Genomic DNA, 57,671 nt, shown 5'->3' on the forward strand with positions numbered 1-57,671 from the left:
CTTGGCCGAGGTGCCCAGCTCCAGGATCGGGAACAGGTCGGTCAGGTAGTCACGCAGGATGTTGCCGGTCACCGAGATGGTGTCCAGGCCACGGGCTGCGCGCTCCAGGGTGAAGCGCATCGCGCGCACTTGCGACAGGATGTGGATGTCCAGGCCGTTCGTGTCGTGGTCCTTCAAGTAGGTTTGCACCTTCTTGATCAGCTCGGCTTCATGCGGGCGGTATGGATCCAGCCAGAACACGGCAGGCATGCCGGAGTTGCGGGCGCGTGTGACGGCCAGCTTGACCCAGTCACGGATAGGCGCATCCTTGACCTGGCACATGCGCCAGATGTCGCCTTGCTCCACGTTCTGGCTCATCAGCACTTCGCCGGTGGCGATGTCCACAATGTTGGCCACGCCGTCTTCGCTGATCTCGAAGGTCTTGTCGTGCGAGCCGTATTCCTCAGCCTTTTGCGCCATCAAGCCCACATTGGGCACGGTGCCCATGGTCTTGGGGTCGAAGTTGCCATGCCACTTGCAGAAGTTGATCACTTCTTGGTAAATGCGGGCAAAGGTCGACTCGGGCATCACGGCCTTGCAGTCGTAGGGCTTGCCATCGGCGCCCCACATCTTGCCGCCGGTGCGGATCATCGCGGGCATCGATGCGTCCACGATCACGTCGTTGGGCGAATGGAAGTTGGTGATGCCCTTGGCAGAGTCCACCATGGCCAGCGCGGGGCGGCCTTCCTGGCACTTGTGCAGATCGCGGATGATTTCTTCGCGTTGCGATGCGGGCAGGGTTTCAATCTTTTCGTACAGATTGGCCATGCCGTTGTTCACGTTCACGCCCAGCTGCTCGAACAGCTTGCCGTGCTTCTCGAACGCTTCCTTGTAGAAAATGCGCACGCAGTGGCCGAACACGATGGGGTGCGACACCTTCATCATCGTGGCCTTGACGTGCAGCGAGAACAGGATGCCCGACTGCTTGCAGTCTTCGATTTCCTTTTCGTAGAAAGCCAGCAGGGCTTTCTTGCTCATGAACATCGAGTCCACGACTTCGCTGTCTTGCAGCTTGACCTTGTCCTTGAGCACCACGGTCTTGCCAGACTTCGTCTCCAGCACCATCTTGACTTCGCGGGCCTTGTCAAGGGTCATGGACTTTTCGCCGTGGTAGAAGTCGCCCTCTTCCATGTGCGACACATGGGTTTGCGACCATTGCTTCCACTCGCCCATCGAATGGGGGTGCTTCTTGGCGTAGTTCTTCACGGCCAGCGGCGCGCGGCGGTCCGAGTTGCCTTCGCGCAGCACGGGGTTCACGGCCGAGCCGATGCACTTGCTGTAGCGGGCCTTGATGTCTTTTTCTGCGTCGTTGGCAGGGCTGTCTGGGTAGTCAGGCAGCTTGTAGCCGTGGTCTTGCAGTTCCTTGATCGCTTCTTGCAGCTGGCCCACCGATGCCGAGATATTAGGCAGCTTGATGATGTTGGCATCCGGCGTCAGGGTCAGCTTGCCCAGTTCGGCCAGGTTATTGGGCACGCGCTGGTCTTCGCTCAGAAACTCGGGGAACTCGCCCAGAATGCGGGCAGCCAGCGAGATATCACTATCGGCCACATTGATGCCGGCGGCGCCCGCAAAGCTGCGAACAACCGGCAAGAACGCCGCGGTCGCCAGGCGTGGCGCTTCGTCGGTCAGGGTATAGATGATGGTGGGTTGCTGGGTAGTCATCTGGTCTTTCTAGTGGCAAAAGTTCTGATGTGCGTCGCGCCTTGCCAGCCTTGTCTGCTTGGCCTGCAGCGCGCCCGCGTAAACTCCCTCATGTACCGCCTGCCAGCAATTCTGGGGATGCACCCCTCAAATGCTGCAATGCAATATCACAATACGGAATTCAACACCGAGGATTGTCGCCGCTTTTTAAGTCTTATACAAGAGTTGAGCTGGCGAATTGTCAGGCCAGCCCCGCCCGTCCGGGGAAAATAGCCCTCCATTCCACCCTTATGCCAGCGCTGCACGACAAGTCTGTGAAACCCGTAGCTTCCCCCTCCCTGCCATGACCACGCCCACCGCCTCCGCCCTCACCATGCACGAAGCCGATGTGCAATGGACGGCCATCCGCGCCCAGGGGCCCGGCGGCCAGAACGTCAACAAGGTCAGCTGCGCCATCCATCTGCGCTTTGACATTCGCGCATCGCGCCTGCCCGAAGAGGTGCAGACCCGTTTGCTGGCCCTGGCCGATTCGCGCATCACCCAAGACGGCGTGGTGGTCATCAAGGCGCAGAGCTACCGCACGCAGGAGCAAAACCTGTGGGATGCGCTGGAGCGCCTGAACGCCATGGTCGCCGCTGCGGCCACTGTGCCGCGCAAGCGCCGCGCCACCAAGCCCACCTGGGGCTCGCAACAGCGCCGACTGCAGAGCAAAACCCTGCGCGCTGGCGTCAAGGCGCAGCGCGGCAAGGTGCGGGATTGACCATGCATCCGCTCCACCAGGCGGCAGCCGGTGATAATAAGAAGTAATCTCATTTGCCAACGCCAGAATTTCCATGAACGTGCGACGCAGCATCCTGATCGTCGATGACCACCAGAGCATCCGCGACCCTCTTGCCACCTTCATGCGCCGCTACGACTTCGATGTCGACACCGCTTGCGACGGGGTCGCCATGCGGCAGCTGCTCAAGGAGCGCAGCTATGACCTGGTCATTCTGGACGTCATGCTGCCCGGCGAAGATGGCTTATCGCTGTGCGGTTTTGTTACCGAGCATATTGGCACCCCCGTTATCTTGCTGACCGCGATGACCGACCAGGCCGACCGTGTCGCCGGCCTGGAGATCGGTGCCGATGACTATGTACTCAAGCCCTTTGACCCGCGCGAGCTGGTGGCCCGGGTGCGCAGCGTGCTGCGCCGGGGCGCCCGGCGGCGGGCAGATGATGCAGCGCTGGCGGCGCAGGCCGCACCAGCAGCCGATGCCACTGCAGAAAAGCGCTACCGCTTTGAAGGCTGGTCCTTTGACCTGACCACCCGCGAGCTGCAAGACCCCCAGCTCAGCCCCGTCCCCCTCACCACCGCAGAGTTCCACCTGCTGCGCGCGCTGCTGGAGAACCCCAACCGCGTGCTCAGCCGCCAACAGCTGATGGACCTGACCCAGCGCGAGGGCGACGCTTTCTTTGACCGCAGCATCGACACCCAAATCAGCCGCTTGCGCAAAAAGCTCGAATCTGACCCGCGCCAGCCGCGCATGCTCAAAACCGTGCGCGGCGACGGCTACCTGCTGGCTGCCAGAAACATCACGCTTGCGCCATGAAGCTGCTGCCGCGCACCTTAGCCGGCCAGTTGCTGGCCCTGTTGCTGCTGGCCCTCATCGTGGCCCATCTGGTCGCCGTGCTGCTGCTGAGCTGGCTGCGCCACGGCAGTGACGAAGTCCACCCGCTGTCCGCCCACACCATCGAGACCCGTGTTGCCACCGCCTACCGCGCGCTGGAGGGCAGCCCCGAATCTGCCCAGCGCCTGGTGCAAAGCATCAGCCTGCCCGATTCGCAGTTCCGCATTCGCCCCCAGCCTTTTGACGACGGCCAACCGGTCACCGAGCAAGAAGCCAAGCTCACCGCGAGGCTGCAAGAGCGCCTGGGGCTGGACGCCGGCGCCAACGCCGCAGACCCGCCGGTGCGCATCCATCTGCGCATGCGCTCGCCCCTGGCAGCCAGCCAGGCCGGCGATGTGGACCAGGACATCCTCGCGCTGCTCAGCCCCGCCTTTGAAGAAGATGGCAGCTGGATGCTGCATGTCGATGTGCGCCTGCCCGATGGCCAGTGGCTCAGCAGCTGGCACCTGCCAACAATGCTGCTCAGCCACTGGAGCCGGGTGCTGAGCTTCTCCATCCCCGTGGGCATGTTGCCCATCATTGTCATTGCGGTGCTGTTTGGCCGGCGCATCATGCAGCCACTGCGCATGCTTACCGATGCCGCCCAGCGCATCAGCCGGGGCGAGCGCTCCGCGCACCTGCCCCTGTCAGGCCCCGACGGCGTGCGCGAAATCATCGAGGCCTTCAACGAGATGCAGGACCGCCTGCTCGGCGTCGTCAACGACCGCACCCGCATGGTCGCAGCCATCGGCCACGACCTGCGCACCCCCCTCACGTCTCTGCGCATCCGCGCCGAGCTGGTAGACGATGACGATCTGCGCCAGGCCATGATCGCCACCATCAACGAGATGCACAGCATGGTCGAAGAAATCCTGCACTTTGCCCAGGACGACGCGATGCGCGAGACCACCCAACTGGTCGATCTGGATGCGCTGGTGGGCGAAGTGGTCGAGCAGCAACGTACCCTTGGCCGCCAGGTCGACTGGAGCCCACCAAATAGCATCAGCTACCGCTGCCGCCCGGCCCACCTCAAACGCGCCCTCGCCAACCTGATCGACAATGCCGCGCGCTACGGCCGTGTGCAGGTCCGGCTGACCGTGCCTGATGCCGCAGACCCCAATGCTGCGCGCACGGTGTGTATGGAGATAGAAGACGAAGGCCCCGGCATTGCGCCGCAGGACATGGAGCAGGCCTTTCGGCCTTTTAGCCGGCTGGAGGTTGCCCGCAACGGGGAGACTGGCGGGTTTGGGTTGGGACTGGCGATTGCGCGGTCATGTGTGCGGGCGCATGGGGGGGAGTTGAGGCTGCATAACCGCAGCGAGGGTGGACTGAAGGCGGTGATTGAGTTGCCGACTTAAGGAAATAAGGTGACGATTGCTAGAGAGTTTCAGCCATTTCCCCGTGCTTCGGAACGAACTCCCAACTTGACCTTCCGCACAAATACAACATAGTTCTGATCAATCAACAATTAATTGCATATGCATTCCATAAAATGCCCCAATGCGATTTCATCTCGGCCCACCTCCAAACTCATTGAGCGATGAAGAACTTCACTCTGGTGAATGGCATCGCGTTGCCTACTTGCCTTTATGGGCTCTGCATTTGCTGTCCCTTCTTTTAGGCTTGCTACTGGCATTTGTCACTTTTGTAGTGTGGATTGCCTTGGCACCTGGCTTTGAAATATTACCAGCACCAGGGTACCAAGTGGGAGCTGCATTGATCTCCGTCCCGCTCGCTGGTGTTTTGCTACCAGTTCTTCTGCATCCCCGTATGGGAATGAGCAACAGTACGATTTTTGGTATCTGGCCATCAAAACTTACACCCTATACTGCCTGCACTGTCAAGCTAACAAAGCGCCGAGCAATTGCAACATTGCTCTTACCGATTGCACTGTTGGTCATCCTTCCCCTGCTGTTCGCCTCGGCAATGAATATTAGTTCTGGGTGGCTTGTTTTTATCTCTTGCTATGCGTCTTTGCTATTCGGATATTACCCAATGCTTGCGTTAGTTTGGGCGTACAAAATACCACCGGGAGCCGTGATAGCAGGTCGTGGTTTTGAGACTTACTGGCATTCTCCCCGTTGAAAATAAACACATCTGATGTGCAAAAGACTTCAGGCTGTTTTATCTTTCCACCCACCCACTACCTTTCAATAAATATGGACGCCATCTATTTTTGGCCATCTTTCTGTTCGCAATACGAGGTGGATCTTCTGACGTCAGCGCTCTGCTAGCTACACATCCCGAGATTTGATCCTTAGTACCCTGACGCAAGGCAAGCTCCGCAGAGCCCAAAAAACGATCTCCAAATAGTCACAAACTGACACAAACAGGCAAACACCAGCCACATGCGTCGCAAATGATTCCGATTGCGAATTAGTTTGCACCCCAGCCAACGTGACCGGCCCCTGCGCCGCGCCCACGCCAGCCAGCTCCGCTCTGCACCCCTAGGCCCCCCGGCATTGCCCGGGGCTGCGCCGCTTGCAGGCCGTCTCACCGCCATTGTTTGTTGTCATGTCCCATCCCGCTGCTTCATTCCCCCTTCTTCCCATTGCGCTGGCCGCAGGCCTGTGCCTGGCGTCTGCCGCTTCTGCGCAAAGCAATGCCGAAACCGGCACGACGCTGGACACAATCACCGTCACAGCGGCGGCGACCGCGACTGCGGTGAAAGATGCGCCGGCCAGCTTGACGGTGCTGACCGCCGAGGACATCCAACGCGTGCCCGCCACCGATTTGAACGAGGTGCTACGCCGCGTGCCCGGCCTGACGCAGGCGACGACGCCCGATGGCGGTACCAGCATCCAGATTCGCGGGCTGCCGCAGCAGTACACCCTGATCCTCGTCGATGGCGTGCGCGTGGGCAGCTCCAGCGAGACTTTTGACCGCTACACCCGCAATGAACTGAACTGGATTGCGCCGGAAGCGATTGAGCGCATCGAAGTGGTGCGCGGCCCCATGTCCTCACTCTACGGCTCGGACGCGATGGGTGGCGTGATCAACATCATTACCAAAAAAGGCGGTGATAAATGGGGCGGCCAGGTGTCGGCCGGTGCCGAGGTCAACCCCGAATCCATCCGTGGCAATGACTACACGGGCGGCTTCAACATCAGCGGCCCGCTGGGCAATGGCTTCAAGCTGCGGCTGAACGGCCAGCAAACCTACCGCCAGGCGGACAGTGGTCTGGACGATGGCACCACCGCCTTCCGCTGGGGCGGCGGGCGTGAAGGCGCCAAGCGCCAGTCGCTGGGTGCGCGCCTGGATTGGGACATCAACGACAGCCATAAGCTGAGCCTGGATGTGCAGCGCGCCGAGTGGAAGACGCTGGGCGGCCCCTCGCCCTCTACCAGCAACCCGGGCGGCTTTGCGGCGGCTGCTACCACCCGTGGCCCCTCCAACATGGAGCGAGAGAGCACCAGCCTGACCCACCAGGGCAAGTACAGCTTTGGCACGTCCAAGCTGTCGCTCAGCCACAGCAAGTACAGCAATGAGACGACCGCGCCTCGGATTGAAAACGGCCAGTTTGTGCCCGTGCCCGGTGGCACCGCAACCCAGACCTACAGCACGCATTCGGTGTCGGAGGACCTGATCCTCGACGGCTCGGTGACCATGCCCCTCCAATGGGGCTTTGACCAGATGCTGACCGTGGGCGCGCAGTGGCAGCGCCAGGAGCTGGACAACCCGAACTCGGTGGGCTCGGTCGCCAATGAGGCGGGCGTGGTCGGCCTCAGCTACAAGCAGGCCAAGTCGCAGGCCTTGTTTGTTGAAGACCAGATCTTTCTGCGCGACAACCTGACCCTGACCCTGGGCCTGCGCGGTGACCGCCATGACGACTACGGCTCGCACATCAGCCCGCGCGCCTACCTGGTCTACCACCCGACCCCTGCCTGGACCCTGCGTGGCGGCTATTCGGAAGGTTTCCGCGCGCCCAACCTGCGCCAGTCGAACGAGAACTTTGTGAGCCAATCGCAAGGCGCGGGCTGCGGATTTGCCGGCTACACCGGTGGCGGTTGCAGCATTCGGGGCAACTCCGACCTCAAGCCCGAGACATCGCAGAACTGGGAGTTGGGCGCTGCCTGGGAGCATGAAGGCTGGCAAGCAGGCCTGACCTTCTTCAACACCGACTTCAAGGACAAGATCGACTCGCAAGGCATTGGCTACCTGCCCGGCGGCAGCAACTACTGGGCCCAGTATGTGAACATCGACTCGGCCATCACACGCGGCCTGGAAGCCAATTTGCGCGTGCCGCTGAGCCGCACCATCACCTGGAACAACAGCCTCACCCATATGCTGAAGGCGGAGAACAAGACCACCGGCCTGGCGCTGACCACCGTCTCCAAGTGGAGTGGTTCCTCGGTGCTGGATTGGCAAGTGATGCCCGCGCTGGGCCTGAGCCTGGGCGCCGAGCTGGTGGGCAAGCAAATGGGCCTGGCCCAGCGCCTCGCCGACAACTCCAACTTTGGCGAGCAGCGCATCCAGAACAGCTATGTGCTGTACGACCTGGCTGCCAACTACCGCATCAACAAGGCGCTGCGCATCAACGCCGGGGTGAAGAACCTGTTTGACCGCAATGCCAGCGGCAACCGCGATGTGGGCAACAATTTCTACCTGCCCGGCCGCCGCTTCTTTGCAACTTTGACGGCGAGCTTCTAAGCTGATTTAAGGCCCTAAAAGCAAAGGCGCTGAGAGTCTTATCTCAGCGCCTTTTTCTACGTCTGCTCTGTCAGGGCTGGGCCGCTGCAAAGCCATGGCGCTTGGCCAGCAGCACCACCGCCAGGCTCAGCAGCATCAGCAACAGCACCGCTGGCGAGAAAGCCGCCACCCCCCACTGCGCCAGCAACAGGCCACCAGCGATGCCACCGCCGGCAATGGCCAGGTTCCAAGACGTCACCAGCATCGACTGCGCCACATCGGCTGCCGGCCCTGCACTCTTGGCCAAGGCGGTTTGCAGCAGCGGCGGCAGCCCACCAAAGCCCAAGCCCCAGACGGCCACAGCCAGGTAGACGGCAGTGGGCAGATGCATCGCCAGCGCCAGCAGCACGGCGCCCAACAGGAACAGTCCCGTGCTCGCCAGGCTCAGCGCACGCAGATGGCGGTCAATCAGCAGGCCGGTGATCCAGATGCTGAGCACCGACATCAGCCCAAATACCAGCAGCACCCTGTCAATCTGCCCACCCAGATCGGCAGGCGCCAGCAGGGGCGCGATATAGGTGTAGAGCAGGTTGTGCGCCAGCACATAGGCCAGCACCACCAACAGCACCGGCCGCACCCCAGGCAGGCGAAAGACCTGGCCCAACCCAAAAGCCTGGCCAGCGGGCTGGCCGGAAAAATCGGGCAGACGCAGCTGCACCCAGGCCATCAGCAGCAGCGCCAAAACACTCATGCTGCCAAAGCACAGGCGCCAACCCAGGTGCTGCCCCATCCAGGTGCCCAGCGGCAGGCCCAGCGAAAGCGCTAGCGGCGCGCCCAGCATCGCCATCGCAATGGCGCGCCCGCTTTGGTGGGGCGGAACCATGCGGGTGGCATAGCCGGCCAGCAAGGCCCAAAGCAGGCCTGCCGCCACCCCCGCCACCAAGCGCGCCAGCAAGGTAAGCGCATAGCTGCCGGAGAACGTCGTCATCGTGTTGGCCAGCACAAAGCCCGCCAATGCCGCCAGCAGCAAGGGCTTGCGGCGCATGCGCTGGGTGGCCGCCGTCAGCGGTATCGCCGCCACCAAGGAGCCGATCGCATACAGGCTGACCAGTTGGCCGGCCATGGCCTGCGAGACCCCCAGCCCGGCGCTGATCTGCGGCAGCAGCCCTGCCGGCAAGGCCTCCGTCAAGATGGTGACAAAGCCTGCCAGCGCGAGCGCCAGCAGCGATGCCAACGGCAGGCCGCCGCTCTGGGGGGTGCAGCTAGGGCCAAGATGGGGGGATGGGTGAGAAGAAAGCGAAGAATAATCTGCCATAGCGCTACGCGAAGGTCCTGTGCAAACCCGCGCGGATCGGTTGACTGCGGCGGGTGAAAAATACCAGCCGCCATGGTGCAGCGATTGCCGCTACAAGACAATCAGGCCGAGATTCAGAACATATCGGACATAAATGTCCGCAATCCATCAACGGCAAGAAGCAGCTACCGTCACGCAGCCCGATGGTGCGCTCAGCAATTTGGCAGCCGCGCCTGCGTCAGGCGCCAGGTGCCTGCGACCAACTCGCTGGCTATACTGCCCGCTGCTTGAACCAACCCGCAGCTTGAAAGGCAAACCATGGGCCCCCGCGAACAGCTCCAGCACGACGGCTATCTGCTGCTGCGCCAGGCCATTCCTGCTGCCTGGCTGCCGGGTTTGCGCGAGGCCTTTGATGCGGGCATCACCAGCGATTGGCCGGTGCCCCGGGGCTGGGATTGGCGCCATGCGTTGGTAGAGGGCAACGCCCAGATGCTGGCGGTGTGCCAACTGCCGCAGCTGCTGGCGGCTGCAGGCGTGCTGATTGGCGAGCGCTTTTTTCTATCGCAGGTGGAAGGGCGCGAGCCCGTTGGCGGGGGCGGTTACCAGCTGCTGCACCGTGACCTGTCCAACCAGCGCCCGGGCGATACCGTGGGCGCTTTGGCGTTTTTGGATGATTTTGGGCCGGATAACGGTGCCACCCGCTTGATCCCTACCAGCCACCGGCCCAACGCCGAAGAAGCAGCGCGCAGCGAGCATGACGAATCGCTGGCGATTCAGATCTCTGGCCAGGCTGGCGATATCTTGGTGTTTGATGTGGACTTGCTGCATGCCGCCAGCCTGAACCCTAGCGGCGCGCACCGCCGCAGCCTGCTGATCAACTACGCCGCCGAGTGCCTGTATGACGCGCACCAGCAAACGGCAGCGCTGCGCCAGGTGCGCATGGATACCAGTGCGCGCTTTGAGCCCAGCGATTTTGTTTTGGCCTCTGTCTGAACCAAGCCAGCGCCAGCAGCGTTAAAGCGGCTGGTCGCCAGCGCCGCCCGGCTCAGCTTCTGCGCCTTTTGGCTCTTGCGGCGCGTGCCACCCCATCTTTTGTGAGATGGCCACGCTAGCGCCTTTGAGCAGCGAGCGGTAGTAGTGCGGCGTATCCGCGCCGCAGCGCATGATCGGAAAGGACACCGACAGCGCAGCAATCACATGGCCAAAGCGGTCAAACACTGGCACTGCAATACAGCGCAGACCGGGTTCGGCCTCTTCGTCATCCTCGGCCACCTCTTGCGCACGCACTCGGGGGAGGATGTCCATGACGGCATCGACGGAGCTCAAGGTACGGGGGGTGAACAGTTTGAGCGGTTGTGACGACAGCAGCGCCCGCGCCTGCTCTGCCGGCATAAAGGCCAGCAACACCTTGCCAATGGCGGTGCTGTGCAAGGGCTTGCGCCGGCCAATGCGCGACTGCATGCGCAGCCCAAAATCCGATTCGATCTTGTGGATATAGATGATCGCGTCTTCATCGAGCGCACCCAGGTGGATGGTCTCGCGGGTCAGCGCGCCCAGGCGGCGCATGTCCTCATCGGCCTCGCGCACCAGGTCGGTGTTCTCCAGCGCCTTGCCACCCAGCTCAAACAGCCGCAAGGTGGCGCGGTACAGCTCGGATTCGCCATCCTGCGCCACATAACCCAGGGCTTTGAGGGTTTGCAGCAGGCGGTGTACGGACGATTTGGACAGCGACAGCTGCTGGGCCAGCGCGGTCACGCTGACATCGCGCTGGTTGCCCAGGCATTCCAAAATGGCAAAGGCTTTCTCCACCGCGGCGACGGTGTCGGTCTTGTCCATGGCTGCGGGGCTCTCGCTCATCGGTCCGTCCTTCTGTGTTGGGCTGTGGTGGATGGGCTCGATTATCGGGCCAGCCAGCCGCCATCGACAGCCAAGGTATGGCCATGCACATAGTTGGCCGCGCTGGAGGCCAAAAACACCGCCGCGCCACCCAGGTCCGCCGGCTGCCCCCAGCGCCCGGCCGGGATGCGCTGCAAGATCGCATCGGCGCGGCCTGCATCCTGGCGCAGCGCTTCGGTGTTGTTGGTCTTGATATAGCCCGGTGCAATCGCATTCACATTGATGCCCTTGGCGGCCCATTCATTGGCCATCAGGCGCGTCAAACCCAGCACACCGCTCTTGGCTGCCGTATAGGAAGGCACGCGCACCCCTCCCTGGAACGACAGCAGCGATGCGATGTGGATGATCTTGCCGCCACGCCATTGCGCGCCCTGCTGCGCGGCACAGTCCAGCATATGGCGCGCCACGGCCTGCGACAGAAAGAACAGGCTTTTGAGGTTGGTGTTCATCACCGCATCCCAGTCCTCTTCTGTGAAATCCAGCGCATCGGCTCGGCGAATGATGCCTGCGTTGTTCACCACGATATCGACATGACCCACCGCTGCCAGCGCCTGGGCCAGCACATCGCCCATCGCCTCCGTTCGCGACAGATCTGCCTGTATCGGCACAAATCTGCGCCCCAGCGCCTGCACCTGCTCTGCTGTCTGGCTGGCATCGCTGCGGTTAAGTCCGACGATATCGGCCCCCGCCTGCGCCAGCGCCACCGCAATGCCCGCGCCAATGCCGGTATTGCAACCGGTGACCAGCGCCACACGGCCCTGCAGATCGAAGGGGTGGCGAGGGCTGGATGGTGCCGTAACAGGCACATGGGCGATGGAGGGATAGGACATGGATTAGGGGATAGGTGGGATCAAAAACAGCCAGCCCGTGAAGGGGCCAGCCAAGAGATATGGCAACCATTGGAACACATTCTTAATTTTTCAGAACAATGTTCCGTAAATTTTTATGAATGCAAATAGACAAAGGGTTTACCAGCTATTTTTCCAATTTAAATTTATGGAACACTGTTCCGGTTGCTCCGATAGTCATCGGACAACACCTCTACAAGCGATAACAAATTCACCACCAAAGTGTGAGGAGCGAGACATGGAAATCAAGAAAACCATTGAGCGTGTGCCCGGCGGGCTGATGCTGATTCCGCTGCTGCTGGGTGCCTGCGTGCACACCTTTGCGGCGGATGCCGGCAAGTACTTTGGCTCGTTCACCAACGGGCTGATGACGGGGACCGTGCCCATCCTGGCGGTCTGGTTTTTTTGCATGGGGGCGACGATCAACCTCAAGGCAACAGGCGTGGTGCTGAAAAAATCAGGCACCTTGGTACTGACCAAAATTCTGGTGGCCTGGATCGTTGCCATGGTGGCGACGCGTTTTCTGCCCGCAGGCGGTATCCAAACGGGCTTATTCACCGGGCTGTCGGTACTAGCGTTGGTCACCGCGATGGACATGACCAATGGCGGCCTCTATGCCGCGCTGATGCAGCAGTACGGCACGCAAGAGGAAGCCGGCGCCTTTGTGCTCACCTCCATCGAGTCGGGCCCGCTGGTGAGCATGCTGATCCTGGGCGCGACCGGCGTGGCGGTGTTTGAGCCGCGCTTGTTTGCCGGCGCGGTGCTGCCGTTTCTGATTGGCTTTGCGCTGGGCAACCTGGATGCCAACCTGCGCGAGTTCTTTGGCCGCTGCGTGCACCCGTTGATCCCCTTCTTCGGCTTTGCGCTGGGCTGCTCGATTGACCTGGGCGTCATCGCCAAGAGCGGCTTTACTGGCGTCTTTGTCGGCGTGGCCGTGATAATCGTCACCGGCATTCCACTGATCCTGGCGGACAAATTCATTGGCGGTGGCAATGGCACGGCCGGGCTGGCCGCTTCATCCACGGCCGGTGCGGCCGTCGCCAATCCGCAAATCATCGGCAGCATGGTGCCCGAGCTCAAGTCCATGGCCGATTCGGCCACGGCCATCACCGCCACGGCCTGCCTGTTGACCGCCATCCTGGTGCCGATTCTGACGGCCATGTGGGCGCGTAAATACGGCCGCCGCCCTCTGCCTGAGGCAGCCACCTCCAGCCCCAGCACCGGCGCTGGCGTAGCCGCTAGCTCACCCAAGCTGGCCCAGGACGGGCATTTCTAAGCACCTCCCAGTTCTCCCCCAAGCTTGGCGCTGCCCCGTGGCGCGCCAGGCATTTTTCACAGGAATGACTCCATGACAACTTCTTCCGTGCGCAGCGGCCGCCTGGCAGGCAAGGTAGCGCTGGTGACCGCAGCGGCGCAAGGCATTGGCCGCGCCAGCGCCGAGCGCCTGGCAGCCGAAGGTGCCCGCGTGATTGCCACCGACTTGCACATCGGCCCACTGGCAGGCTCGGGCCTGGATGCGCGCCAGCTCGATGTGCGCGACAGCGCGCAGATCCAAACCTTGGCAGAGGTGCTGGGTCCCATTGACATCCTCTTTAACTGCGCAGGCTTTGTGCATGCCGGCAGCGTGCTCGAATGCAGCGAAGAGGACTGGGACTTTGCATTTGACCTGAATGTCAAAGCCATGTACCGCAGCATCCGCGCCTTTTTGCCGGGCATGCTGCAGCGGGGCCAGGGCAGCATCATCAATATGTCGTCGGCTGCGTCCAGCATCAAGGGCGTCCCCAACCGCTTTGCCTACAGCGCCTCCAAGGCGGCAGTCATTGGCATGACCAAGTCCATCGCCGCCGATTACTGCACCCGGGGCGTGCGCTGCAATGCCATCTGCCCGGGCACCGTCGATTCGCCCTCGCTGGGCCAGCGCATCGCCATCCAGGCGGCGCATGATGGCCTGTCGGTGGACGCCGTGCGCGCTGCCTTCGTGGCCCGCCAGCCCATGGGCCGCGTCGGCAAGCCCGAAGAGATTGCCGCACTGGTGGCCTATCTGGCCTCGGACGAAGCAGCCTTCACGACGGGCCAGGCCCATGTGATTGATGGCGGCTGGTCGAACTGAGCCTGCCACCCAACCGAGATTTTTCGCTGCGCGACAGCACCCTGACTTGCGGGCCCCTAGACTGGCGCCTGCTAGCCCTTGATCCTTTGGAGATGACATGAAATTACTGCGTTACGGCCCCGTGGGCCAGGAAAAGCCCGGCCTGCTCGACAGCAGCAACACTTTGCGCGATCTCTCAGGCGTGCTTAGCGATATAGAAGGCGCACAGCTTGGCGATGCAGCACTGGCCCGCCTGCGCGCAATCGACCCCAGCACCCTGCCCGCAGTGCCGGGCCAGCCCCGCATCGGCCCTTGCGTGGCGCGCGTGGGCAAGTTCATCTGCATCGGCCTGAACTACGCCGACCATGCCGCTGAATCGGGCGCCGCCATCCCCACCGAGCCGGTGATCTTTAACAAATGGACCAGCGCCATCTGCGGCCCCAATGATGCGGTAGAGATTCCTCGTGGATCGACCAAAACCGACTGGGAAGTCGAGCTGGGCGTGGTCATCGGCAAGGCGGCCAAGTACATCACTGAAGCGCAGGCGCTGGAGCATGTGGCCGGCTACTGCGTCATCAATGATGTGTCCGAGCGCGAATGGCAGCTGGAGCGTGGCGGCACCTGGGACAAGGGCAAAGGCTTTGACACCTTTGGCCCCATCGGCCCCTGGCTGGTGACGCGCGATGAAGTGCCGGACCCACAAAACCTGTCCATGTGGCTGGATGTGGATGGCAAGCGCTTCCAGAACGGCAACACCAAGACGATGATATTCACCGTCGCCCAGATCGTCGCCTATGTCAGCCAGTGCATGAGCCTGCAGCCGGGCGACATCATCTCGACCGGCACGCCTCCCGGCGTAGGCCTAGGCATCAAGCCCAATCCCGTCTACCTGAAGGCTGGCCAGACTATGCGTCTGGGCATTGAAGGCTTAGGCGAGCAGCAGCAAACGACGGTCAATGCCTGATGACGAACAGCACCCGGCGCCAGCGCGGCAACGGGTGCTTACAGATGGAAAAATCGTAGCAGTCATCGCCATAGATTTCAACCATCAAAACAGCCGCCAAGGCTGATGTACAAAGCAACCATTGCTCATCTTTTGATACAGGATTTTCCGCTAAGCTGCCAGCATCGTTCACCACCCCACCCCCTGCCATGAACCGTTTGTTGACCCCTTTGCTCACTGCGCTGGCCCTTGCCTGCCTGGCCGATGCCAGCTGGGCACACGGTGGCGGCCACCGCCACCACCACCGCAAGGAACACAAGGAGCAGTTCTGGGACGGCAACTGCCAGGTGGAGCGCAAGTGGAAGCGCAATGGCCAATACAAAGAAAAGCGCCGTTGCCATGACCGCCCCGCCGCCTACTACGCACCGCAACCTGTCTATGCCGCCCCAGTGCTGGTAGCGCCCCGCAGGCCCGATGCCATTGTGATCAGCCCGCAGATCGTTATTCGGCCCTGATCGGCACAGACCATCTGTCCTTCGCAGCACGCTGTCAGACACCTGTTTGACAGCCCGCTGCCTGTGCCTCCACAGCGACAACCTCACTTGGCCCACAATCGGGCCATGTCTTCTACCCCCCTCCCCATGGCTCCGGTCGGCTCCATCACCTTGGTGCAAGGCATTGAAGTGGGCCACTTCACCGACACCCGCCGCCCCACAGGCTGCACAGCGATCCTGGCCCAGGCCGGGGCTGTCGGCGGTGTGGATGTGCGTGGCGCCGCACCCGGCACCCGCGAAACCGATCTGCTCCACCCCACCAACCTGGTCGAGCGCGTGCACGCCATCATGCTGGCGGGCGGCAGCGCCTGGGGCCTGGATGCGGCCAGCGGCGCGATGCGATGGCTGGAAGAACAAGGCGTGGGCCTGGACATTGGCGTAGGCCGCATTCCGTTGGTGCCCGCCGCCGTGCTGTTTGATGTGCAGGTGGGCGATATGCGTATCCGCCCCGATGCGCAAGCCGGCTATGCCGCCTGTGTGGCCGCCAGCAGCGCTATGCCCGCGCAGGGCAATGTGGGCGCTGGCGCAGGCGCAGCAGTCGGCAAAATCTTTGGCATGCACCGGGCGATGAAGGGCGGCATCGGTACCGCGTCTGTCACCGTAGATGGCATCACCATGGGTGCCATCATCGCCTGCAATGCGCTGGGCGATGTACTGAACCCGGACACCGCCCAGGTGGTGGCTGGCGCACGCAGCCCCGATGGGCGCAGCTTGATCGACACACGCCGCGCGCTGCTGCGCGGCGACCTGCCCCAGCCAGTATTGGCAGGCAGCAACACGACCATTGGCGTGATCGCCACCGACGCCATCATCACCAAGGCCCAGGCCAACCGCTTGGCGACGGTGGGCCACGACGGGCTGGCCCGCGCCATCAACCCAGTACACACCATGTCTGACGGCGACACTCTGTTTTGCCTTGGTACCGGCGCTAGCGGGCGCAGCCTGGGCATGATGGTGCTGGCCACGATGGCGGCCGAGGCCGTGGCCCAGGCCACCCTGCGAGCGGTGCTGCATGCCAATCGTTTACAAATCGAAGCCGGAGAAAACCACAAGGCCGTGCATCTGCCCAGCGCGGCTGATTTACAGTAAGCGCCATTCCAACTGCGCTGCCCGGGCAGCCCACCACAGACCATGGGTGACCGCTCCACGTCCATGCGCCAAAAAGCCTACGGGCTGCGCCAAACCCTCATCACCCTGGTGCTCAATATCCGCGATGCCGTGGTCTCCGGCGGCCCGCTGGTGATCCTGGCTGTGGCTTTGATCATCGGGGCCTACTGGTGGCTCAAGCCCAACCCGCCCTCGCAGGTCAAGCTGGCCACCGGCCCGGCCCAAAGCGCTTATGCCAGTTTTGGCGAGCAGTACCGCAGTACGCTGGCTAAAAACCGAATCCGGGTGGACCTGGTCGGCAGCGAGGGCTCCTTCGACAACCTGCAGCTGCTGCGCGAGGGCAAGGTCGATCTGGCCTTTGTGCAAGGCGGCACCGCCGAACTGACCGAGGACGACCAAGAGAGCCTGACCTCCCTCGGCGCGCTGTTTGTCGAACCCGTCTGGCTGTTCTACCGCACAGACTCTGCCCAGCGCCTGACCAAGCGCCCGCACCTGAACAGCCTCACCCAGCTGGCCGGTTGGCGCATCAATGTGGGAACCGCCGGCAGCGGCGTGCCCAACCTCTTCAACCAACTGCTGGAGGCCAACCACCTGGGCCTGGAAAAACTGCGGGTGACACACCTGACTGAGACCCCCGCCACCGTCGAGTTTCTGGCCGGCAAGATCGATGCACTGGTGCTGGTCTCCGCACCCGAATCGCCGATGGTGCAAATGCTGCTGAAAACCCCAGGCGTGCAACTGATGGATTTTCCGCAAAACGAGGCCTATGGCCGCAAGTTCAAGTTCCTGAGCCCCGTCACCCTGCCGCGCGGCATTGTGGACCTCGCCGCCAACCTGCCGCCGCAAAACGTGCACCTGCTGGCATCCACCACCTCACTGCTCGCCCGCGATGACACCCACCCTGCCATCAAGCAGCTCTTTGCCCAGGCCTCGCAGGGCATCCACAGCCAGGCAGGCTGGTTCAACCGGGCACGCGACTTTCCCAACACCCGCAGCAGCGAACTGGCCGTCGCCCCCGAGGGCGTACGCGCCATCAACGAGCCCGCTCCGCTGCTGCAGCGCTACCTGCCCTTCTGGATGGCCAACCTGGTCGAGCGCATGTGGCTGGTGCTGGGCGTCTTGCTGGCCTTTATGCTGCCGCTATCCCGCGTGGTGCCACCCCTCTACCAGTTCCGCGTGCGCTCCCGCGTCTTCAAGTGGTACGGCCAGCTGCGCGCGATCGAGCACGACATGGAGCAGCCGAACCCCGACCGTGCCAGCATCCAGGCCGAGCTGCTGGCGCTGAGCCGCAAGGTGGAGAAAATCACCGTGCCGCTGTCGTATGCGGATGAGTTGTATGCGCTGCGTAGCCATATTCATTGGGTCTTGCAGAAACTGGAGCAACAAGAGCACGGAGTTGGCGCAGCACACCCAAACAATGCAGAAAACACCGGTCACCAGGCAAATCCACATGCATAGAACTGTCGCCGCCGTTGCCCTTACCTTTGCCCTGCTCGCCGCCCACTCTGCTGCCAATGCATTTACCCCTTTCGCCCCAACGGAAAGCCAATGCGCCGCAATTTTCAAAGCAGCCGGAGATAAATACGCAGGCATGTGGCTGGGCAAAGATGGTAAATTGGTGATGGGCTTGGCATCACCGGTAGAGCTGGATCCAGAGATTCAGCAAATGCTGCATATCACATACGTCCGATACAGCATGGCGGAGCTGCAGAGGTTTCACAAGCAAGTGGTTATTAAAAAATTTAACAACAACCAGTACATCGCCGGATCGCAGATTGACTACAAAATAAACCGCATGGTTATCACAGCCCAAAAAGAGAATTTATCTAAAGCAAAAGAGCTCTTCGAGAGCCAAGGCATCGATACAAGATTCGTTCGTTTTGAAGCTCAACATACCACTGTTACTTTTATGCCCCTTATGGATGATGGCAGCTGTAAAGGTCCAATGTAGTCCATCTTGGGGAGGACGATGATTTCTCATACCGTGCAGCTTTGCACGGCGCCAATACAGTTGAGAAATTAATTAAGCTTACAAATGATGTTTTTGAAAATACCCATCATTTATAGACAACAAGAATTTCTGAATATCTGAAATTGGCAGAACCCACTCTGATATTTGGCTGTATTCTTCGAAAGTACCTTCCATTCTATCGGGCATATACCTGTCTACCGTCATGGGCGAGATGAGAAATCGTCTATAACCATAACGAATAAATCTCTCTTGAAAATAAACAAAATCACCCTCTCTGAATAAGGCCCAATAGGTAATTCCATAGCTAACAGATTCCGGCTGAATGCATGTGATAAGAGCACATCGACTGGAACGGGATGCCACAAGAAATTCAAGCGCCTCCACCCATTGCCTTTTGTAGGCTTCAGGTGACCATCTGGTGGTCATGATAGGGACTACCTCCCGATGCGCGCCGATGTCTATTTCGTAGTGAAATCCATTTTCACACTTCGTATCTTTTGATATTTTGATGTTGAATGTCATCCGACTACTCAGTCGCCTGCAAATCCACTGAATTAAGAAACACTGAATGGATAACCGCTGGTATAGCCATATCTGGGCGGTTTTACAGATAATTCAAGCCGCACCTGCAGATTTTTGCCCTTCTGGGGCATCTGCAAACGTACGCATACCTAGACTCCCAGCAGCAGTTTTCATACCAGCTACAGAATGGCCAGCGCAAACTATCGCTTGGAGATTTTAGCCGCTCGCATTTGTAGTGGAGCTGAGCGCTACTAAAGTCAAAGCGGCATTGACCAAGGTGCCGTTTCGTAAGCGCAGATTCTTGTCGCCAGGATGGCATTGACCAGTGCGAGAATCTGCAAGCCTAGTTATTTGATTTTCAAGAGGTGCCTGAAGCGCTAGATGGTGCTCTCATCGGGCATGGTGCTGATGCTCGGATCAAGCTTGGCAAAGACGGAGATGTCATAAAGCGATTTTCCCACAGTGAGGCCAGAGAGGTTGAGCCACTGCAGCAGCAGAGTGACACGTAGCATGGACTGGGCTGCAAATGCAGACCTGCCAGTGGTATTGGGGGCCAGTGGCTTTGGGGGCCAGTGAGTTTGGCAGAGTTTCCTTAGGGACCTTCTGCAAAACTCCCTGCCGTGGTCTGAACGCGGTCTCGGGCGATCCGCTGCGTTGTCTTCCTTGTAAATAGCTAAGGCTCGACTGGAAAAGACGCCTTTGCGGCTCATCCCTATCCGCGCCCATCCCCTTTGGAGAGGGTTTTGCAGAGCATCCCTAGCGCGATAATATGCTTCGGATGAGTATTCACTATTTCATTTCTGCTTAAACCTCAGCAGAATAATTACCCCAAAAATCAGGGAAAGCATAGTAATCATCCATTTATTCAATGTGGGCACGCTTGTGATCACAGGTGTTTTATTAATTGAAGCCGCATAGGGAATGGAATTATTTTCTAATTCTGGATCTGGAGTTGCGCTGCCAGCAGTTATGGTTGCCGCAATAGAACCAGCAGCGGGAGCTACGAAGCTGACGTTGCAAGAGATCGCGCTGGATACAGTTAGTGGCGTAGCAGTGGGAACCGTTGGTGTACAGCTAGTCGTTGCACCAGCTGGAAGTCCAGAAATCCCACATGTTGCAGACTCCGCTGCACTGGGTCCCGCATTCAGGCAAGCAATGCTGCCAGTTACAGTCTGCCCCTCGACAACAGCATTAGGCAGCGAAGCGCTCGCTTGCATATCTGCAGCGGGCGCGATCGCTGCGTGATAGGAGACTGCATTGTTTGCTAGAAGCGGATCAGGAGTTGCGCTGCTTGCAGTAATGGTTGACGCAATGGAGCCAGCAGCGGGAGCTACAAAGCTGACGTTGCAAGAGATCGCGCTAGATGCAGCTAGTGGGGCAGCCGTGGGAACGGTGGGTCTACAACTGGTCATTGCACCGGTTGGAAGACCAGAAATTCCACATGTTGCGGACTCTGCTGCACCAGGCCCCGCATTCAGGCAAGCAATGGTGCCAGTAACGGTTTGCCCAGCGCTGACTTGGGTAGGCAGCGAAGAACCTGCCTGCATGTCGGCAGAAGGTGTCACTTCTAATCTATTCGTGGTATCTGGAAGTGGTGGATTGATAAATTCGTACTCGCTAATATTATCTTGGTTATTCAAATAAATGCCAGCAGCAGCTGCTATTACAGGCACTGTAATGGTGCATGATGCCATACGATTAGATAAGCTGCTTGTAACCGAAATAGAATCAGCTCCTATGGGTGCTGAAATACTTGTCGACGCTGCGGGGCAGGTAGTGGTCGGAGCACCTGAAACTGTGAGACCTGAGGAGAGTGAATCCGTGAAAGACCAAGCTTCCTTTGCTAGAAGATCGCTGGTGTTGGTTATTGTGAAGACTATGCTGGAGGAATTCCCCAACTCTACCAACGGTGGATCAAATCCTTTGTCAAGTTGAGGAGTAGCATCCAAAATTTGCGCATTATCGAATGCAAAATCATTTCCATCCCCAGATCCCTGAGTATTACGGATAATATACCCGACTGAACTTCCTGTAAATTTAAAGGCTGCTGGAGAATTTAAAATTCCTGCTATTGCAGAACCAGCTAAATTATTTCCTTGAGCGCTAAATGGCACACGAGAACCATTAGTGCAGGCATCCACAACATTACGAGAAATATCTATCTCTAAACCATTCTGATCAATAAATGAAAATCGCAATAATGGATGCCCAGCGTGACAGTTAATTACAGCCGTGTCTATTGACGTTATGATAAATCGTTTGCTGGCGACCAAGGGGATATTTCTATCCGTTCTAAAAATTATTAAATCAGGACCTGGACTCCCAACTGTAAATGCAGTCACCGCATAATTATTGCGAGAAGTATTGTTTATATCCTGGCCTCTCAAAACTCCTAGCGCTTGACTTAACTGCTGTGAGGAGTTCCAACTACTCTTAATACCTGCACAGGCAGCTATTCCTATGGCTGAATCAGGATTTTGATTGAATGCGGCCAAAATTCCATTGCACATGTTCGAAGACATGGTCCAAGGCGGATCTGCCGTGTAAGCCTGATTCGCAGGGTTCAAGCCCTGATAGACAAGCAAATCAGTGACATTTGACGTTGGCGTCGGAGTCGGTAAATTTTGGAAATCCTCATGCCATACCACCAACGGATCAGCCGGCACGCCTGGAGCCGCCAAAGCCGGAAAGCTATGAATACAGCCAACTGAAATAAAAAAAGGAGAGATAATAAATTTAATGCAATTACTTATCATATAACCCTTTCGTGCGCCTATTAAAAAATGTAAAGCTGATTGAGTGAGGCTTATACCGGACTAGTTAAAGTGTAAAGAATTTTCTTGGTTGAAGATAGCTTTTTGGGGATCACAGCTGTTTACCCTGCCCCCGTAAAATTGAAGTGCAACACCAGAATCGCAGTTGACTCGCACAGCAGGCATGAATTTCCCCAATGGCAGCGGGAGGCGATGTCTCCAGCCTCACTAATAATTCGACTTCACACCGACAAAAACTTTTTATAGCTTCATCTCAGCCATACGATCCGTAATTTAATATCATTTTTAATCACAGTCAAATCTTCAATAATCATTAGTTGTGATTATTATCAAATAAAGAGATAAAATACTGACACCAACTTACAATCGGAATTCAAAAACACCCAATTAGGTTATCAACTGAAAAAATTCGGGAGATAAATTTTACCCTGCTGCGCCACCTCTCTTTGACCTGATGCTTACCCAGTCGTAAAGGGCATATATGTTCTAGTTCACCTGTGCTTGGTGACTGCCAGGCATGATTCTTTTAGCAACCAGGGTTTACTATCCAAGCCTTTACTAACACCTCGGACCCCGCAAAAATCGCGGTGCATGCGACTCAAACATGGCTGCCACCAGGCATCAGCTAGCCCAATTTGTGACATCCCTGCTTGCTCCCCATAGGTCATAAACAGAGCGTCATCCCTCATTGACCCCATATTCGTATCAAGCGGTGACCAAATTAGTTCACTTGCGGGTGTACAGGCGGCTGAAATACGCGCTCGCGCAGCATTTAGGGATCCTCTGCAGAACCCTCGCCAAGCGGGATGGATGCGGATCGGGATGAGACGCAAGGCGTCTTTTGCAGTCGAGCCGTAGCTATTGACAAGGAAGACAACGCAGCGGATCGCCCGAGACCGCGTTCAGACCATGGCAGGGGTTCTGCAGAGGATCCACAGCCAACCTCAGGCCCGCAAGACCCTCGGGCCACCTATCAGGCTTGCGCCTCCAGTCATTGCGCACTGACTTATTTGCACCCCAGTCGCCCCCAAACAACGCCCCCCGCCCCCCTCTCACACCACCTAGGGAGAACCCGCGCTGTTCTTGACTTACAGCAAGCTCTGTTCACACTCTACGCAACACAATCGGCTCAAGCTCTTGGCAAAGCGGGCCCGACGCACCGTGCTGCAGCCAGGATCGAAGACTCTTGGCTTTGCGGAAATTTCTGCTTTGTCTATGTTTCTAAAGCCTTTGATGCTCTGAATTTCGTAGCAATTTACGCATCAACGCTGGCAGACCAGTGCAACGCCTTCGACCCGCGTAGTTCGTATCAGCTATTCGATAAATTGAATTAATGAGTATCTTGGAGATACAATACTTTCAAGAATTTCTGAAAACTAAAAACTTTTCTCATGCCATCCACCCGCGCCAACCCTTCCGCCAGCAGCCCTGCTGTGGCAACGCGCCCCTCTGCACAGGGTGCGTGGTGGCAGGTGGTGGCGGCCTTGTTATGGCTGCCGCAGGCGGCGGTGATTGCCTGGGGAATTGAAGCGATTCACCAGCAAGCGGCTTGGTCGACACTGGCCAAGGCTTGCGCCCTGTTCCTGGCGCTGGGCTTGCTGCGGGCGCTGATCGATGGCTATGGGATACGGCGCGCTTTTGCGGCGGCGCGTGCCCATACGCAGCAGCTGCGGCTGCTGGCATTGCAGGCATTGGCACAGCACTCACCTCTGCATCCACAGCGCCCATCGGCCGGGCTGGCGGCCAGTGTGCTTAACGAGCAGGCTGACCACATCACGCCCTACTTTGCCCGTTACACGACGGCGCGCACCAAGGTCATGGTGGTGCCGCTGGTCATTCTGGTTTGTGTGTTCAGCTTCTCTTGGGTCGCCGGGTTGGTGCTGCTGGTGGCAGCGCCTTTGATCCCGATCTTTATGGCGCTGGTGGGCTGGCGGGCTGAGGCGGCCAGCAAAAAGCATTTGCAGGATGTCGGCAACCTGAACCAGTTTTTGCTCGATCGCCTGCAAGGCTTGGCCAGTATTCGCGGGCTGGGTGCCGTCTCGCAAGTTGCGCAGCAGCTGGCCAGCACGGCGGACCAGTTGCGTGCTAACACCATGGCGGTACTCAAGATTGCCTTTCTGTCGTCTGCCGTGCTGGAGCTGTTTTCTGCGCTGGGCGTGGCCCTCGTTGCGGTGTATGTCGGTTTTCACCTGCTGGGGCAGATCCCATTTGGCAGCTGGGGCGGCACTTTGGGATTGGCGCAGGCGATGTTTGTACTGCTGCTGTCCCCCGCGTTTTTTGAGCCGCTGCGCGAGCTGTCTGCCGTGTGGCATGACAAGGCAGCGGGCGTGGCCGCTGAGCAGGCGCTGCTCGCGCTGCAGCAGCCGGGGCCACAACTGGTGGGCGCTGGCGATGGTCACCCAGACAGCGCTGCCAACGCCAACACAGCGGCTGCACTGGCCATTGACGGCATTAGCTTTCAGTACAGCGCCGATAGCCCCCTGGTCATCAGCGCCTTGAGCGCCACGATTGAACCCGGCGAGCGCGTTGCGCTGTGGGGCGAAAGCGGCAGCGGCAAATCGACGGTGATGGCGCTAATCGCTGGTCTGGCTGCCCCCAGCGCTGGCAGCATTCACATCGATGGCCAACCCATGGATGCAGCGCATGCCGACTGCCTGCGCAGCGGCATGGCCTGGGTGGCACAAAAGCCCCATGTACTGGCCGCCAGCCTGGTGGACAACATCCGCTTGGGCCGCGATATCGATGACGACGCGCTACAACAAGCCGTGCGGAGCGCGGCGCTGGGCCCGGTGCTGGCACTGCGTGGCAACACGGTCGTGGGCGACGGCGGCCTGGGCCTGTCGGGTGGCGAGGCCCTGCGGCTGACCCTGGCACGCGCGGCCGCCACCCCCGGTTGCCGGCTGATCCTGGCCGATGAACCCACCGCGCATTTGGATGCCGAGACGGCAGCCTTTGTGCGCCAGGGCCTGCTGGACTTGGCAGCTCGCGGTGCGACCTTGGTAGTAGCGACCCATGATCCGCTGTTGGCCGCCTGCATGGACCGGCTGCTGTCGCTCGATGGCAGCCAACCGACAGACCGGACCAGCGATGCAAACACGGTTGCCAACAGCACCATCGCAGCAGGGAGCCTTGCATGAAAGCCTGGAACGCCCTGCGCCCCATCGTCCTGCTGTTTGCGCAATCGCCTTACCGCCGGCGCATGCTGCTGGGCAGCTTGCTGGCGGCCATCACGGTGTGTGCCGGCATGTCCTTGCTGGGCTTGTCGGGCTGGTTCCTCACGGCCAGCTATGTCGCGGGGCTGTCAACGGCCACGGCGGTGGTGTTTGATGTGTTTGCACCCGGTGCCGGCGTGCGCTTTTTCTCGATGCTGCGCACCGGTGCGCGCTATAGCGAGCGGGTGGTGACGCATGACGCGACCTTGCGTGTGCTAGCGGCCTTGCGGGTGCAGCTGTTCTCGCGGCTGGCCGCTGCTGACACGGCATTGGCGCTGCGCCAGCGCCCTGCCCGCTTGCTGCACCGCCTCACCGCCGATATTGATGCGCTGGATGCCGTGTATTTGCGCTTGTTGACGCCAGCGGTGTCGCTGCTGGTCAGCGCCGCCTTGACCGCCTTGGCTTTGACGATTTTCCTGAACTGGCAAAGCGGCCTGCTCGTCGGCGCCATGGTGCTGGCTGGTGGCCTGGCCTGCGTGGCCTGGTGTGTTCGCCATGGTTTTATGACCTCGCTGCGCCGCAGTTTTGCGGGGGAGCAGTTGCGGGCTGCGGTGATCGATGCCGTGGGCGCCCAGACCGAGCTGGTGATGGCCGGCGGCCTGCAGCGCCAAATGGCACGCATTGCGGCTGCGGAGCGCCAGCAGTATGCCGCCGATATTCGGCTGAACCGGCTCGAAGCCAATGTCGCCATTGCTATGGCGATGGTCGGCCACCTCGCTACCGCTGCGGCCCTGCTTTGCGCGGCTTGGCTGGCACAGCGCGGCGAGATCGGTGCGCCGATTGCTGCACTCGCCACCTTGCTGCTGCTCGCGGCACTCGAACCCCTCACCCATATCCGTCGCGGCGCCATCGAGGCCAGCCGCACCCTGCTGGCCGCACGCCGCATTGCGCCGCTGTTGGAAGACGTGCCCACCACCGCCCCCGAAAACAGTGCGCCCGCAGCGGGTCTGGCCGTGGACATGCAGGCCGTCAGCATCCAACACCCCGGCAGCCCTGCGCCCGTTTTGCAGCACTTCGATCTGCAAGTCGCCGATGGCGAATGGCTTGTGCTGGCAGGGCCCAGCGGCGCGGGCAAATCCAGCCTGATGGCGCTGATTGGCGGTGACTTGGCGCCCAGTGCCGGCCAGGTGCTGCGCCTGCCCTGCGCCAGCCTGCCCCAGCGGACAGAGCTGTTCCAGGCCATCGTGGCCGATAACTTGCGCCTGGGCCGGCCGGATGCCAGCGATGACGAACTCTGGGCCGCACTGCAAACGGCAGGATTGGCCGAGGTCATCCGCGCGCTTCCCCAGCAACTGAACACCCCCTTGGGCAGCCAGGGCGCGGGCTTGTCAGGGGGCGAATCGCGCCGCTTGGCCCTCGCCCGGCTGCTATTGCACCCAGGGCCGTTGGCCTTGCTGGATGAACCCACAGAAGGCCTGGACCGCCAGACCGCGAACCAGGTGATGACCGCTATCGCCCAGTGGCATGCAGCGCGCAGTCGCAGCGGCAGCGCCAGCCACCACGGAGCCATCGTGATGGCCAGCCATTTGCAGCGCGAGGCACGCCATGCCGACCGCATCGTATGGATCGACCCCTTGCAAGGACGCCTGGAGCAGGCGCGCCAAGGCACGGCAGCGTTTGATGCCCTGCTGCAGCGCCTGCGACCGGGCTAGACATGGACGGAGATTGCCACCCCAGCACTGATTGACGGTTTGGAACCCACGTAGTTTTTCTATCAGATCGAGCACTTACAACACGGAAGGACCAGTTCATGGATCTCGACATCGTCGGGCTATCAAGATTGCAGTTTGCACTCACAGCCCTGTACCACTTTCTCTTCGTTCCCCTGACCTTGGGGCTGTCCATCCTGATCGCCATTATGGAGACGGTCTATGTGATGACCCGGCGCGTCATCTGGCGCCAGATGACCAAGTTCTGGGGTGTGCTGTTCGGTATCAACTTCGCCATCGGCGTAGCGACCGGCTTGGTGATGGAGTTCCAGTTCGGCATGAACTGGAGCTACTACAGCCACTATGTCGGCGATATCTTTGGCGCGCCGCTGGCCATCGAGGGGCTGATGGCCTTCTTCCTCGAAGCCACCTTTGTCGGCCTGTTCTTCTTTGGCTGGGACAAGCTCTCGCCCGTCAAGCACTTGATGGTCACCTGGCTTACGGCCATCGGCACCAACCTGTCGGCGCTGTGGATTCTGATCGCCAACGGCTGGATGCAGAACCCCGTGGGAGCTGTCTTCAACCCGCAGACCATGCGCATGGAGGTCAATGACTTTGCCGCCGTGCTGAGCAACCCGGTGGCCCAGGCCAAGTTTGTACACACCGTGTCGGCCGGCTATGTCTGCGCCTCCATCTTTGTGCTGGGCGTATCGGCCTGGTACCTGCTCAAGGGCCGCCATGTGGCACTGGCCAAGCGCTCGATGACCGTGGCCGCCGCCTTTGGCCTGGCCGGTTCGCTGTCGGTCGTGGTGCTGGGGGATGAATCCGGCTACCTGTCGGGTGAACACCAGAAGATGAAGCTCGCCGCGATCGAAGCCATGTGGGAGACCGAGCCAGCACCGGCCGCGTTCACCGCCTTTGGCTTTCCCGACCAGGAAGCGCGCGAGACCCATTACGCCATCCATATCCCATGGGCCATGGGCCTCATCGGCACCCGCTCGCTCGATACCGAGCTGCAGGGCATCAACGACCTGGTCAAGCATGCGGAGGTGCTGATCCGTGACGGTATCAAGGCCTATGACGCGCTGGAGAAAATCCGCGACGCTGGCTCCACCACCACCATCTCGCCTGAGTTGAAGGAACAGTTCGAAGCCAATGGCCAGTCGCTGGGCTATGCACTGCTGCTCAAGCGCTATGTGGATGACCCACGCCAGGCCACCGACGAACAGATCGCCAGGGCGGCGTCGGACACCATTCCCCAGGTCGCGCCACTGTTCTGGACCTTCCGCATCATGGTAGCGCTGGGCATGTTCTTCATCGTGCTGACGGCCGTGTTCTTCTACCTCGCGTCGCGCGACCAGCTGGAAAACCGCCGCTGGCTGCTGTGGGTAGCGGTATGGTCCATCCCGCTGCCCTGGGTCGCCATCGAGTGCGGCTGGTTTGTGGCCGAGTTTGGCCGCCAGCCCTGGATCATTGAAGGCGTGCTGCCCACGGCCGTGGCCGCGTCCAACCTGGGCGTCACCACCCTGCTGATCACCATCCTGGGCTTTGTGGCGCTGTACACGGTGCTGCTGATCATCGAGATGAAGCTGATGCTCAAGGCCATCCAAAAAGGCCCCGAGCTGGAGCCCGAGCAGCGCGACCCGCAGCCGCTGAGCTATGCCTCGATCGCCACGGCACAACCTACCTATTCAGGAAAGTAACACCATGATCTTGCATACATTGTTGAACTACGACACCCTGCGTGTCATCTGGTGGGTGCTGCTGGGCGTGCTGCTCATCGGCTTTGCGGTGATGGACGGTTTTGACCTGGGCACCGGCATGCTGCTGCCCTTCTTGGGCAAGAACGACCTGGAGCGCCGCGTCATCATCAATTCCGTCGGCCCCACCTGGGAAGGCAACCAGGTCTGGCTGGTGCTGGGCGGTGGCGCCATCTTTGCCGCCTGGCCACAGCTGTATGCGGTGTCCTTCTCGGGCTTTTACCTGGCCATGTTCGTGATCCTGATCGGCCTGATCCTGCGCCCCGTTGCCTTCAAGTACCGCAGCAAGAACGAATCCCCCACTTGGCGCAGCCGCTGGGATTGGGCACTGTTTGCCGGCAGCTTTATCCCTGCGCTGATCTGCGGTGTGGCCATGGGCAATGTGCTGCAGGGCGTGCCCTTCCGCCTCACGCCGGAGCTGTACATCCACTACGACGGCAGCTTCTTTGGCCTGCTCAACCCGTTTGCGATTCTGGCTGGCCTGATCTCCGTCAGCATGCTGCTGATGCATGGCGCAGCCTGGCTGTGCATCAAGACCGAAGGCGCCATCGCCGCCCGTGCCCGCACCGTGGGCAGCATCTCGGCCGTCCTCACCGCCGTGTTGTTTGTGCTGGCCGGCATTGTGCTGTGGAAGTTTGTGGACGGCTACCGCATCACCTCGGTGCTGAACACCACCGGCCCGTCCAACCCGCTGTTCAAGACCGCAGCCCACGCCCCTGGCGCCTGGATGCAGAACTACCAGCAGTACCCTTGGACGATGGCAGCGCCCATCCTGGGCGTGGTGGGCAGCCTGCTCGCTGCCGTGCTGCTCCGCGCCCGCAAGGAAGGTGTGGCAATGATCAGCAGCGGTTTGGGCATTGCCGGCATCATCCTGACCGTCGGCGCCTCGATGTTCCCGATGATCCTGCCTTCGTCGGTCGATCCGCGCTTTAGCTTGACCGTCTGGGATTCGTCCTCCAGCCACATGACCTTGTTCATCATGCTGGTCTGCACCGCTGTCTTCATTCCGCTGATCGTTGCCTACACCAGCTGGGTCTACTCGGTGCTGTGGGGCAAGGTCAATGCCAAGGACATCAATGACGGCAACGGCCACGCTTACTGAGCGCAGCCGCACCTAGAAAGGATTTGCATATGTGGTATTTCTCCTGGATTCTCGGCCTGCCACTGGCCGCCGCGTTTGCTGTGCTCAACGCCATGTGGTTTGAGATGACCGAAGACCAAAAGCTGCGCCAGCAGCTGCTGGACGACCCGGACTCACAGCAATAAACAATCGCACGGGGACCTGGCGCACAGCCAGGTCTCCCCCAAAACACAAAGGCCCAAACTTCGGTTTGGGCCTTTTGCATGGGGCGGAGCGATTAGCTCTGGTTTTGCAGGTCCTCGGAGAACAAGCGCCAATCCTTGCCGACCTTGCGCCAGTACTGGCGCAGCGACAGCGGCTGCGCTTGCTCGCGGCTTTTGAGCTTGAGGTTGGCAACGCGGATCTCGCCCTTGTCGTCTTTCCAGCCGTAGGTGGAAATATCTTGCAACTCCACCTTGCGGCCTTTGAACAACCCAGCCATGCGCGTCTGCCAGGCCTGCCCTTCGGCCGAGGTAGTCCATTGCGGCGTGGCCAGCTGCAAAGCAGCCTGGGGATCGTCCTGCATCCAGGCCTGGTGCCACTGCTGCAGCACGGCCGTGAAGGCCTCGGTGTTCTGGCGGTGGGAGGCATCGCTTTGCGCCACCCACTTCAGCTGCTCGCGAATCAGCACCGGCGTCAACTTGTCCACCGTGCGCATCAGCGCAATCAAATCAGGGTTGGCCAGCACCACACAGCCATCGCTGGCCTGGGGCAGACGCGCAAACTGGTCGGGCGGCGCGCCATGCAGCCAGATGCCACTGCCCGAGCGGCCCATGGCCTTGTCCCAGTCATTGGGATAGTTCAGGGTCAGGGCACCCTTGCCATAAAACTCGGGCAGGCGCGGGCCCGCAATCTGGCGGCCCACAAAGTAGATGCCTTCCGGCGTGCGCTGGTCGCCCTCTTCGAGCTTGCCCACGCCCAGCTTGCCGACGGAGACATAAAAGCTGTCCACCAGCTGCAACTGGCCCTTGTCATGGCGCAGCAGGTAGAGGCGCGACTGGCTGGCATCAATGGCAATGACCTGGCGCACGCTGGGCGACAGTGACAAAAACTCCGACGGCACCTGGCCGGCAGCGGGCAGCGCCTGGCTGCTGTGCATGCGCCGGCGGATCTCATCTTGCAGGCCCTGGAGCTGTTCCAGCGTTTGCGCACCTTGGGCGCTGGCGGCGGCGTTGGCCAAAGCCACCGCATCCGCTGGCGCAGCAGGCGCATGTTTCACCGGCAGCAGCATGGCACGCTGGGCCACGGCTGCTGGCGTCAACGCCCCCGGCTGGCCAGAGCGAAAACGCAGCAGATCGGCATACACCAGCTGCGCCGCCTGAAAATGCGGCACATCGGCCGTCAGGCTGGCGGCTGCCTGCAAGGCCTGGTCCAGCTGTTGGTTCTGCACCAGCGCAATGATCTGCACCAGGCGCTCTTCGGCATCAGGCTGGCGGGGCTTGGCCGCAGCCGCTGCATTGGCTTGCGCAGCAGCCCGCGGCGTGGCGGGCGCGCCTGCGGCCAACGCCGCACCCGCCGTTGCCACCCAGGCTGCGCTGAGCCAAAACTGCTTGCAAAAAGGCATTGCCTGTGATTCCTTCTACTGACTTCTGTGCGGACCAGCGGCGATCATAGCCTGAGCTGCTTTTACTGGTCAGCCGCCGGTGGTCTCGCGCAGGATGCGCCAATGGCCTTTTTCCAGGCGCATCACCAAGGTTTTGCGGGTCGTCGTCTTGAGCGAGCCGGCCGCATAGTACTGGCGGAACTTGGCCGTTGCCTGCTCGCCATCGACGCTGACCTGCAGGTTGCGCACATTCACCACAATGGCCTGCTTGCCCACGATGCGTTGGCGGCGCTCTTCCTTCCAGGCGCTCAGGCTGCCGCCACCGGCCGGGCTGAAATGGTCGCTATAGGCGGCCAAGTAGCCGGGCATGTCTTTCTTCTCCCAGGCCGTGGCCCAGCTGTTGACGACGCGCTCCACATCGAGCTTGGCGGTATCCCGCGCTGGCTTGGGCTTGGTTTCTGCCACCGGTGCTGCCGGCTTGGCGCCCGGAGCGGCGGCCACAGCCTTGGCGGGCTCGGCAGGCGCTGGAGCGGCTGCTGGCGTGGGCGCAGGTGCCGGAGCAGCCTTGGGCGCCGGGGCCGGCGTCGCTGCAGGTGCCGGCGCCGGAGCGGGCACCGCTGCTGCCTTGGCGGGAGCCGGAGCAGGCGTGGGTGCCGCTTGGGCCACTACAGCTGGTGCAGGGCTAGGCACAGGTGGTTTGGGGGCTGCAATCGGGGCCGGTGGTGGGGCTGGCGCTGGCACGGGAGCGGGTGCAGGCGCAGGTGCTGGTGCTGGTGGCGGAGGTGGAGGCGGCGCCACAGGTTTAGGCGGCACATCCGCACGGGCCTGCACCAGGGCATTCTTTCCGTTGGCAAGCGAGGCCGGAACAATCTGCGTAATCAACGCCAGTTGGGGACCCGTTGGCTTGGGCGCGCCTTCCAGCTGCAGCGCCTTGGCATAGGCGTCGCTGGCCATGCGGGCATACAGATCGCCCAGGTTCTGGTGCGCCGTCGTGTAGCTGGGGCTGGTGCGCATCGATTGCTCCAGCGCCTGTGCGGCCTTGCGGTCCTGGCCATCAGCGGCATAGAGGACGGCCAGGTTGTTATAGGGCTCGGGCATGCCCGGGTAATCGCGGGTCAGTTGCTGGAAGATCTTGATCGCCTGCGCATGCTGCTTTTGCTCGGTGGCAATCACGCCGCGCAAAAAACGCATTTCCACATCGGCGGGTTGCTTGCGCAGGTAGGCATCGGCCTCTTTGGCGGCCTGTGCGGCCTTGCCTTGCTGCAGCAACTGCGCCACCTCGTTCACCGCAGGCGATGTGGGCACGGCCTGTACCTGCCATGCGCTGCCTCCCATCAGCAAGCCTACGCAGACCGCCGCCCAGCGCTGGCGAAAGAAGACGGGCACCCGGAATCGCAGGGAAGAACGCGCTGGAAAAGCACTTTGCATGGGGGGAGTTTCTCGTTGCAGTGGACCAAAGCCGCAGAAAACAGCCAGAAATCTTGCTTGCCTGTTGGCCACAAAAGCCGCGCCAGGTGAGCGGTCAAAACCGGCCGATTATACAGACCCGAGCTGCGCCAAGGGCCTGCCGCCAAAGGGCTAAACGCTCCCGGCACAACACAGGAACGTTACGTAACACCTCCGTAACAACTGGGCCAAAAACAGCCACTCCAACACAATGGCTTGCCCATGTAAAACAAAAATATATATACAAAACAATGCACTTTGAAATTTCAGAGATGTAACAAAAACAGGGTGCTGCACTGGCACGGGAGTTGCACAACTTAGCGCAAGGCCTGGGCAGTTACCCATCGGCCAGCCCTTTGCCCGGAGACCTGCACATGACTCAAAACGCTCCCTTGCTCAGCCCAGAGGTCTGCGAAACCCTGTTCGATGGAGCGCTAGAGCGCCACCAGTGCATGGAGGTGCACTGCGCACCGGGCCTCGCCCACCAGTTGAACCTGGCGGCGCGCTTTGTGGCGCAGCAGGCTGTCGATCTGCCCAAGCCCTATGCGGGCTGCCTGATGTTCTTCACCATCACCGCGCAGAACCTGCCCATCACCAGCTTCAGCATCCAGCAGCCCAGCATAGCGGCCGCCTGGGATGAAGGAGCCGCCCGCTTGCGCCAATGGGCCTGGGCTTTCAACGCCAGCAGCGTGGAGCTGCGCATTGACTGGGCCACAGCCGTGCTGCCGCTGCCCGGCGATGACCCACAGGATGCCTTGGCGGATCTGAGCAAATCCTGGAGCCTGGCCGACAATGCGCAGGAGCGCGCCGAGATGCTCGCCTTGCTCAGCCACCGCATGACGCGCTCCCTCGCTCGCCTGCAACTGCTGAGCGATCCGGTGCCCGCCAGCACCCAAGGCCGCTGGCAACTGCTGCTGGAGGGCCTGCATATCAGCCCGCTCGGCGAGATGCGCACCCTCCCGCGCTACGACCCTTCTGCTCCCCGCAACAGCCATGGCAGTGCCGCATCCGCCATCTACCAGGCCACCCAGGACTTGCTGGCCCGCAGCCAAAGCGAAGATGGCAGCTGGCCCGAAGCCAGCACCCTGATCGACCACCTGGGCATCAGCTACGCGCTGCTGCTCACCCAGCGCCAAGGCGGGCCCACGGAGGCCTCGTCCATGACCGTGCACCGCGCCATCGCCTACCAGGTCGAGCAAATGCAGCGCTGGAGTCTGCATGAATGCGGCAGCGACCTGCTCAAGGCCATGAGCCTGATCGTGCTGGTGCAGTATGTCCACCTCTACCCCGGCGCCGGCTGCGCCACGCCGCTGCGCGACCTGATCGGCCTGCTGTCGCAGCAGCTCCATGGCAAGGCGGGCCGTGGTGCGGTCGCCTCCGCCCCCTGGGCCCAACTAGCATTGCAAAGCCTGCAAAAGAGCGGACAGCAGCCTTCGGAAGGCCAGGCCCCCGACCACAGCGCGCTGGATGGAGACAGCCAATGGCTGCACGCCGCCTGGCAGCAGCTGCAGGCGCTGGCGCACGACGAGGAGCACAGCAAGCTGCACCCCGAGCCCTGGGTGTCTGCCGCGCTGATGGAGTGCTCCATGCAGCATGGCAAACCGCTGTTCGCCAGCCACGCGCAGCGCAGCCAGTTTCTGAGCGGCATGCAGTCCCTGTTCAAGACCTGCTACCAGCGCATGGTCTGGCCCAAGCTGCCCCACCTGCCCGCCAGCCGCCAACGGCATGCGCCCGTCACCGATTGCCGCGTGGCCAGCCAGCTGCTGATCACCATCAGCGCGGCGGTGAACTTCTCCAGCCTGTCGCAAGCGCGCTGATAGGTACCCGGCAGCCACGGCGGTGGCGCTGCCTTCTCGCGCTGAATGCCCTCCCGGCAAATAGCGCCTGCTCCCAAAGGGCAGGCGCTATTTGCCTTGTTCAGTGGCTGCGATCAACGCCCGACCGTCTCACTCACTATGCGCCACTGGCCCTGGTCGGGCTGCAGCACCAAGGTCTTGCGGGAGGTGCTTTTAAGCGCGCCGGCCACATAGGCTTGCACAAAGCGGGCCGTGGCACGCTCGCCGTCGACGGCCACTTGCAGGTCGCTGAGCGACACGCTGATGTCGCGCTTGCCCTCGATGCGCTGGCGGCGCGACTGCTTCCATGCCGCCAGGCTGCTGCCATCGGCTGGCTTGAAGGCAGGGCTGTAGGCGGCCAGATAGGCATTCATGTCTTGCTGGGCCCAGGCCTTGGCCCAGGCTTGCACAGCAGCCTCCACCGCTGCGGGGGAGGCATCCAGCGCCTGCGCGGCCTTGGCCGCAGGGGCTGCATCGGCCGGGCTGGCGCTGGCCGCTGACCGGGCCGCTTCCGCAGCAGCCAGCTGCAAGGGCGTGGCGGATGAGATGCGTTCAGCCACGGCGGGCTCTGGCTTGCGGGCCGGGGCTGCCGGCTGTACGGGGGTCAAGACGGGAGCCGGAGCCGCTGCCGCAGAAGGCATGGCGCTTGCCGCTGGCAACGCGGCCACCGGAGCCGCAGCGCCCGCCTTGCCGGGGGCGATCTGGGCCATCAGCGCCTGCTTGGGTGCAATGCCTTGGCGGGTGCCGTCCAGCTCCAACGCCTTGGCATAGGACTGGCTGGCCATGCGGGCATACAGATCACCCAGGTTCTCGTAGGCGGTCGCATAGCCCGGCTGGGCGCGGATCGCCTGGTCCAGCGCATCCACGGCCTTGCGCTCCTGGCCCTGGGCGGCATAGAGCACCGCCAGGTTGTTATAGGGCTCGGGCATGGCGGGGTAATCGCGCGCCAGTGCAGAAAAGATCTGGATGGCCTGCGGCAACTGTTTTTGCTCCGTGGCAATCACGCCGCGCAAAAAACGCATCTCGGCGTCGCCGGGGTTGTGCTGCAGAAATGCATCGGCCTGCAGCGCCGCCTGTTCAGGCTGCCCCTGCTCCAGCAGTTGGGCCACCGTATCCACTTCACGTGCGGCATGGGCGGGCAGTGCCAGCACCAAGGCGGTACCACCTGCGCACAGCGCAGCCACCAAGTTGGGCAAACGGGCCTGCAATAAACGAAAAGGGGGAGAGAAATGGCGAGACGCAATGCGCATAGATGGCTTTTTAAAAGTCATGACAACAGAAAAGAGGCAATGAACTGGCTCAGAGATGCTTGGTGAAAACGCCTTGCCGTGGTTTGAACGCGGGCTTGAGCGATTCGCCGCGACACCACCGACTAAGGGTTATCCAGAGTATTTACAGGGTGACTGGATGAGCGATGTGGAATGCAGACCAAGGACAGCAGAAATAGTATGCGAGCCCCGCAGCTGATTCATTATGTAAATTTTTATGGAGACACCGGAATCATGATTTAAATACTATTTATACAAAACCAGCAGGCATCCAAAGAAATGCTCCGGCATAAATCCGGAACGTTACGTAACGCCAGCGGGAACAGCATTGGACATAGCTTTAATGGCTATTTTGACCATAGCTTTTTAATTGGAATACATGCTCTTGATAATATATTTATTCATTTATTTCAATGACTTATGAAATAGCAAAAGAACACATATAAAAAGCAAATCTCTGGCACGCAAGTTGCACTGCCTCCCTCAGATAAGCCTCGCGAGGCGAGTCGGAGCCCTTGCGTTTGATATTCCAATCTCCAACAGGACAGAGAACATGACCACCTCTACCGCCCTCCCTTCCAATACCGCAGCTGCCGCACTGGCAACCCACGGCATCGCCTCCCAATCCGGCAGTGGCGCGGCGATGGCCGCATCTGCCAAAGGCACGCCCGCCACCCTGTCCCAAGCCAGTGCCGGCGTGCAGATCGTGCGCGATGGCCAGACGATGGCTGCGCAGGCAGGCACCGCCTTGCAGGTAGGCGACAAGATCATCGTCCCGGCCGATGGGAGTGCGCAGGCGCAGTTCAGCGGCGCGGGTGGCCAGAAACTGGTCGGTACTTTCGCCGGTGGCACCGAGGCTACCCTGGGTTACCAGGCAGGCTCGGACGGTGCTGGCGCCATGGCCCTGGATTTGGCTTCGGGCAAGGTCGATGTCGCCCCTGCCAACGACGACAGCAACGCGCTGGGCCTGATCGTGACCCAGGAGTCGATGGAGGCAGGTGGCTCTACCTTGGGCGATTTTCTGCTGGCCGGTCTGGTCGGCATTGGTGGCGGCGCGCTGATTGCTGCAGCCTTGGACAGCGGTGATGACGACGACGACCGTACGCCTCCCGTCAACCCCACCAACCCCACCAACCCCACCAACCCCACCAACCCCACCAATCCCACCAATCCGACCAACCCTACGGATCCGACCAATCCAACGAACCCGACCGATCCGACCACCCCCACGGATCCAACAAACCCTACGGATCCCACCAATCCAACCAACCCAACGAATCCGACCAATCCAACGGATCCGACCAACCCAACCAACCCAACCAACCCAACCAATCCAACCAATCCAACCAATCCAACGAACCCCACAAATCCGACCAATCCAACGAATCCGACCAATCCCACAAATCCAACGAACCCAACGAATCCAACGAATCCGACCAACCCGACGGATCCTACGAACCCGACCAATCCAACCAATCCTACGGATCCAACGAATCCGACCAACCCAACGAACCCCACTAATCCGACCAACCCGACGGATCCTACAAACCCGACCAATCCAACCAACCCCACGGATCCCACCAATCCGACGAACCCCACCAACCCTACGAATCCGACGGACCCCACCAATCCGACGAATCCGACCAACCCAACCAACCCTACGGATCCAACCAATCCGACGAACCCGACCAATCCTACGGATCCAACCAACCCTACGAACCCCACCAATCCGACCAACCCCACGGACCCAACCAATCCGACCAACCCAACCAATCCGACTAATCCAACGGACCCTACCAATCCGACCAATCCAACCAACCCCACGGATCCAACAAATCCGACCAACCCTACCAATCCAACGGATCCGACCAACCCCACCGATCCCACGGATGGCCATGGTCTGATCACCTCGGTCGAGGATGTCCTGGCCGCGCTGGGTGGTGGCACCTTGGTGGCACCGGTGACGGATCTGGTGAACTCGTTGATCAACCCATCGACGGGAACCCTGGCGGTGGTGACCAGCGTGCTGGAACAGTTGACCAATACCGATGGCGGCCCGCTGGGTGTGCTGACCGAGCTGGTCGATGGCCTGGTCAATATCCAGGACCAAGGGCTGGAGCCACTGGTGGCAACCCTCAACCAGCTGATTGCCGGTCTGGGCGACCCCACGTCCACCGAAGGCATCCCCGGTCTGGTGAACCAGGTACTGGGTGGTCTGCTGGGTGAGAACAGCCCGCTGGGCGACTTGCTCGCCGGTGTCGGCGGTCTGCTGGGCGGCTTGCTGGGCGGTGGTTCCGGTACGCCTCCCGGAGGTACGGATGGCCCTGGCATCGTGACCACGGTGCAAGAAGTGGTGGACGGTTTGCTGGGCGGCACGGTGGCCGAGCCCGTCGGCCAGCTGATCGACAGCCTGCTGCACCCGACCGATGGCACCTTGGCAACGGTGACAGGTTTGCTCGAAGGCCTCACCAGTGTGGAAGGTGGTCCTCTGGGAGTTCTGACCGAGTTGGTCAATGGCCTCACCCAAGTGGACGGCCAGGCACTGCAACCGCTGATTGGCACCTTGAACGAGCTGATTGCCGGCTTGGGCAGCATTGGTGAAGGCGGCATCGGTGGCGGTCTGATTGGCTCCATCGTGGACAGCGTCCTGGGCGGCTTGGTGCCCGGCGGTGGTGGCACCGACGGCGGCCTGGTGACGACGGTACAAGATGTCGTCGATGGCCTGCTCGGCGGCACCGTGGCAGAACCGGTGGGCCAGTTGCTCGACAGCCTGCTCAACCCCGGCAACGGCACGCTCGCCACCGTGACTTCGGTGCTCGAAGGCCTGACCTCGGTAGACGGCGGCCCACTGGGCGTGCTGACCGAGCTGGTCAGCGGCCTGACCCAGGTCGAAGGCCAGGCGCTGCAACCGGTCATCGGCACCTTGAACGAGCTGATTGCCGGCTTGGGCAATGTGGGTGAAGGCGGGCTGGGCGGCGGCATCATCGGCACCATCGTCGGCGGTGTGCTGGGCGGTCTGGTACCCGGCGGCGGCGCCACCGATGGCGGCCTGGTCACCACCGTGCAGGATGTCGTCGACGGCCTGCTGGGCGGCACCGTGGCAGAGCCTGTGGGCCAACTGCTTGACAGCCTGCTCAACCCCGGCAGCGGCACCCTTGCCACGGTCACCAGCGTGCTGGAAGGCCTGACCTCGGTCGAAGGCGGCCCACTGGGCGTGCTGACCGAGCTGGTCAGCGGCCTGACCCAGGTCGACGGCCAGGCGTTGCAACCGGTCATCGGCACCCTGAACGAGCTGATTGCCGGCTTGGGCAGCATCGGTGACGGTGGTGCCGGCGGCGGCCTGGGCGGTGGTCTGATCGGCAGCATCGTCGGCGGTGTGCTGGGCGGGTTGGTCCCCGGTGGCGGTGCCACCGACGGTGGCTTGATCACCACGGCGCAGGATGTCGTCGACAACCTGCTGGGCGGCACCGTTGCCGAACCCGTAGGCCAGCTGCTCGACAGCCTGCTCAATCCCGGCAATGGCACCTTGGCCACCGTGACGAATGTGCTGGAAGGCCTGACGTCGGTCGATGGCGGCCCGCTGGGCGTGCTGACCGAACTGGTCAGCGGCCTGACCCAAGTCGATGGCCAAGGGCTGCAACCGGTCATTGGCACCTTGAACGAGCTGATTGCCGGCCTGGGCAGCATCGGTGACGGCGGTGCTGGCGGCGGGCTGGGTGGTGGCCTGATTGGCACCGTAGTCGGCGGCGTGCTGGGCGGTCTGACGGGCGGCAATGGCGGCCTGCTCGGCGGCCTCACCGGAGAAAGTGGGCTGCTGGGTGGCCTGACTGGCGAAGGCGGCCTGCTCGGGGGACTGCTGGGCGCCGGCTCCGGCGGTAGCGACGGCAGCGGCGTGGTGACCACCGCGCAGAACATCGTCGGCGATCTGGTCGGCGGCACGGCCGCAGCACCGGTCAACGCGGTGGTCGGCAGCTTGCTGGATCCACAAAGTGGCGCATTGGCCCCTGTCACCAGCGTGGTCGAAAGCCTCACGAATACCGGCAGCGGCCCGCTCGGCACGGTTACCTCGGCCGTCAATGGTCTGACCCAAGTGCCCGGGCAGGCGCTGGAGCCGGTGGTTTCTGCTGTACACGATGTTGTCGCAGGTCTGAGCGGCGGCCTCAGCGCTGAAGGTGGCCTGCTTGGCGGCCTGACCGGCAACGGCGGTCTGCTGGGCGGTGTCGTCGGCGGCAATGGCGGCCTGCTGGGCGGCCTCACCGGAGAAGGCGGTCTGCTCGGTGGTCTGACCGGTGACGGTGGCCTGCTGGGCGGTGTGGTTGGTGGCGAAGGCGGCCTGCTTGGCGGCCTGACCGGTGACGGTGGTCTGCTGGGCGGTGTCGTCGGCGGCAATGGCGGCCTGCTGGGCGGCCTGACCGGCGAAGGCGGCCTGCTCGGCGGTCTGACCGGTGACGGCGGCCTGCTCGGCGGTGTCGTCGGCGGCAATGGTGGCCTGTTGGGTGGGTTGACCGGTGACGGTGGTCTGCTGGGTGGCTTGCTGGGCAATGGCTCTGGTGGTGCCGATGGCAGCGGCGTGGTCAGCACGGCGCAAAACCTGGTCGGTGATCTCGTCGGCGGCACGGTGGCTGCACCGGTCAACGCAGTGGTCGATACCCTCCTGGATCCGCAAAGCGGCGTCCTGGCGCCGGTGACCAGCATCGTTGAAGGCCTGACGAACACCGGCAACGGCCCACTAGGCGTCGTGACCTCGGCCGTTGATGGGCTCACCCAGGTGCCTGGCCCGGCACTGGAGCCGGTCGTCGCTGCGGTGCACGATATGGTCGCGGGTCTGAGCGGCGCCACCTCGGGTGGCGCGGTCGGCGGCTTGCTGGGCGGTTTGACAGGTGAAGGCGGTTTGCTCGGCGGCGTGCTGGGTGGCAACGGTGGGCTGCTGGCTGGCGTCACCGGCGAAGGCGGCTTGCTCGGCGGTGTCGTCGGCGGCAATGGCGGTCTGCTCGGTGGCCTGACCGGTGACAGCGGACTGCTAGGCGGCCTGCTGGGCTCCGGCACCGGCGGCGCCGATGGCAGCGGTGTGGTAACCACGGCGCAAAACCTGGTCGGCGATCTGGTCGGCGGCACGGTGGCAGCACCGGTGAACGCCGTGGTCGACACCTTGCTGGATCCGCAAAGCGGCGTCCTGGCACCGGTGACCAGCGTGGTCGAGAACCTGACCAGCACCAGCAGCGGCCCACTGGGTGTGGTGACCTCGGCGGTCAATGGCCTGACCCAGGAAACGGGCCAGGCGCTGGAGCCAGTGATTTCGACCGTGCACGATGTGGTCGCAGGTCTCGGTGGTGCCACCTCCGGCGGCACGGCGGGCCTGGGCGGTGTGGTCGGCGGCCTGCTGGGCGACCAGGGTGTGCTGGGCAGCGTGCTGGGCTCCAGCGGCACAACCGGTGGTCTGCTGAGTGGCCTGACCGGCAACAGTGGCCTGGTCGGCGGCTTGCTGGGTGGCAACAACGGCCTGCTCTCGGGCATCACCGGTGAGCACGGCGTCGTTGGCGGACTGCTGGGTGGTCAGGGTGTGCTTGGCGGTTTGCTCGGCGGCACGGCAGCGCCGCATCTGGCAGCCAGTAACGACAGCAGCGCCCTGCAGCCGGTAGCTACCGCCATCAGCAGCGTGGCCAGCGGTGATGCACACAGCGTGCTGCCGCAAGACCTGTTGCACCACCAGCTGGCCTGACAACCAGCGCGCTCCGCGTTGACCAGTGACCCGCTTCCATCCCATGGGTCTGCAGCGCTTGCCTGGCAACAGGCAAGCGCGGGGCCCCATCAAGGATTGCCATGTTCAAACATCTACCTCTCTCCGTCGCCGCCGTACTGGCTCTGAGCCTGACCGCCTGTGGCACCAGTTCCACCACCTCCAAACGCGAGGAACACCACTACGCGCTGTCCAAACCGGCGCCAGCCCCTGCCCAATCGGGCGTGGCACCGGTGGTGGCCACCGCTCAGCCCGGCAAGAAGGGCCCGGCCGACACGGCCCACATCGTCTATTTCGACTTTGACTCCTATACCGTGCGCCCGGCCGATCGCCCGATTCTGGAGAGCCATGCGCGCTGGATGCGCAGCCACCCTGGGCAATCGCTGACCCTGCAAGGCCATACCGATGCACGCGGCGGCATCGAATACAACCTGGCCTTGGGCCAAAAACGCGCCGAGTCGGTACGCAACAGCTTGCAGACCCTGGGGGTCGACCCCGCCCGTGTCGAGGCGGTGAGCTATGGCAAGGAACGCCTGGCCGATACCGGTACCAGCGAAGAGGCCCACCAGCGCAACCGCCGGGTCGAGTTCGAGTACCGCTGAAAGCCGCGCTGCATGGCGCCCTGCCGCGCCCTGCCCCTTCCCCTGCATCTGCCCCTGGAGGACGCGTGTTGGCGCACCAAGCAACCCACCGCTGGAGCAAACAGCCCAGCCTGGTCCAGCAACTGGGCCTGGGCCTGGACTACCTGAAAACCCGCACCAGCCCCCTGCCCGAGCCCTTCGGCGATTGCATCCTGCTGCTGAGCGTGGCCACACCGGGCGAGCCCGTAGCCACCTTCTATGTGCGCCGTGCCACCTTGGATGCCGCCTGGCGCGCAGGCACCACGCAAGTGCGGCAATGGGCCTGGAGCCGCAGCCTTGACTGCCTGGAGCTGCGCATCGACTGGCCCTTGCATATCAGTGCGCTGCAAGGCGGCGCCTCATCGGCCAGCCCGCAGCCTGCGGTATCGGCCTGGGCCCTGGCCGACGAGAGCCTGGAGCAGGTCCAGCTGGTGCCGCCTCAGCGCTGGCCAGCAACTGCGCCGGCGCCCAGCACCTGGTTGCCGGGCATGGCCGAGCCGCCAGGCAGCCTGCCCCGCGCGCACTGGCTGCTGCATCTGCAAGGCCTGTTTGTGAACAGTGAAGGCGGCCTGACCCAGCTGCCACGCTCCGTTGCGGCCCCTTTATCCAATGCGGTACCTGTAGCTGCACCTACCACGGCGATGACGACTGCAGCTGCCACTTCCCGCAGTTCCAGCCTGCCGATCGCTGAAGCCAGCCTCGCCATGCTGCAGGCGCTGGCCGTGCCAGAGCCCGCGCTGAGCCCCTGGAACCCGGAGCGACTGGAAGCCTTTTGCGCCCGGCTCTATGCACTGCTGCTGGTGCAGCAGCACTATCAGCAACAGCCGGGTGACTCCGCCACCTTGCAACGCGGTCTGTCCCAGCTGCTGGGCCGTGCTGCGATGCAGCTGTGCCAGCAGATCCAGCATCCGCAGCAAGCGCAGGCCCATGGCCTGCCCCATGCGCTATGCCTGCTGGTACTGGCCCGCTATGTGCAGGCCCACCGGGCAGAGCCACAGGCCAGCTTGCTGCCGCTGATGGCGCAGTTGGCACAGCGCATTGCGCCCAGCACAACGCTGGCGGCCCACCGCGACTTGCAACCACCGCTGCCCTCCCCCACACCCGCTGCGCTGGCACCCGCCTGGCGTTATGTCGCGCTGGCCGCCTATGCCGATTGCCTGGACTCCCAGACATCGCTGCCAGCCCAGGCGGCCCTGCCTACGAAGGCGCTGACTGCCAAGCGCTCCGGCACAGCCACCAGTGATACCGGCATGCCAGGCATGGCAAGCCCTGAGATGGCGGCGCTGGAAGCCATGACCCGCCATTGGCTGCAGTGGCATTTGCTGGCCCACGGCGGCGCCTCCACCCCACTGCCCGATTGGTCACTGATCGCAGTGGCTGAGTTGGCCCTGCAACCCGGGCTGGCCACGGCCCGCCGCCACTTGCAAGGCTGCAGCTGGCTGGCGGCGCTGCGCAAACCCCTGCAAACCCATCTGCCGCAACACATCCACCCTGAAACCGCCATGTTTGTCGCGCCCGAATCCCGGGAGCAGGCCGCCTTTATCGAACCATTTATCAGTACAAACCCTTTGCAAACCAGCAGTTGGCGCACTTACCAATGGATTCACCACATTTCTGTTCCGCAATTAATAAATTTTGATTAGCAAATAGCGATATTTTGTTGAACATTTACATAGAAAAAAGCTTCAAGTAAACCACTTCGGCAATATTTAACTAAACCCCATATTTAGTATCTGGGAGGGAGACATTTGCCATAAAAAAATACAATTTCTTACGAACAGTGTTCGGGGATATGTTTGATAAAAATCAAAGTAAATTAGCGCAAATGGCGGACAGAACCGCAGTTAGTTTTCCGAGTTAATAAGAAAAACCAATAACTAGATAAGTGCTTTTGTGCAGCGCAACAGTAGATCGCTGAGAGGAATTGGGAGAGACCAACATGATCGAGTACCTGCTACCCCGCGCCTTGGTGTCACGCACCGAAGCGACGGCGCAGGCCCAGGAGGCCGAAGCGCCAACGGCCAGCCCGTTTGCCTCTGCCATCACGACCTCGTTCGCCAACGCCAAAGGCCATTTGCACCAGGCTGCCTGGTTGTCGTTGCCCATCAGCCTGCTCGGCCTTCTGCCTTCCATCTTCTTGCTGCAGGTCTACAACCGGGTGATCTCGCGCGGCGGTACCGCCACCCTCACCGCCATGGTGGCCGGTGTGCTGTGCATGTTGGCACTGGAGCTGTACCTGCGCCGCAGGCGTGCCCGTGCGCTGCGTGAGGCGGGCGCCACGATTGACCGTGAAGTCTCCCAAAGCCTGATGCGCTCCATGCTGGGCCACCCCCTGCTCACCTTGGAGCAGCGCTCTTCCACGCAATGGTTGCAACTGTTCCGCGATGTGGGCGCGATGCGCTCCTGCATCTCGGGCGGCGTGGCCTCGTCCTTGCTGGATTTGCCCATGGCCTTGCTCGCGCTGATCGTGATCGGCATCATCGCCTGGCCCGTGCTGCCGGTGATCGTGGTGGCCATGGTCGTGCTGGGCGTGCTGGCCTGGTGGTGGGCCGATGAGGTGCGCAGCGGCCGGGTGGAAGAAGTCGAGCAGGCGCGCCAGCTGGACCGGGGCACGGCCGAGATCTGCAATGCACGTGGCACCCTCAAGGTGCTGGGCTACGATGCGGCGGCCCAGCAGGCCTGGCAGTCCGGCTACGACCGCTGGCTGGCCGAGAGCTTCGACAAGAACGGCGAAATGGAAAACGCCAAGGAAACCAGCCATGTGCTGCTGACCTTTTTCTCGATGGCCGTCATCACCGTCGGCGCACTGGCCATCAATGCGCAGTGGATGAGCATCGGCAGCCTGATGGCGGTGAACCTGTTGTCGGGCAAAGCCTTGGGCCCCATTGCCCAGCTGGCCAGCAACTGGCGCTCGCTGGCCCGGGCCAACGAGGCCACCGCCCGCCTGCAAGAAGCGCTGGAAGAGCCGCTGGAGCCCGAGAGCCAGCGCATTGCGCTGCCCCGCCCGCGCGGTGTGTTCCGCCTGCAGCAGGCCAGCTTTCAGTACCCATCGGGCCATCTGGCGCTGGACCAGGTGTCACTGCAGATCGGCCCCGGCGGCATCCATGCCATCCTGGGTCGCAATGGCGCTGGCAAATCCACGCTGGCCAAGCTGCTGGCCGGTCTCTACCAGCCCACGCAGGGCAGCATCTCGATCGACGAATACGACATGGCGCAGTTCCCGCGCAATGATCTGGGTCGTTGGGTGGGCTGCCTGGCCCAGCAGACCTACTGGTTCAGCGGCCCCATCGTCGATATTCTGCGCATGGTCAGCCCCGATGCCGATGACGGCCAGATTTTGGCGGCTTGCCAACTGGCAGGCGCGCACAGCTTTATCAGCCGCCTGCCCCAGGGCTACCAGACGGTATTGGGCGAAGGCGGCGCGGGCCTGTCGGCCGGTGAGCTGCGCAAGCTTGGCCTGGCCCAGCTGTTTTTGCGCAACCCCTCTGTGCTGATCCTGGATGAGCCCAGCAACGACCTGGATTTCGAAAGCGAAACCGCCCTGCTGCAGACGCTGCGCCAGATTGCGACCAAGCACACGGTCATCATCGTCACCCATTCGCTGCGCGTGGCATCGCTCGCCCAGCATATCTACCATGTGCGCGGCGATGGCCAGGTCGACCAGGGCCAGCCGGAACAGATGCTGCCGCTGCTCTTTGGCGTCAGCACCAAGCCAGCGGCTGCCGCCAACGAGGCCACCGCATCGCGCAGCGCTGCAGCCGCCGCCAAGCCATCGGCGACAGCCGGCCCGGCCCAGCCCCAGGAGTTGGCCTCATGACGGCCCGCTCCCTCCACGACCTGCCCCAGGTGCTGCAAAATCTGGAACGCGCACCTGCGCCCGGCACACCTGGACCCGGTCGCAATCAACGCCGTATCGTGCTGGCAGCCTTGGGCGCGCTGGTGCTGGTGGGCTTGTTCTACCCCGTGGAGAACGTGGTGGTTGCGACAGGTCAGGTGATTCCTTCGGACCGCGTGCAGACCGTGCAGCATCTGGAAGGCGGCATCGTCACCAGCGTCCATGTCAAGGAAGGCCAGGAAGTGCACAAGGGCGAGCCGCTGCTGGAGATTGACCTGGGCGGCAGCAGCCTGAACCTGGAACAGCTCACGGCCCGCAATGGCACGGCGCAAGCCAGCCGCACCCGCCTGACGGCCGAGAGCCAGGGCCTGGCGCTCAAGGCTTCTGATTTCCCTGCGGAGCTGGAGAGCAAGATTGTGCGCGCCGAGATGGGTGCCTTCACCTCGCGGGCGCTGGAATACCAGGGCAGCCTCGCATCCAGCCAGGCCATGCTGCTGCAAGCCCGGGGCGATGTGGCCCAAAGCCAGGCCCGTATCGATGGCCTGCGCAACAGCCTGGCACTGCATGAGCAAGAAGCCGGCATTGCGCAGCAGCTGGCAGCCGAGCAGCTGATTGGCCAACTGGAAGTGCTGGACAAGCAGCGCGCCCTGACCCTCGTGCGCACCGATCTGGCGGCCGCCGTGCAAAGCCTGGTCAGCAACCGCGCCAAGGTCGAGCAGGCCCAGGCCAAGATTTTGGAAACCCAGGGCGGGTTCCGCCGCCGCGCCTCCGAAGAGCTGGCCCAGACCGAGCGCGAACTGCTCAGCCTGAGCGAGGACTTGTCTCGCGCCCGCAACCAGCGCAGCCGCACCGTCGTGCTGGCCCCGACCGATGGTGTCGTCAAAGGCTTGCGCAGCTCGGGCGCCGGCTGGGTGGTCAAGCCCGGCGAGGCGATCTTGGAAGTGGTACCTGACAAAGACGAGGTCATCGTTGAAGCGCGCCTGAACCCGGCCGACCGGGGCTATGTGCGCGCGGGCCAGGAGACCAAGGCCAAGGTCAGCGCCTATGACTACCTGCGCTATGGCTTTGTGCCTGGCAAGGTGACCCTGGTATCGGCCGATGCCGACCATGATCCGAATGTGCCCGATTCGCCCTCGTATTTCCGCATCCAGGCCAGCCTGAGCCAACCCTGGGTCGGCCGCAAGGACAACCGCATCACCACCGGCATGCAGGCCGAGCTCGATCTGCTGCTGGGCCGCGAACCCTTTATCTGGTACCTGCTGCGCCCCGTGCTGCATATCCAGAGCGAAGCTTTCCGGGAGCCTTGAGCCATGCGCCTCTTTGCCCCACTGCCCCTCTACGGTCTGCCGACCGGCCAAGCTGCCAACGCGCCCGCCACCTACCTGGCCGCCCAGCCCCGGCTGGCCTGCGCTGGCCGCGCCGAGCCGCATGGCGCTGGCGTGTGGGGCATTGTTTGTGCGCTCACCATGGCCTTGTCCAGCGGTGATCTGCAGGCGCAGGGGTTCTCCGACGGCAGCGTGCCCACGCAAGGCTCCAACCAGGCCGATGCCACACCGGTGCTGGAGATGCCGGTCCGCGTGCAGATGGCCGAGCCTGCTATCGAAAGCAGCGAGAGCGCAGCAGACATTGCCAGCAGCGCCGCACCTGAGGCAACTGCAGCCCTGCCAGCGCCCCCGCAAGCCGCAGCCGTCGTAGCTGCCAGCACCGGCCCGTCTGCCCCATTGCAGATGGCACCCAAACTGTTGCCCAGCACCTTGGCCGGTAACTCGTCGCAGCAGCAGCTGCTGACCGCGCTCTACACCATGCTCAGCGAGCACCCCGATGTGCGCAAGGCGCGCGCTGCGGTGGAATCGGCGGGCTATGACACCCACACGGCAGAGGGCGCACGCTGGCCGACCTTCAAACTCGGTACCTCGGCTGGCAATGCGGCCCTGCCCCAGGGCGGGCGCCGCAGTTCGTACACGGCGGTGAATGCCGAGGTACGCATGAACCTGCTCGACGGCGGCGCCATCAGCGCCGGCATCGATTCGGCCCAGGCCATGGAAGCCGCGCAGGGCAGCGCCCTCTACACCACCCGCCAGAATGTGCTGCTCGAAGCGCTGTCGGCCTTGCTGGAGCTGCACCGCTTCCAGACCAAGGCACGCATTGCCTCCGAGTCGGCCGAGATCATCGGCCAACTGGCCCGCGTGGAAGAACGCCGCGCCGAACTGGGCGCCGTGGGCCGCAATGATCTGCGCCAGGCCGCCTCGCGCCGCGCCAGCGCGCTGGCTCAGCAGAACGCACTGGAAGCCCAGCGTATCGATGCGCAAGCCCGCTTTACCCGCTACTTCAACTACATCCCCAGCCTCTCCTGGCTGCCCGAGCCCCAAGTGCCCAGCTTCTGGGTGCCGACCAACGAGCAGGCCGCTCTGCTGGCGGCAGAAGCGCAAAGCGCCGAGCTGCGCGAGATCGGCCACCTGATCGCGCGTGCCGAGGCCGAGGTCGACCGCAGCAAGGCCCAGCGCTGGCCCACGGTCGCCGCCGTCGTTTCGCACACCCGCGACCCCAAGAGCGTCCTCTACACCGAAGGCACGCGCTATGGCGTGGAGCTGAACTGGAACTTTGGCAATGGCTTTGAGCTGCGCGACCGCATCCTCAAGGCCATCACCGAGCTGCAGGCCCAGCAGGCCCAGCAAGAGGCCGTGCGCCGCCAGGTACAGGAGGCCGCGTCCTCCGCCTGGGGCCGCTGGCAAGCGGGCCGCGCCCGCGAGAGCCAGCTGCGCGATGCCGTGCGCGAAGCCAGCGCCGCCTTTGATGGCTACCGCCGCCTGATGGAAGTGGGCCGGGGCAACCTCTCGCAGGTGCTCGATGCCCAGCTGGATGTGCAGCGCCTGATGCTGGACGCCGCCGACGCCATGTATGACCAGCGCATCAACGAACTGCGCCTGACCCGCACCACCGGCCAGTTGCTGCCCCGCGACTTGCCCGAGCACTGGCTGGACCAGCTCTTTGCCCAGCGCTCTGCGAATGCCCCCGCGCCTGCCACCGCGCAGCGCCCCTTTGCCGGCCCTGGCTCCACGCCACTGGCCAGCAGCCGCGCAGCCCCTGCCCGGCCCGGAACACCCTACACCTCTCCCCCTGTTTTGACGGCACAGCACCTGCCGCTGCGCCTGGACCACCGATGGGACACGCAGCTGCTCAGCCAGCCGCAAGGCCCTGGTGCGCCGCGCGCCCTGCGCTGGTAAGAGGTACTGGTTTCCACAGCGACTGGCGCTTGCCCACGCCTGCCACTGTTTTTCAGCTGGGCTATGTAAATGGAGAGCATCATGACCAACATCATCAAGAACTTCTGGAACGATGAAGAAGGCGCGACCGCCATTGAGTATGGGTTGATTGCGGGGCTGATTGCCGTGGCAATTATTGGAGTGCTGACCCTTATGGGCACAAATTTGACTGCACTGTTCACCACCATCAGCAATGCGCTTAGCGAAGCCGCCACTTCAGGCAGCGGCGGAGGTGGTGGCAGTAATTGAGCAATCAACCGTGGCTACCTCAATTTTCACCTGGATCCTGCTGCTATGGCTAGCTGCCATAGCAGTCATGGACCTGCGCAGCCGCAAGGTGCGCAACTGGATGGTGCTGCTGGGCCTGGCGGCCGGCCTGGCAGCACTGTTCGGAGGTGTTCAACCGTTCGATCTGCTGGCCTGGCAAGGCCTGGCGGGGATGGCGGTGGCCTTTGCCGCTTTGCTGCCGCTCTATGCCATCCGTTGGATGGGCGCCGGCGATGTCAAGTTTGCAGCGGTGGCGGGGCTTTGGTTTGGCCTGTCGGCCCATCTGCTGGTGATCTGGCTAGCTGCCAGCGTGCTGGCCGGTCTGCATGGCGTGGCGGTGCTCGCATGGCGCAATCTGGTAATCAGTCCCCAAGGGGCATTCCTTCAAGCCAAGCTGCCCTTGCGTTGGGCACCACTGCTGCAGCCTGCAACTGCAAGTGGCACCGATGCCGCTGCACCCAGTCGCTCATCGGGACCTGCACGCAGCATCCCCTATGCAGGCTATATGGCCCTGGTCGCCATCGTGCTGCTGCTGCGCAACGCAGACCCTGTCAGCGGATAAAGGCAAGCAGATATGGCCACCAAAACCCTGTCCATTTTTCATGTGCTTTGCTGTCGCCCCCCGGGCCGCATGCGCTGCCGCGACAGCAAAGCATATGCCGTCTTAACCCTCTAGGAGCCCCCGACCATGAACCTCACCAAGATACTTGCCGGCCTGCTGCTGGTACTGGCCTTGGCCCTGGGGCTGGGCGCATTGTTGCTGGGTCGCCAGTCGGCGAATCGACCCGCTGCACCGATCACGGACGCCAGCAGCGGCGCGACCAACCAAGCTGCGACGACCTACGCCGTTGTGGTGGCCGCCAAAGCCATTACCGCTGGCCAACGACTGGTGGCTGATGATCTCAAGATCGCCCAGTTGCCGGTGGCGGTGGCCTCTAGCTTCGCTACGACTGATGAACTGCTGGGACGCACCACCACGATGGCTCTTGCGCCCGATGCGCCCCTCTTTGAGCAGCAACTGATCAGTGGCCTGGCGCTGCAGGTCGAGCCCGGCCAGCGCGCGGTGTCCGTCGGCATCCGCGAGGCCATGGCCGCAGGCCACCATGTACGCCCCGGCGATTTTGTCGATGTGTTCTTCACCCTGGATGGCAAGACCGACGCGGCCGAGGTCGACAGCCAGACCCGGCTGCTGCTGGCACGCAGCCGTGTGCTGGCCTATGGGGCAGCGAGTGTTGAAAACCCACCGCTCACGCAGACCCAGCGCCAGCAGGAAGAGCAAGAGGCTGCCAAGACCGGCAGTAGCAACGCGACCCGGCGCAATACGCAAGACGCCCAGGCGGCGCGCAATGCCGCCACCGCCGTGCTGGCCGTGCCCTTGCAAGATGTGGAGCGCCTGACCCTGGCCGAGAAATATGGCCAGCTCAGCCTGGCACTGCGCCACCCCGATGACAGCCGCGTGCCCGACCCGGCCTTGTTCGCCACCTTGCCCACCGCGCTGCAGCCGGTGGCGGGCAAGCTGGCCAAGGGCGAGCAGTTGCAGGACATCGACCGCTCCTTTGCCGGCCTGCGCTTCAAGGACCTGGCAACGGGGGCCGACAGCAAACCGGCGCGCCGCCCTCCCACTATCACGCAGGCCAAGGCGCCCGCTTCAGCTGCGCCCATTGCGCCACCACGCTCGCTGGAGGTGTACCAAGGCGGCAGCGTGCAGACCGTACGTTATTGATGGCAGCTGGGGTTGTCAGCCCCGGTTGACCGCGCCAGCACAGGCGCACACGGGCCCGCAAGGCCCGGAACCAGAACGAGACAGACGAGGGAACCGACTATGAGAACTACCGCACTCGCATCCGCCGCCGGGCTGCCCCTGCTGGTCAGCGCCTTGGCCGTGCAGGCCCAGACTGTGACGCCCGCTGCCCATAGCGCGCAGCCCCTGGCGCTGGTGCAAGGCCAGCAGCAACTGTTCAAACCCGGCATCGCCATTGCACGCATTGCCATTGGCGACCCTGCGGTGCTGGATGTGCAGGTGCTGGGAGAACTGCCCCAGACCGGCAAGCCCGCCGCAGGCAAGGCAGCAAGCCAGCGCCCCGCCCGCCATGCCGAGCTGCTGCTGACCCCCAAGACGGCAGGCAGCACCACCTTGATGGTTTGGCCCAGCCAGGGCGAGCCCCAAACCTGGAATGTGGTTGTCAGCGGACCGCGCCTTTTGCTCGAGCGCCGCCTGTCCTCCATGCCCGAGCATGCCCGTGCTGCGGCAGAACTGGCCGTGATGGCTCCCAAGGGCACCCCGCTGGCGGACCGTTCCCAGATCGATGTGCGCAGCAACACTGTGCAGGTCGATGTACAGGTGGTGGAGTTCAAAAAATCAGCGATGCGGCGTGCCGGCGTGCAGCTCAACAGCGGCGGCGCCAATGACCATGGCTTCCAGTTCGGGGTCTATACCCCAGGCAGCAATGGCAGCAGCAGTGGCTCATCCAGCGGTGGCAGCAACAGCGGCAGCGGCAGCGACGGAGGCACCTCCGCCATTGCCAGCGCGATGAACCTGGTGCTCGGCTTTGGGCGGGCCTTCAGTGGTCGGGGCATCACCGCGCAGCTGGGTTTTCTGGAGGGCAATGGCCTGGCGCGTGTGCTGGCCAAGCCCACCCTGGTGGCCCAAAGCGGCCAGACTGCGAGCTTCCTGGCCGGCGGAGAAATTCCCATCCCCGTGCCCAGTGGCGGCAGCAACAATATTTCCATCCAGTACAAGGAGTTTGGCGTCAAGCTGCAGCTGACTCCCACCATCCTGTCCAACGAGCGCATCGCGCTCAAGGTGGCGCCCGAGGCCAGCGACCTGGACTACACCCAGGGCGTGACCATCAACGACATTTCGGTGCCGGCGTTGCGCACTCGCCGTGCCGACACCTTTGTCGAGCTGGCCGATGGCGAGAGCTTTGTCATTGGCGGGCTGGTTAGCCGCTCGACCCTGTCCAACGTCAACAAGGTGCCGCTGCTGGGCGACCTTCCCATTCTGGGCACCTTCTTCAAGAACCTCAACTACTCGCAGGAAGAGACCGAGCTGGTGATCATCGTCACCCCCCGCCTGGTGCAGCCGCTGCCAGCGGGCACTAACCTGGAGGCACTGCTGCCCGGCGCCCAGCAAGAGCGGCCCAACGCTGCTGGCGTCTGGGCACCGTATGCCGTGGGCGCGCCCTATGCCAACTCGCCCCTGCCCGGCTTTTCGTACTGATGCCATGAACAAGGATTCTCTCGCCCCCCACAGCGCAGGCCCAGCGGCCGAGAACCCGTCGCTGGCCGACCTGCTCACCCCCAGGCCCGGGCAGGCCAAACCTGCGCCAGCGGATGCCGCAGAGCGCCCAGCCTTGCGCGCCGTGCCCCCATCGCTGACGCCGGTACCTGCCAGCACTGAACACCCGACTGACAACCCAGCCACCGTGCCCTTGCTGCTGGTCCAAGCCCCCCAGCCGCAAGGTGCGCTGGCACTGGTCTGGATGCAGCGCCTGCTCGGCGGTGCCCAGCCCCACCTGGCGCCCAGCCTTTATACGGTGGTGGAGCAGGTGCAGCACCTGCAGCCCCAGGCGGTGCTGGTGCAGTTCGACTGCTCGAATGTCGAGGCGGCCACCGCACTGGTGGGCCAGCTGCAGCAGACATTTCCGCATATTCCGAGGGTGGCAATTGGCCATGCACAGGATGCCCAGTGCCTGCTGGCAGCGCTGCGCGCCGGCGTGCAGGATTTTCTCGACCTGGATGCACCGATGGAGCCGGCCCAGCGCGTGATCAGCCAATTGCTGGCGCGCCCTGCCGCCGTGGACCACCGCCGTGCCGATGCCGCGCCCATCACTGCGCTGCTGTCGGCGCGGGCAGGCCTGGGCTGCAGCCTGCTGGCATCCCACCTGGCCTGGCATCTGCAAGAAGGCCTGAGCCCCGCGCATTCCCCCAAGGCCGCTGCACCCGCCGCCCATGCGGCCGACGAACAATCGCTGCACACGCTGTTGCTGGACATGGGCAGCTCCGGCGGCGACTGCGCCATCTACCTCAACACACCGGGCGAGTTCAGCCTGGCCGATGCGCTGAGCCAGCAGCGCCGCCTGGACAAGCGCATGGCGGCCAGTGCGCTGTCGCGCCACCCCAGTGGCCTGAGGCTGCTGACCATGCCCCGCCATGCCGCGCCGCCCGCAGCGGGCGAGATTGATGCCTTGGTGCAGCGCCTGGGCCAGTATTTTGAGCACCTGGTACTGGACCTGGGTACCGATACACCCTTGCCGCTGATGGCCGAGGTGCTGCCCCAAGCCAGCGAAATCTGGCTGGTCTGCGACCAGAGTGTGGCCAGCGTGGTCTGGACGGCCGAGCTGCTGCAGCAATTGCAGGCCATCGGCATTGCGCCCGAGCGCATCGAGCTGATTGTGAACCGCCACGACAGCCGGCTGGAGCTGGCGGCTGCGCACATGGCCGCGCAGCTGCAGCTGCCGTTGCTGGCCAGCATCCCCGAGCGACGCCGCCCCTTGATGCAGGAGGTCAACCGGGGCCAGCTGCTGCAGGCGCAGCGCCGCAGCGAGCCCTATGTGAAGGCCGTTGGCCAGTTGGCTGAGCAGTTGCTGGCCGAGCACCACCCACAGCGCCTGGGCCACCGCAGCAGCGCGGTCGGACCCTTGCAATACCTTCTCCATCGCCTGCGCGGACAGTGAACACCCTATGACGACCACGGACCACCACACCTCCGCCTCGGCTGCCAACGAGAACTTGCAGCATGCCCAGCTGCTCGCTGATCTGAAGAACCATGCCTATGAGCATTTGCTCAGCCGCATCGAGGAGCTGGGCGCGGAGTTTGGCCGCTGGTCGCAGGCGGCGATTGCGCAGTTTGTAAAGCTGGAGCTGGACAGCTTTATCCGCCTGCATGCGGTACCCGTCAATGAGCAGGAGGCCCGGCAAGTGTCCGAGGCGCTCAGCCGCGAGCTGACCGGCCTGGGCCCGCTGCAACCGCTGCTGGAAGACCCGCGCGTCGAGGATGTGCTGATCAATGGCTACCAGGACATCTATGTCTCGCGCGGCGGCTTGCTGGAGCGCGAAGCCTCGCACTTCAAGGACGACGAGCATGTGCTGCGCATCGTGCGCCGCATTCTGGCACCGCTGGGCCGGCGGCTGGACGAGTCCAGCCCCATGGTCGATGCCCGCCTTCCCGATGGCGGCCGTATCAATGTGATCATCGGCCCACTGGCCATCGATGGTCCCACCGTCTCGATCCGCAAGTTTCGCAAGGATCCGCTGACCCCCAAGGACCTGGTGCAGCTGGGCAGCTTCAACGAAGACATCTGCCGCATTCTGGAGATGGCCGTCAAGGCCCGCTGCAATATCCTTGTGAGTGGTGGCACCAGCTCGGGCAAGACCTCGCTCCTCAACGCGCTGGCCAGCTTTATCCCCAGCAACGAGCGCATCGTGACCATTGAGGACACCGCCGAGCTGGCTCTGAACCACAACCATGTAGTGCGGTTGGAGAGCCGCCCGGGCAGCTTTGATGGCTCAGGCCATGTGAGCATCCGCGACCTGCTGGTCAACAGCCTGCGCATGCGGCCGGACCGCATCATCGTCGGTGAGGTGCGCAGTGGCGAAGTGCTGGAACTGCTGCAGGCGATGAACACCGGCCACGATGGCTCCATGGGCACCATCCATGCCAGCTCGCCGCGTGAATGCCTCTACCGCGCCGAGATGCTGGCCGGCTTTGCCGGCTTTCAGGGCAGCGAAGTGAGCCTGCGCCGCCAGATTGCCAATGCGGTGGACTTTATCGTGCAAATCGGCCGCCTCTCCAATGGCCGGCGCCGCCTGCTGTCGCTGACCGAAGTGACCGGCATGACGGACAACATGATCTCCACCCAGGAGCTCTACCGCTACGAAGCGCAGACGGGGCCGGATGGCCAGGAGCAGGACCACTGGGCTTCCATGGGCATCTCGCCCCATTCGCCCAAATTGCTGGCCTGGTGGCGGGGCCAGCAAGCCAGCAGCAACGGAGGGACGCGATGAACCTGCACCCCGCCGTCCTGGTCATTGGCGCAGTCGCCTGCGGCTTGCTGGCCTTGGCGCTGTGGTTGTTCTCGCGTGCACATCAGCAGCAGGCACAGCAATCGATTGCGGGGCATATGCAGCGCAGCCGCGATATCCAGCGCGATCTGCTGGCTGCCTCGCCGGCTATGCCCATGCCGGGCATGGCACCAGGTTCCGCAAGTGCTCCGGCTGGCCTGTCGTTGCCCCCCTCCACCCCCACGGCGCGGCAATGGCTCTATGACCGGCTGGGCTTTGGCGCCTGGGGCATGGCACCTCGCAGCCTGGTGCTGATCGCGATGCTAGGCCTGGGGATCTGCGCGCTGGTCGCGCTGCAGGCGGGAGCGATGCCGGCTGTGCTGGTGTTCGCGGTCTATACGCTACTGACCTGGTTTGGTATCTGGCACCGCGTCAGCAAACGTCGCGCCAAGATGCTTTCCCAGCTGCCCGGTTTTCTGGACAACATGGTGCGGCTGATCTCGATTGGCAATTCGCCGCATGCCGCTTTCCAGTTTGCCAGCGGCAATGTGACCGAACCACTGGGTTCGGCACTGCAGCATGTCAATGCATCGCTCAGCGTCTCGCCGGATCTGGGGCAGGCCATGAGCCAGTTGGAGCGCACCTGGAAGCTGCCCGAATTTGGCTTGCTTGCCGCTGTTTTCCGGATGAGCACGCGCTATGGCGGACGGGTTGACCAGGTGCTCGAACGCGTATCGGCCTACATTCGCGACCGCCAGTCAGCCGAGCGCGAGCTGCATGCGCTGTCGGCCGAGGTCCGCCTTTCTGCCTGGGTACTGGCCTTGCTGCCCATCGTCGTGGGCACCTTGATCATGCTGCTCAACCAGGGCTACTTCATGCGCATGTGGAACGACGGCACGGGCCAAAAGATGATTTATGCCGCAGCGGGGCTGGAGGTATTTGGCTCTTTTCTGCTGTACCGCCTGGCGCGCCTGAGGTAAGGAGCCGACAGATGACCCTACAGAACATGCTTCGCGACTGTCTGACTTCTGGGTGGACCTGCGCAGAGGGGCTGAATTGCGTTCAGCACATCAGCGCTTGCAGCCAGGGAGGACGCCCATGAGCAGCCAACAACTCTGGATCGCCAGCCTGGTACTCGCATGCCTGGGTCTGGGGATTTTGGCCACCCTGCTGCTGCGCCGCGAACAGCGCACAGCCCGGGCTCAGCAACGGGTGGCGCAACTGCTGCAGCAGCGGGAGGCAGCAGGGGGCCTTATCCAGCCATTCCCGATGCCCGGCCTGCAAGCGATGCCTTTGCCCAGCACCTCATCGCAATCTGAGCAGGATGCCACCCAACAGGTCATTGACCGCCTCAAGCGCCCGGCCTGGTTGGACAGCAGTCTGTCCAAAGCCTTGTTTGCCGACGAAGACCGCAAGCTGATGGAGCAAGCGGGTATCGAGATGGCGCGTGGTGGCTTGATGTTTGTCGCCTGGCGTACGGTGCTGTGCCTGGTTTTGCCAGCCCTCGTGCTGCTGCTTCTGCAACCTCAAGGCCTGAAGGCCATGATCTACGCCTTTTTGGCATTCGGGCTGGGGCTGATGCTGCCCAAGTGGTACTTGCGCTCCAAAGCCACTAATCGCCGCAAGCAGGTGGTGGAGGAACTGCCGCTGTTTGTCGACCTGCTGCGCCTGCTGCAAGGCGTGGGCCTGAGCATTGACCAGAGCCTGCATATTCTGGCCTCCGAGTTTGGCAGTGTGCTCTGCGTGCTGAGTGCCGAGCTGGGCTTGGCGAACCGGCTCTACAGCTCGGGCCGCACACGCGAGCAATCGCTGCAGCGCCTGGCCATGCTGGGGGCCGACGATGATATGAGTGCCGTCGTCAACCTGCTGGTGCAGGTGGACCGGCATGGTGGCGCGGTACAGGAGCCGCTGCGCGAATTCAGTGTTCGCCTGCGCGAAAAGCGCCAGGCCAACTTCAAGGAAAAGATTGGCACGATAACGGTCAAGATGACCGGTGTGATGGTGCTGACCTTGTTGCCAGCCTTGATCGTGATCACTGCTGGCCCCGGCTTTACCGCGGTGATCCGCTCACTGTCGACGATGGGAGGGAAATAAACATGCACCATAACTTCGGCAGCATCCGAACAAGGGCAATGCCGCTGCTGGCCTTGGCCGCC

Annotated in this window: 45 protein-coding genes (2 of these 45 running past the window's edge); 34 read left to right on the plus strand and 11 right to left on the minus strand. The window is 62.5% G+C overall.

The genetic code is table 11. The features are described from left to right. Positions 1-1,701 carry the 5' portion of an NADP-dependent isocitrate dehydrogenase gene (locus HS961_RS15130; RefSeq protein WP_182323350.1) on the minus strand. It extends 534 nt beyond the left edge of the window, so 1,701 of the gene's 2,235 nt are visible here — the first part of the coding sequence; the start codon lies at positions 1,699-1,701; its stop codon lies off the left edge, out of view. Positions 1,702-2,023: 322 nt separating this feature from the next. Between HS961_RS15130 and arfB the strand changes: the two genes are divergently transcribed. From arfB to HS961_RS15155, 5 genes are all read left to right on the plus strand, one after another. After that, positions 2,024-2,440 carry an alternative ribosome rescue aminoacyl-tRNA hydrolase ArfB gene (gene arfB, locus HS961_RS15135; RefSeq protein WP_182323352.1) on the plus strand — a complete coding sequence of 139 codons (417 nt, stop codon included), beginning with the start codon at positions 2,024-2,026 and terminating at the stop codon, positions 2,438-2,440. Positions 2,441-2,513: 73 nt separating this feature from the next. Further along, on the plus strand, positions 2,514-3,272 hold the full coding sequence (locus tag HS961_RS15140) for a response regulator (RefSeq protein ID WP_182323354.1): 759 nt from the start codon (positions 2,514-2,516) through the stop codon (positions 3,270-3,272). Continuing rightward, on the plus strand, positions 3,269-4,687 hold the full coding sequence (locus HS961_RS15145) for an ATP-binding protein (RefSeq protein WP_182323356.1): 1,419 nt from the start codon (positions 3,269-3,271) through the stop codon (positions 4,685-4,687). Before HS961_RS15140 ends, HS961_RS15145 begins: the two co-directional genes overlap by 4 nt. A gap of 175 nt (positions 4,688-4,862) precedes the next feature. Continuing rightward, positions 4,863-5,414, plus strand: a complete 552-nt coding sequence (locus tag HS961_RS15150; RefSeq protein WP_182323358.1) for a hypothetical protein — start codon at positions 4,863-4,865, stop codon at positions 5,412-5,414. Positions 5,415-5,843: 429 nt separating this feature from the next. Beyond that, a complete protein-coding gene (locus HS961_RS15155; RefSeq protein WP_182323360.1) occupies positions 5,844-7,979 on the plus strand; it encodes a TonB-dependent receptor domain-containing protein in 2,136 nt (711 codons plus the stop codon). 70 nt (positions 7,980-8,049) lie between these two features. Here the strand turns inward: HS961_RS15155 and HS961_RS15160 are convergent, their stop codons facing one another. Beyond that, positions 8,050-9,273 (minus strand): MFS transporter, encoded by a 1,224-nt coding sequence (locus HS961_RS15160; RefSeq protein ID WP_182323362.1) that lies wholly within the window; start codon positions 9,271-9,273, stop codon positions 8,050-8,052. Positions 9,274-9,570: 297 nt separating this feature from the next. Between HS961_RS15160 and HS961_RS15165 the strand changes: the two genes are divergently transcribed. After that, positions 9,571-10,245: a phytanoyl-CoA dioxygenase family protein gene (locus HS961_RS15165; protein WP_182323364.1), complete on the plus strand. Its 675-nt coding sequence runs from the start codon at positions 9,571-9,573 to the stop codon at positions 10,243-10,245. 21 nt (positions 10,246-10,266) lie between these two features. Here the strand turns inward: HS961_RS15165 and kdgR are convergent, their stop codons facing one another. Further along, a complete protein-coding gene (gene kdgR / locus HS961_RS15170) occupies positions 10,267-11,109 on the minus strand; it encodes a DNA-binding transcriptional regulator KdgR (protein ID WP_182323366.1) in 843 nt (280 codons plus the stop codon). Positions 11,110-11,150: 41 nt separating this feature from the next. Next, positions 11,151-11,978, minus strand: a complete 828-nt coding sequence (gene kduD / locus HS961_RS15175) for a 2-dehydro-3-deoxy-D-gluconate 5-dehydrogenase KduD (RefSeq protein ID WP_182323368.1) — start codon at positions 11,976-11,978, stop codon at positions 11,151-11,153. A 256-nt stretch (positions 11,979-12,234) separates the two neighbouring features. On the opposite strand from kduD, the gene kdgT reads away from it, so the two are divergent. From kdgT to HS961_RS15190, 3 genes are all read left to right on the plus strand, one after another. Continuing rightward, positions 12,235-13,272: a 2-keto-3-deoxygluconate transporter gene (gene kdgT / locus HS961_RS15180; protein WP_182323370.1), complete on the plus strand. Its 1,038-nt coding sequence runs from the start codon at positions 12,235-12,237 to the stop codon at positions 13,270-13,272. A gap of 72 nt (positions 13,273-13,344) precedes the next feature. Continuing rightward, a complete protein-coding gene (locus HS961_RS15185; RefSeq protein WP_182323372.1) occupies positions 13,345-14,106 on the plus strand; it encodes an SDR family oxidoreductase in 762 nt (253 codons plus the stop codon). 97 nt (positions 14,107-14,203) lie between these two features. Further along, entirely contained in the window at positions 14,204-15,049 is an 846-nt protein-coding gene (locus HS961_RS15190) for an ureidoglycolate lyase (RefSeq protein WP_182323374.1), read from the plus strand. Here HS961_RS15190 and HS961_RS15195 read toward each other — a convergent pair. Continuing rightward, the gene (locus HS961_RS15195) at positions 15,039-15,221 is read right to left on the minus strand and encodes a hypothetical protein (protein ID WP_182323376.1); all 183 of its coding nucleotides are present in this window, start codon (positions 15,219-15,221) and stop codon (positions 15,039-15,041) included. The genes HS961_RS15190 and HS961_RS15195 overlap by 11 nt on opposite strands. Positions 15,222-15,237: 16 nt before the next feature. On the opposite strand from HS961_RS15195, the gene HS961_RS15200 reads away from it, so the two are divergent. The 4 genes from HS961_RS15200 (at position 15,238) to HS961_RS15215 (ending at position 18,640) form a co-directional block, all read left to right on the plus strand. Beyond that, a complete protein-coding gene (locus HS961_RS15200) occupies positions 15,238-15,543 on the plus strand; it encodes a hypothetical protein (protein ID WP_182323378.1) in 306 nt (101 codons plus the stop codon). A 105-nt stretch (positions 15,544-15,648) separates the two neighbouring features. Next, the gene (locus HS961_RS15205) at positions 15,649-16,671 is read left to right on the plus strand and encodes a P1 family peptidase (RefSeq protein ID WP_238347620.1); all 1,023 of its coding nucleotides are present in this window, start codon (positions 15,649-15,651) and stop codon (positions 16,669-16,671) included. A gap of 42 nt (positions 16,672-16,713) precedes the next feature. Beyond that, positions 16,714-18,147, plus strand: a complete 1,434-nt coding sequence (locus HS961_RS15210) for a TAXI family TRAP transporter solute-binding subunit (RefSeq protein ID WP_238347621.1) — start codon at positions 16,714-16,716, stop codon at positions 18,145-18,147. Continuing rightward, positions 18,140-18,640, plus strand: coding sequence for a hypothetical protein (locus HS961_RS15215; protein WP_182323380.1), 501 nt, complete (start codon positions 18,140-18,142; stop codon positions 18,638-18,640). Before HS961_RS15210 ends, HS961_RS15215 begins: the two co-directional genes overlap by 8 nt. 78 nt (positions 18,641-18,718) lie before the next feature. On the opposite strand, the gene HS961_RS15220 is transcribed toward HS961_RS15215, so the two are convergent. From HS961_RS15220 to HS961_RS15225, 3 genes are all read right to left on the minus strand, one after another. Continuing rightward, the gene (locus HS961_RS15220; RefSeq protein ID WP_182323382.1) at positions 18,719-19,183 is read right to left on the minus strand and encodes a hypothetical protein; all 465 of its coding nucleotides are present in this window, start codon (positions 19,181-19,183) and stop codon (positions 18,719-18,721) included. A 377-nt stretch (positions 19,184-19,560) separates the two neighbouring features. Next, positions 19,561-19,695 carry a hypothetical protein gene (locus HS961_RS23725; RefSeq protein WP_272956273.1) on the minus strand — a complete coding sequence of 45 codons (135 nt, stop codon included), beginning with the start codon at positions 19,693-19,695 and terminating at the stop codon, positions 19,561-19,563. Positions 19,696-19,977: 282 nt separating this feature from the next. Beyond that, entirely contained in the window at positions 19,978-21,939 is a 1,962-nt protein-coding gene (locus HS961_RS15225) for a hypothetical protein (RefSeq protein ID WP_182323384.1), read from the minus strand. A gap of 1,409 nt (positions 21,940-23,348) precedes the next feature. Between HS961_RS15225 and cydD the strand changes: the two genes are divergently transcribed. From cydD to cydX, 5 genes are all read left to right on the plus strand, one after another. Then, positions 23,349-25,094, plus strand: a complete 1,746-nt coding sequence (cydD, locus tag HS961_RS15230) for a thiol reductant ABC exporter subunit CydD (protein WP_182323386.1) — start codon at positions 23,349-23,351, stop codon at positions 25,092-25,094. Next, positions 25,091-26,821 carry an amino acid ABC transporter ATP-binding/permease protein gene (locus HS961_RS15235; RefSeq protein WP_182323389.1) on the plus strand — a complete coding sequence of 577 codons (1,731 nt, stop codon included), beginning with the start codon at positions 25,091-25,093 and terminating at the stop codon, positions 26,819-26,821. Before cydD ends, HS961_RS15235 begins: the two co-directional genes overlap by 4 nt. A gap of 98 nt (positions 26,822-26,919) precedes the next feature. Further along, positions 26,920-28,521: a cytochrome ubiquinol oxidase subunit I gene (locus tag HS961_RS15240; protein WP_182323391.1), complete on the plus strand. Its 1,602-nt coding sequence runs from the start codon at positions 26,920-26,922 to the stop codon at positions 28,519-28,521. Between the two features lie 4 nt (positions 28,522-28,525). Next, entirely contained in the window at positions 28,526-29,680 is a 1,155-nt protein-coding gene (gene cydB / locus HS961_RS15245) for a cytochrome d ubiquinol oxidase subunit II (RefSeq protein WP_182323393.1), read from the plus strand. 29 nt (positions 29,681-29,709) lie between these two features. Next, positions 29,710-29,844: a cytochrome bd-I oxidase subunit CydX gene (cydX, locus tag HS961_RS15250; RefSeq protein WP_182323395.1), complete on the plus strand. Its 135-nt coding sequence runs from the start codon at positions 29,710-29,712 to the stop codon at positions 29,842-29,844. 92 nt (positions 29,845-29,936) lie between these two features. On the opposite strand, the gene HS961_RS15255 is transcribed toward cydX, so the two are convergent. Together HS961_RS15255 and HS961_RS15260 are read right to left on the minus strand one after the other, a co-directional pair. Next, a complete protein-coding gene (locus tag HS961_RS15255; RefSeq protein ID WP_182323396.1) occupies positions 29,937-31,262 on the minus strand; it encodes a L,D-transpeptidase family protein in 1,326 nt (441 codons plus the stop codon). Between the two features lie 69 nt (positions 31,263-31,331). After that, positions 31,332-32,669, minus strand: a complete 1,338-nt coding sequence (locus HS961_RS15260) for a tetratricopeptide repeat protein (protein ID WP_238347622.1) — start codon at positions 32,667-32,669, stop codon at positions 31,332-31,334. Between the two features lie 392 nt (positions 32,670-33,061). Between HS961_RS15260 and HS961_RS15265 the strand changes: the two genes are divergently transcribed. Then, positions 33,062-34,504 (plus strand): hypothetical protein, encoded by a 1,443-nt coding sequence (locus HS961_RS15265; RefSeq protein WP_182323398.1) that lies wholly within the window; start codon positions 33,062-33,064, stop codon positions 34,502-34,504. Between the two features lie 113 nt (positions 34,505-34,617). Here the strand turns inward: HS961_RS15265 and HS961_RS15270 are convergent, their stop codons facing one another. Next, complete coding sequence (locus tag HS961_RS15270) at positions 34,618-35,772, minus strand: tetratricopeptide repeat protein (RefSeq protein WP_182323400.1); 1,155 nt, start codon at positions 35,770-35,772, stop codon at positions 34,618-34,620. Between the two features lie 571 nt (positions 35,773-36,343). Between HS961_RS15270 and HS961_RS15275 the strand changes: the two genes are divergently transcribed. The 15 genes from HS961_RS15275 to HS961_RS15345 all read left to right on the plus strand — a co-directional run. Further along, entirely contained in the window at positions 36,344-41,509 is a 5,166-nt protein-coding gene (locus HS961_RS15275; protein WP_182323402.1) for a hypothetical protein, read from the plus strand. A gap of 101 nt (positions 41,510-41,610) precedes the next feature. Next, positions 41,611-42,129, plus strand: coding sequence for an OmpA family protein (locus HS961_RS15280; protein ID WP_182323404.1), 519 nt, complete (start codon positions 41,611-41,613; stop codon positions 42,127-42,129). 68 nt (positions 42,130-42,197) lie between these two features. Next, positions 42,198-43,790 (plus strand): hypothetical protein, encoded by a 1,593-nt coding sequence (locus tag HS961_RS15285; RefSeq protein ID WP_182323406.1) that lies wholly within the window; start codon positions 42,198-42,200, stop codon positions 43,788-43,790. Between the two features lie 296 nt (positions 43,791-44,086). Then, positions 44,087-45,964, plus strand: coding sequence for a peptidase domain-containing ABC transporter (locus HS961_RS15290; RefSeq protein ID WP_182323408.1), 1,878 nt, complete (start codon positions 44,087-44,089; stop codon positions 45,962-45,964). Then, on the plus strand, positions 45,961-47,289 hold the full coding sequence (locus tag HS961_RS15295) for an HlyD family type I secretion periplasmic adaptor subunit (protein WP_182323410.1): 1,329 nt from the start codon (positions 45,961-45,963) through the stop codon (positions 47,287-47,289). Before HS961_RS15290 ends, HS961_RS15295 begins: the two co-directional genes overlap by 4 nt. 3 nt (positions 47,290-47,292) lie before the next feature. Next, entirely contained in the window at positions 47,293-49,206 is a 1,914-nt protein-coding gene (locus HS961_RS15300) for a TolC family protein (protein WP_238347623.1), read from the plus strand. 81 nt (positions 49,207-49,287) lie between these two features. Continuing rightward, entirely contained in the window at positions 49,288-49,494 is a 207-nt protein-coding gene (locus HS961_RS15305) for a Flp family type IVb pilin (protein WP_182323412.1), read from the plus strand. 10 nt (positions 49,495-49,504) lie between these two features. Beyond that, positions 49,505-50,074: an A24 family peptidase gene (locus HS961_RS15310; protein ID WP_238347624.1), complete on the plus strand. Its 570-nt coding sequence runs from the start codon at positions 49,505-49,507 to the stop codon at positions 50,072-50,074. Between the two features lie 126 nt (positions 50,075-50,200). After that, positions 50,201-51,235, plus strand: a complete 1,035-nt coding sequence (cpaB, locus tag HS961_RS15315) for a Flp pilus assembly protein CpaB (protein ID WP_182323416.1) — start codon at positions 50,201-50,203, stop codon at positions 51,233-51,235. Positions 51,236-51,334: 99 nt separating this feature from the next. Next, positions 51,335-52,732 carry a type II and III secretion system protein family protein gene (locus tag HS961_RS15320; protein WP_182323418.1) on the plus strand — a complete coding sequence of 466 codons (1,398 nt, stop codon included), beginning with the start codon at positions 51,335-51,337 and terminating at the stop codon, positions 52,730-52,732. A 4-nt stretch (positions 52,733-52,736) separates the two neighbouring features. Further along, a complete protein-coding gene (locus tag HS961_RS15325; protein ID WP_182323420.1) occupies positions 52,737-54,188 on the plus strand; it encodes an AAA family ATPase in 1,452 nt (483 codons plus the stop codon). A gap of 7 nt (positions 54,189-54,195) precedes the next feature. Next, complete coding sequence (locus HS961_RS15330) at positions 54,196-55,518, plus strand: CpaF family protein (RefSeq protein WP_182323422.1); 1,323 nt, start codon at positions 54,196-54,198, stop codon at positions 55,516-55,518. After that, complete coding sequence (locus tag HS961_RS15335; protein ID WP_182323424.1) at positions 55,515-56,495, plus strand: type II secretion system F family protein; 981 nt, start codon at positions 55,515-55,517, stop codon at positions 56,493-56,495. Before HS961_RS15330 ends, HS961_RS15335 begins: the two co-directional genes overlap by 4 nt. Positions 56,496-56,613: 118 nt before the next feature. Continuing rightward, positions 56,614-57,609, plus strand: a complete 996-nt coding sequence (locus tag HS961_RS15340; protein WP_182323426.1) for a type II secretion system F family protein — start codon at positions 56,614-56,616, stop codon at positions 57,607-57,609. A gap of 2 nt (positions 57,610-57,611) precedes the next feature. Continuing rightward, positions 57,612-57,671, plus strand: the beginning of a protein-coding gene (locus HS961_RS15345) for a tetratricopeptide repeat protein (RefSeq protein WP_182323428.1). It continues 957 nt past the right edge of the window; the window shows 60 of its 1,017 coding nt (coding positions 1-60); its start codon is at positions 57,612-57,614; the stop codon falls past the right edge of the window.

It is taken from the genome of Comamonas piscis, from assembly GCF_014109725.1.
GTDB classification, from domain to species: domain Bacteria; phylum Pseudomonadota; class Gammaproteobacteria; order Burkholderiales; family Burkholderiaceae_C; genus Comamonas; species Comamonas piscis.

Bases quoted from the DNA above. Each gene is read 5' to 3' on its own strand.
- cydB (WP_182323393.1), top strand. From the start codon at position 28,526: ATGATCTTGCATACATTGTTGAACTACGACACCCTGCGTGTCATCTGG.
- cpaB (WP_182323416.1), top strand. From the start codon at position 50,201: ATGAACCTCACCAAGATACTTGCCGGCCTGCTGCTGGTACTGGCCTTG.
- HS961_RS15260 (WP_238347622.1), bottom strand. From the start codon at position 32,669: ATGCAAAGTGCTTTTCCAGCGCGTTCTTCCCTGCGATTCCGGGTGCCC.
- HS961_RS15280 (WP_182323404.1), top strand. From the start codon at position 41,611: ATGTTCAAACATCTACCTCTCTCCGTCGCCGCCGTACTGGCTCTGAGC.
- HS961_RS15270 (WP_182323400.1), bottom strand. From the start codon at position 35,772: ATGCGCATTGCGTCTCGCCATTTCTCTCCCCCTTTTCGTTTATTGCAG.
- kdgR (WP_182323366.1), bottom strand. From the start codon at position 11,109: ATGAGCGAGAGCCCCGCAGCCATGGACAAGACCGACACCGTCGCCGCG.
- HS961_RS15200 (WP_182323378.1), top strand. From the start codon at position 15,238: ATGAACCGTTTGTTGACCCCTTTGCTCACTGCGCTGGCCCTTGCCTGC.
- HS961_RS15145 (WP_182323356.1), top strand. From the start codon at position 3,269: ATGAAGCTGCTGCCGCGCACCTTAGCCGGCCAGTTGCTGGCCCTGTTG.
- HS961_RS15185 (WP_182323372.1), top strand. From the start codon at position 13,345: ATGACAACTTCTTCCGTGCGCAGCGGCCGCCTGGCAGGCAAGGTAGCG.
- HS961_RS15240 (WP_182323391.1), top strand. From the start codon at position 26,920: ATGGATCTCGACATCGTCGGGCTATCAAGATTGCAGTTTGCACTCACA.
- HS961_RS23725 (WP_272956273.1), bottom strand. From the start codon at position 19,695: ATGCTACGTGTCACTCTGCTGCTGCAGTGGCTCAACCTCTCTGGCCTC.
- HS961_RS15295 (WP_182323410.1), top strand. From the start codon at position 45,961: ATGACGGCCCGCTCCCTCCACGACCTGCCCCAGGTGCTGCAAAATCTG.
- HS961_RS15275 (WP_182323402.1), top strand. From the start codon at position 36,344: ATGACCACCTCTACCGCCCTCCCTTCCAATACCGCAGCTGCCGCACTG.
- HS961_RS15215 (WP_182323380.1), top strand. From the start codon at position 18,140: ATGCATAGAACTGTCGCCGCCGTTGCCCTTACCTTTGCCCTGCTCGCC.
- HS961_RS15305 (WP_182323412.1), top strand. From the start codon at position 49,288: ATGACCAACATCATCAAGAACTTCTGGAACGATGAAGAAGGCGCGACC.
- HS961_RS15160 (WP_182323362.1), bottom strand. From the start codon at position 9,273: ATGGCAGATTATTCTTCGCTTTCTTCTCACCCATCCCCCCATCTTGGC.
- HS961_RS15210 (WP_238347621.1), top strand. From the start codon at position 16,714: ATGGGTGACCGCTCCACGTCCATGCGCCAAAAAGCCTACGGGCTGCGC.
- HS961_RS15330 (WP_182323422.1), top strand. From the start codon at position 54,196: ATGACGACCACGGACCACCACACCTCCGCCTCGGCTGCCAACGAGAAC.
- HS961_RS15325 (WP_182323420.1), top strand. From the start codon at position 52,737: ATGAACAAGGATTCTCTCGCCCCCCACAGCGCAGGCCCAGCGGCCGAG.
- HS961_RS15155 (WP_182323360.1), top strand. From the start codon at position 5,844: ATGTCCCATCCCGCTGCTTCATTCCCCCTTCTTCCCATTGCGCTGGCC.
- HS961_RS15190 (WP_182323374.1), top strand. From the start codon at position 14,204: ATGAAATTACTGCGTTACGGCCCCGTGGGCCAGGAAAAGCCCGGCCTG.
- kduD (WP_182323368.1), bottom strand. From the start codon at position 11,978: ATGTCCTATCCCTCCATCGCCCATGTGCCTGTTACGGCACCATCCAGC.
- HS961_RS15140 (WP_182323354.1), top strand. From the start codon at position 2,514: ATGAACGTGCGACGCAGCATCCTGATCGTCGATGACCACCAGAGCATC.
- HS961_RS15290 (WP_182323408.1), top strand. From the start codon at position 44,087: ATGATCGAGTACCTGCTACCCCGCGCCTTGGTGTCACGCACCGAAGCG.
- HS961_RS15220 (WP_182323382.1), bottom strand. From the start codon at position 19,183: ATGACATTCAACATCAAAATATCAAAAGATACGAAGTGTGAAAATGGA.
- cydX (WP_182323395.1), top strand. From the start codon at position 29,710: ATGTGGTATTTCTCCTGGATTCTCGGCCTGCCACTGGCCGCCGCGTTT.
- HS961_RS15225 (WP_182323384.1), bottom strand. From the start codon at position 21,939: ATGATAAGTAATTGCATTAAATTTATTATCTCTCCTTTTTTTATTTCA.
- HS961_RS15320 (WP_182323418.1), top strand. From the start codon at position 51,335: ATGAGAACTACCGCACTCGCATCCGCCGCCGGGCTGCCCCTGCTGGTC.
- HS961_RS15340 (WP_182323426.1), top strand. From the start codon at position 56,614: ATGAGCAGCCAACAACTCTGGATCGCCAGCCTGGTACTCGCATGCCTG.
- HS961_RS15255 (WP_182323396.1), bottom strand. From the start codon at position 31,262: ATGCCTTTTTGCAAGCAGTTTTGGCTCAGCGCAGCCTGGGTGGCAACG.
- cydD (WP_182323386.1), top strand. From the start codon at position 23,349: ATGCCATCCACCCGCGCCAACCCTTCCGCCAGCAGCCCTGCTGTGGCA.
- arfB (WP_182323352.1), top strand. From the start codon at position 2,024: ATGACCACGCCCACCGCCTCCGCCCTCACCATGCACGAAGCCGATGTG.
- HS961_RS15265 (WP_182323398.1), top strand. From the start codon at position 33,062: ATGACTCAAAACGCTCCCTTGCTCAGCCCAGAGGTCTGCGAAACCCTG.
- kdgT (WP_182323370.1), top strand. From the start codon at position 12,235: ATGGAAATCAAGAAAACCATTGAGCGTGTGCCCGGCGGGCTGATGCTG.
- HS961_RS15300 (WP_238347623.1), top strand. From the start codon at position 47,293: ATGCGCCTCTTTGCCCCACTGCCCCTCTACGGTCTGCCGACCGGCCAA.
- HS961_RS15165 (WP_182323364.1), top strand. From the start codon at position 9,571: ATGGGCCCCCGCGAACAGCTCCAGCACGACGGCTATCTGCTGCTGCGC.
- HS961_RS15235 (WP_182323389.1), top strand. From the start codon at position 25,091: ATGAAAGCCTGGAACGCCCTGCGCCCCATCGTCCTGCTGTTTGCGCAA.
- HS961_RS15205 (WP_238347620.1), top strand. From the start codon at position 15,649: ATGTCTTCTACCCCCCTCCCCATGGCTCCGGTCGGCTCCATCACCTTG.
- HS961_RS15335 (WP_182323424.1), top strand. From the start codon at position 55,515: ATGAACCTGCACCCCGCCGTCCTGGTCATTGGCGCAGTCGCCTGCGGC.